The following is a 56311-nucleotide window of genomic DNA, read 5'->3' on the forward strand; positions in this document are numbered from 1 at the left end:
CGACGGCGTGTCGGCGACGCCGTTCTCCGCGATGTCGGCGATCAGCCATTCCATCTCGGCGATCTCGCGCCGCTGGGCCTCGATGATCTCGTCCGCGAGCTGGCGCACGCGCACGTCGTCGATGTCCGCGCGCTCGCTCGTGAGGATCGCGATCGAGTGGTGCGGGATCATGCCCTTCATGTAGGCGCGGTCGTCCACGAGCACCTGCGAGCGCGACAGCGCCAGCGCGCCGGTGCCCACCACGAGCGCGACGAGCACGATCGCCACGTTGACGCGCACGTCGCGGTACATGCGCCCCCACATGAACCCGAGCATGATGATCGCCATCGCGGAGCCCATGAGCACCGCCATGTAGACGCGCTCCTCGCTGAAGCGCACGTGGTCGAGCGCGAACGCGTTGGTGTACGTGAGCCCGAACATGACGACCGTCGACGTCGCGATCATCGCGGCGAACCGCCCGTACGTGCGCAGCCGCATCTTTCCGCCGTGGTCCTCGGACGCGCCGTGCTGGTCGGACCCGCCGTGCTCGTCGGACGTCCCGTCGTGCGTCGCCTGCTGGTGCTGGTGCTCGCTCATCCGTCCCACCCCTCTCGGTCGTCGGCTCGTCGACCGCGACCGTAAGCACCGGGCGCCGCCGCTCGCCGCCCGGGACGGACCGGCCTCGTGCGCGCCCGTCTGGCGAGCGGCGCCGCGGTGGCTCACGGTGGGCTGGTCCGCCGGTGACAGGCCCGGCGCGACGTCCGGGACGCGAGGGAGGGAGTGCCGCCGTGTGGTTCGACGCGTGGTCGCAGGTCATGAGGGTCGTCGTCGTGGGCGCCGCCGCGTACGTCTGGCTCGTCCTCGTGCTGCGGCTGACCGGCAAGCGCACCCTGGCGAAGCTCAACGCATTCGACCTCGTCGTGACCGTCGCGCTCGGCTCGGTGCTCGCGACGATCCTGCTCAGCGCCGACGTGTCCTGGCTGGAGGGGACGGCCGCCATCACGACGCTCGTGCTGCTCCAGGTCGCCGTCTCCTGGACGTCCACCCGCGTCGCGCACGGGCGGTCGGCCGTGACCGCGAGCCCGTCGACGCTCCTGCGCGACGGGCGGTTCCTCGACGAGGCGATGCGGCGCAACCGCGTCACGGCGTCCGAGGTGCGGCAGGCGGTGCGCAGCAGCGGGGTCGGTGGTCTCGACCAGGTCGCGGCCGTCGTCCTCGAGAGCGACGGCACGCTGTCGGTCGTCACGCACAGCCAGCTCGGTGACGGGTCGGCGCTCGGCGACGCCGACGGGCGCCGCATCCCGGACTGACCACCCACGCGACCGGTCGCGCCCCGGGCGTCGGTCGGGCTCAGTCGTTCGGCGGGGCCTCCGAGACGTCCGCGAGCGCCGAGTCGGAGTCGAGCGCGACGGCGAGGTCGCCGATCGAGACGATGCCGACGACGACGCTCCCGTCCATCACGGGGACGCGCCGTACGGCCGCGTCGCGCATGATCTGCACGGCCTGCGCGACGGGGTCGTCGGGGCCGAGGGTGGCGAGCCGCCCGCTCGTCACCTCCCGTACGTGGGCGTCGCCGTCGAGGCCTTCGGCGAGCCCGCGCACGACGATGTCGCGGTCGGTGACGATGCCGGTGATCTCGCCGTGCGCGGCGACGATGAGGGCGCCGACGTCCTGCTGCGCCATCGTCTGCGCGGCGGACCGCAGCGTCTCGTCCTGCTCGATGACGGTCGGGGCAGGGGTCATGTAGTCGGACACGGTGCGGCGTGCCATGGTCTCGTCCTCTCGTGCGGGCGGTCCGCGGCGAGCTGCTTCACCGTCCTCCCACCGTGCGCCCGGGGGCGCCCGCTCGCACGGGAGCGGACCGCGGGTCCGTCACGCCTGCCTGCCGGGGACCTCTCCGAGCGCCGGGTCGTGCTCGGCGTACCCGGCCGCGAGGCGCACCCCGTCGTCGTCGACCGCCGCGACGTCCTCCCACCGCACGAGGTACGTCCCCCGGTGGCGGCGGCGCACGAGCTGCGGCACCGGCCACGGCGCGCGCACGTCGGTGCGCTCGTAGCCGAGGAAGGACGCCGCGGTGCGCGGGCTGACGAGGAGGCCGACGACGCGGGCGCCGCCGACCGCGGACCGCCGCCGTGCCCGGTCGCTGAGCGGGGCGTCGGCACCGTCGCGGCGCTCGTGCTCGGAATCCTCGTGCCCGGTGTCCTCGCGGTCCGGCGGACCGCCAGGCACCTCGTCGGGCGGGTCCACGAGCTCGAGCGCGAGGCGGACGTCGACGACGAAGCCCAGGCGTGCGCCGTCGGGCCCGGTGACGGGGGCGTCGAGGAGGTCGCTGAGGATCACGAGCCCGCCTCCGGGTCGTGCGAGCCGCCCGGGATGCGGCGGACGACGCGGTCGCGCACCCAGCGCTCGGCCCAGCCGACGTCGAGCTCGTCCGCCGGCACGACGAGCTCGACCGCCGTGCCGACGTGCCCGACGTCCTCCCACCGGATCTGCGCCCGGCGCGACCGCGGCGGATGACCGCCCAGGACCCGCGTGACGAGCACGGGCCACGCGACGATCGCGCTCACCCGGGCCTCCTGGCCGGGAACGACGTCGCGCCCGTCCGGGCCGACGAGCTCGAGGTCGTCCAGGGTGGTGACCGGCTCGCCGTCGACGTCGAGCACCTGCCGGCTGAGCAGGTGCAGCCGCGCGTCCACCACGCGGGTGCGCTCCGTCCGGTCCGCGCGCGCCTCGCTCATGATCCGGCTCCCGTCGCGACGAGCAGGGGGACCGCCGCGAGCGCCGCGACGACCACGACCACCATGTACACCGTGCCGAGCGCGTTGACCACCCGCCCGTTGACGTGCTCGCCCATGTACTCCGGGTCGTTGGCGACGAGGAGGATCGGCACGTACGTCAGGGGCAGCGCGACCGCGGAGAACACCACGGACAGCTCCGTGACGCGGACCGGGTCGACGCTCGTCATGAGGATGCCCACCGCGAGGAGCAGCGCGACCATCATCGACACGTGGAACCGCGCGGCGCGCGCTGGCCGGCGGAACTTGCCCCAGGACCACCCGAGGTACTGGGCGAGCGTGTAGCCGCTGGACAGGGCCGTCTCGAGCGCCGCGCCGAACGTCGCCGCGACGATCCCGAGGATCACGACGGCGAGCAGGAGCTTGCCGCCCGCCACCGCGACGGGCAGCACGATCTGCGCGAGCGAGGACACCTCGATCCCGGCCGGCAGGAGGACGACGGCGGCGCACGCCGCGATCGCGACGGACAGCAGGCCGCCGAAGGGGAAGCCGACGAGCACGTTGAGGCGGTTCTGCGCGAGGTCCTTCGCCGTCCACCGCTCCTCGACCGCGCCCGAGGAGAAGAAGAACACCTCGTAGGGCGTCATCGCGGCGCCGAACAGGGCGACGGCGTAGTACCAGTACGTCGCCGCGTGCTCCGTCGCGGGCGGCGACGGCGGCACGGCCTGGCGCACGAGCTCGCCCCAGTCGGGGCCGAGGAGGAACAGCGCGACGGCGAACCCGACGAGCAGCAGGCCCATGAGGCCGGCGACGTTCTCCATGACCTCGAACTTCACGCGCCACAGCACGAGCCAGACCGCGAGCGCCGCTACGGGGATCCACAGCCGCGGCTCCACGCTGCTCGCCAGGTGCAGGGCGAGCGCGATGCCACCGATCTCCGCCGTGAGGGTCAGCAGGTTGATCGCGAAGGACGCGACGAGGTTCGCACCCGCGGCGCGCGGGCCCAGCCGCTCGCGCACGATCTCGAACGTCGCGCGCCCGCTCACGGCCGCCACGCGCCCGGACATGCTCGCGAACAGGCAGATGCCGACGACGCCGACCACGACCACCCACACGAGCGAGAGCCCGAACCGCGACCCGACGACCGCGTTGGTCACGAGGTCGCCGATGTCGACGAAGCCGCCGATCGCGGTCAGGATGCCGAGCGCGACACCGAGAAGGCGCCTCATGCGCCGCCGACCAGCGCGAGGGTCGCGTCGAGCTCGGACGTCGCGGCGTCGAGGCGCGCGACCGCCTCGTCCCCGGACACCGGGACGTCGCCCGCCTCCGAGAGGTCCCCACCGGCCTCGCGCGCGACCCACGCCCGCGCCGCGACGACCTCCGCCGTGACGTCCGCGAGCGCGTCGAGCCCGGCGGCGCGCTGCGCCGAGGACGTGTCGTCCGGGGGCACGAGGGTCGTCAGCGCCGTCGACGCCGACTCCAGCACGCGCACCTGCTCGAGGAGTGCGGCGTCGGCGACGGGCGAGGTCAGGCGGTCGGCGTCGAGCAGCTCGACCGTCAGGAGCGTGGTCTGCGCCGCCGAGGACGCCTGGGTGAGCGCGTCCCGCACGGAGGCGGTCGCCTGGCCGGGCTCCTGGTGGCTCGCGACCGTGCACCCGGCCCCACCGGTGGCGACCGCGAGGGCGAGCAGGGCGGCTGTCCCGCGGCGCCGTCGGCGCCGGACCGGTTCACGGTGTCGCACGGACCGATCGTGCTCCCGGCGGCGCATTCTCGCAGGACGGACGGCACGGAGCGCGCACCAGCGACGGCGGAGGTCCGGCGCGTCACGTGCTGCCCGTCAGGCGGACCGTGCCCGCGGACGGGAGGATGGAGCATGCTGCTCGCCGAGGTCGCCGCCACGTCCGACGCCGTCGCTGCCACCCGCTCGCGGCTCGCCAAGCGCTCCGCCATCGCGGGGCTGCTGCGCCGCGCCGCCGACGAAGCCGTGCGGTCCGGTCCGACGCACTCCGTCGGCGTCGCGCTCGACGAGATCGAGATCGCGGTCGCGTACCTCGCGGGCGAGCTGCGCCAGCGTCGCACCGGCCTGGGGTGGCGGTCGCTGGGCGGGCTCCCCGAGCCCGCCGCGGCGCCGACGCTCACCCTCGACGCGGTCGACGCCGTGTTCGCCCGCATGGCCGACCTCTCCGGACCGGGGTCGGACGGCGCACGCCTCGCCGAGGCCGCGACGCTCTTCGGCGCCGCGACCGAGCGCGAGCAGGTGTTCCTGCGCGGGCTCGTCACCGGCGAGCTGCGGCAGGGCGCGCTCGACTCCGTCGTCGTGGACGCCGTGGCCGAGGCGTCGGGCGTGCCCGCGGACGTGGTGCGCCGCGCCGTCATGCTCCGCGGCGCGACGGGCCCGGTGGCGCGCGCCGCGCTCGGCTCCCCCGACCCGCAGGCGGCGCGCGTCGCGCTCGACGCGTTCACGCTCGAGGTGGGCAGGCCGGTGCGGCCGATGCTCGCGCAGTCCGCGCCCGACGTCCCCGCCGCGCTCGACAAGATCGGCGCCGGCGACGTCGCGGTGGACGTGAAGCTCGACGGCATCCGCATCCAGGTGCACCGCGACGGGGACGCCGTGGGCGTCTACACGCGCTCGCTCGACGACATCACCGCGCGCGTGCCGGAGATCGTCGCGACGGTCCGCGCGCTCCCGTCCCGGCGGTTGGTCCTGGACGGGGAGGCGCTCGTCGTCGGGCCCGACGGCGTCCCGCGCCCGTTCCAGGAGACGGCGGCCCGGTCGGCGACGCGCGAGGCCGGCGAGCGGACGGCGGCCGAGGAGGCCGAGCTCGCCGCGTCGCTCGAGCTGTCCCCGTTCTTCTTCGACGTGCTCCACGTGGACGGGCGCGACCTGCTCGACGAGCCGCTGCGCGAGCGCCTCGCGGTGCTCGACGAGGTGGCCGCGCCCCACGTGGTGCGGCGGCTCGTCACCCACGACGCCGGCGCGGCGGGCACGTTCTTCGACGGCGCGGTCGCGGAGGGGCAGGAGGGCGTCGTCGTGAAGTCGCTCGACACCCCGTACGCCGCCGGCCGCCGGGGCGCGGGATGGGTCAAGGTCAAGCCGCGGCACACGCTCGACCTCGTCGTGCTCGCCGTCGAGTGGGGCTCCGGGCGGCGCAGCGGGTGGCTGTCGAACATCCACCTCGGCGCACGCGACCCCGACGGCGGCTTCGTCATGCTCGGCAAGACGTTCAAGGGCATGACGGACGAGATGCTCGCGTGGCAGACGAAGCGGTTCCTCGAGCTCGAGACGTCGCGCGCCGGGCACGTCGTGCACGTACGGCCCGAGCAGGTCGTCGAGATCGCGTTCGACGGCCTCCAGCGCTCGACGCGCTACCCCGGCGGCCTGGCGCTGCGCTTCGCGCGCGTGGTGCGCTACCGCGACGACAAGACCGCGGCCGAGGCGGACACGATCGAGACGGTCCGCGAGCTCGCCCGCGTCTGAATGTCGTGCCCGTCCCCCGCGACGGGCGGTCAGCCCTCCGCGAGCATCCGCACGTCGCCCGGCGGCAGCTTCTCCCACCAGTGCCCGTAGCGGGCGAACACCGCGGGCTCGCGGTCGGCGAGGAACGCGACGAGCGACCGGGCCTCGGCCTCCAGGGCCGCCCACGCGTCGTCGGACACGGGACGCCAGGCCGTCACCTCGACGCCCGCGGGGGTCGCGCGCCACACGCCGACGACGTACCCGTCGACGAGCACCGTCGGCAGCACGTCGCCGTTGGAGCGCGTGACGAGCGGGCGGAGCTCCGGCGGCAGGACGCGGGACCGGTCGGCGTACGCGAGGAGCGTCTCGTCCCACATCCCCAGCAGGCGCGGCGGCGCGGGGACGTCCTCGTCCGGCCGCGGCGCGTCGGGGACGTCGAGCAGCTCGGTCCCGTCCGGGCCGGGGAACCGGTCGAGCGCGTCGCCGGCCGCGTCGACCGCCGCGCGGACGCGGGCGCGGGTCACCAGGGCGAACTGGGCGACGTCCGCGACCGTCGCCGGGCCGAAGCCCTCGAGGTAGCGCAGGACGAGGTCGCGGAGCGCGTCGTCGAACGCCGGCTCGTCGGGACCGAGCGCGGGCGTGCCGGCCGCGACGTACGTCGTGCGCGTGCCGAAGGACCACGGTTCCTCGGTGGGAACGTGGTGCAGCGGTGCGAACGTGCGCAGCGCCCACCACGCGCCGCGGGCCGCGCCGGGGACGCGTGCCTCCACCCACGCCTCCAGCTCGTCGGCCGTCCGAGACGTCCCGGCGAAGGCGAGCAGCTCGGGAACGAGCGCGTGCGCGTCGTCGACCGAGATGCCGCTGACGGCGAACCGCCGGTCGTGCAGGCGCGACGCGCGCAGCGACGGCTGCATCGCCGTGTGGACCGTCTCGTAGTCGTCCGCGTGCACGAGGTGCAGCGCGATCCGCAGGAGGGACGCCCGCACGACGGCGCGCTGCGCGAGCGCCGTGTCGAGGTCGGCGGCCGCGAACCCCGCGACACGATTCCACAGCGCGACGTACGGCGAGGCCGGATGCTGGGCCTGGAACGCGACGACGCGGCGCACCGCCTCGGGCACCGGCACGTCGGCGCGGTCGAGCAGGAGCTGGCGGACGAGGGTCGCGCGGTTGAGCGCGCGGGACGACGGCGGCGTCACAGGGACGACTGTGGCGCACCCGCCCGCCGAGCGCACACGTGCCGACGGGCCGGCGTGGCGTGATCAGGCCGCGAGCGCCACACCGAGCGCGGCCGCGGCGAGGCTCGCGACGAGCATCCCGAGCGGGTGGAGCACCGCGGCGAGGCCCCGCCCGGCGAGCACCAGGCGCGCGGCTTCGACGCTCGCGGTGCTGAACGTGGAGAAGCCGCCGAGGAACCCTGTCCCGAGCCCCGCGACGACCGCCGTCGGCCCCGCGTGGTCCAGCCCCCAGCCCGTGAGCAGGCCGAGCAGGAAGCACGCCGTGACGTTGACGACGACGGTGCCGAGCGGCGTCGACAGGCGGTTGTGGTGCTGGACGAGCGTGTCGAGACCGAAGCGCGCGGCGGCGCCGAGCCCGCCGCCGACGGCGACGAGCACCCACGCGACGGCGCTCATGCCGCCCTCCCCCGGCTCGTCCGGCCCGTGACCAGCGATGCTGCGGCCGTCCCGCCGATCGCCGCCCCGACCCCCAGGGCGACGCTCCCGAGCGCGTAGGCCGCACCCAGCCCGAGGTCGCCGCCCGCCGCCAGGCGCTCCACCTCGACGGCGAACGTGCTGTACGTCGTGAACCCGCCCAGCACGCCCGTGCCGCAGCCGAGCCGCACCGCGCGCCGCCACCCGTCGTCGGGCCCGGCACGGCGCAGCGCCTCCAGCAGGCCCCCGAGCAGGAAGGACCCGACGACGTTGATCACGAACGTCGTCCACGGCCAGCCCCCGGCCGGCGCGGGCCACGTGTGCTCGAGGAGGGCGCGCGCCGTCGTCCCGAGCGCCCCGCCGAGCGCCACGAGGCCCGCGAGCGCGAGCAGGGACGGGCGGCGGGGCTCGCGCGGCCCCGGCCCGACGGCGTCGGCCGCGTCGGGGTCCCCGATGCCGGGGTCCGGTGCCGGACGGGGGCGGGGGTCGCGCGTCATGCGCCCATCATCGCCCCGACGATTCCCGCCGAGCGCTGCGTCCGCGCTCGAGCGCTGCGTCCGGGGACGCAGCGCTCGAGCGGGACCGCATCTGTCGCCGGCCCGACGGCGACGGTGTCAGCAGGTGCGCGCCGGCACCTCCACCTGCTGGGCGCGCGGCTCGCCGCCGGGCGTCGTCGCCGTCACGGTCACAGTGCCGCCGTCGACGCTCGCCGCGCGGGACGAGAACGCCTGGTAGGCGTTGCGTCCGGGCTCGACGCCGGAGCGCGACGTCGACCCGTACGCCGACTCGAGCTCGACGTCGACCGGCACGTCGCCGTCGTTGGTCGCCCGGACCGCGACGTACGCCGTGCCGGCGAGGCACCGGGTCTCCACCTGGACGGCCACCGCCGGTGCGGGCTGCGCGTCGATCTCGAGACGCACGGTGCGCAGCCACGAGCCCCAGCCGTCGGCGGGGAACGAGTCGCGGAAGCGCAGGTAGAGCGACCCGTCGGTGGACCCGGTCTGCTCGAGCAGCGTCGCGACGTCGAGCTCGCGCTCGGCACGGTTGCCCAGCGCCCGCTCCTCGCGCGTCTCGCGCAGCACCTCGACCCACGTCTCCTGGTCGGAGGACGCCTCGACGAGGAACTGGTTGCCGATGTCGAGCGTGACCGTCCCGGCGCGCACGCCCGCGGGCAGCGGCACCTCGTACGTGTACGACCGGTCGTCGTCGGTGTAACGGACCCACTGGCCGGCGCCGTGCGGGCCGATCTGCGAGCGGTCGTCCGCGGCCAGCCACACCGACTCCTCCGCCGTGTTCGGGTGCGCCTCGAAGACGTCCTCGATCACGGCGACGTAGCCGGTCCCGGCGGCGGTCCAGTCGTCCCAGGACGCCGACACGCTCACGGGGTGCACGCCCTCCGCGGCACCGGAGGCCGCCGTCACCGGCAGGGTGAACGCCTCGGTCGCGCCGGCGGCGACGTCGAGCGACGTCGCGGGGAGCGCCGCGGTCCAGCCCTCGGGGGCCGTCGCGGTGAGGTCGACCGTGCGGGCCTCGTCGGCCGTGTTCGTGACGGTGACCTCGAGCTCCGCGGCCCCGCCGGCCCGCACGGCGCCCGCGCCCACCTCGACGCCGACGTCGAGCACGCGGCGCTCGATCGCGACGTCGTCGAACCGCGCCGCGGAGTCGAACACCCGCAGGCCGTGCTTGCCCGACGCGAACGACCCGTCGGTGACGCTGATCGCCGGCGCGGCGGCGTCGCCGACGTACACGCGCAGGTTCGGCCCGACGGCGACGACGCGCAGCTGCGTGCTCTCGCCCAGCCCCGCGTCGGCGGGTGCCGTGCCGAGGGTGCTCCACCCGCCGTCGTCGACCTTGCCGAGCACGACCTGGCCCGACGGCCGGACGCCCGCGTAGTAGCCGCGGTAGGCGTCCTGCCCGGCGGACACCTGGCGCGCGCGGAAGATCACGCCCGCGTCCCCGCCGGTGGCCGCGACCGCCGTCGGGGTGACGGTGACGCGGTAGTCGAGGTCGGCGAAGTTCGTGTCCTGGACGCTCTTGCCCTCGCGGACCGAGCCGACGACGTACTCGCCGTCCTCGACGCTCCACGACCCGCCGTGCCGGGTCCACCCGAGGTCGTTGCCGTCCTCGAAGTTGTCCTGCACCGTCATCTCGATCGGGCGGATCGAGCCGTCCTCCTCGAAGTACAGGCGCTCGTAGGACACCTGGCGGGAGTTGCCGTCGGTCTCGCTGAGCGGCCGGCGGTGGTAGACGATGTACCAGATGTCCGTCCCGGGGACGTTGACCACGGAGTTGTGGCCCGACCCGCGCGCGACGGCGGAGTCCTGCGCGAGCACCGTGCCCTCGGTCTCGAAGGGCCCGAGCGGCGAGTCGGACCGCGCGTAGGAGACGCGGTAGTCCGGGCCGGTCCAGCCGCCCTCGGACCACATGAAGTAGTACGTCCCGTCGCGCTTGAACATGAACGAGCCCTCGACGAAGCCCTCGGGCGTGATCTCCTTGAACGTCGAGCCGTCGTCGTGCGTGCCCAGGCTGATCATGTCGTCGTTGAGCTCGACCACGTTGGAGTGGCCCCACCCGCCGTAGTACATGTACGCCTGACCGTCGTCGTCGACGAAGACGTCCTGGTCGATCGGCTGCGCGCCGTTGTGGAACGCGTCGATGAGCGGCTCCCCGAGCGCGTCGACGTACGGGCCCTCCGGCCGGTCCGCGACCGCGACGCCGATCCCGCCCAGCGCCGCGTCGCTCTGGATGTCGTTCGCGCCGAAGTACAGGTAGTACTTCCCGTCGCGCTCCACCGGCGCCGGCGCCCACAGCGCGTACTCGCCCCACGAGACGTCGTCGAGGTGCAGCACGCGCTCGTGCTTCGTCCAGTGCACCATGTCCGGCGACGAGAACGCGTCGAGCTGGACCTGCTGGGAGTAGGGCGCCGACGTCGTCGGGAAGATCCAGTACTCCCCCTCGTAGAACTCGACGTCCGGGTCGGCGTACCAGCCGTCGATGATCGGGTTGCCCGCCTCCGCCGTCGTGAGGTCGGGGACGACGGCGGCCGGAGCGGCCTGGTCGGTCGCGGACGCGTCGGGCGGGGTCGTGCCGGCGGTCGTCACGGCCACGGCCGGGGCGACCGTGCCGCCGACGAGCAGCGCGAGCACCGCGGCGGACGCCGCGACGAACGTTCTTCTCATGCGTGTTCCTTCCGGGGCCCCGACGACGTCGTCGGGGAGCGGCCGGGCCCGGACCGCGGGCACGCGCCTGCCGCTTCGCGGGCACGACCGGACGGCAGGCCTGGGGCCACGCGGTAGATGGTCGCGCCCAGTCTCGTCGTGGCGTGACATCGCTGTCAACCGATGGTGCGCGAATTCGGTGCATCCGGACGGACACCCGCGCCGGAAGTACCGGGTGTCAGCAGATCACCGCGCCCGGCCCGGCCGGGCCCGACACCTGGAGGACACACCATGCACCGCACCGCACGACGCAGCGCCGCGCTCGCGTGCGCCGCCGGACTCGTCGCCCTCGGGGCGTTCGCCCCCGCGACCGCCGCCACCGAGGGGAACGCCGCGCTCTCCGTGCTGCACGGCGTGCCGGACACCCCGGTGGACGTCTGGGTGAACGACGAGCTCACCCTCGACGACTTCCAGCCCGGGGACCTCGCCGGCCCGCTCGACCTCGCCCCCGGCACGTACAGCGTCGCGATCACCGCGCCCGACGCCACCGACACCAGCTCGCCGGTGATCGGTCCCGTCGACCTGCCGCTCGAGGCCGGCGGGAACTACACCGCCGTCGCGCACCTCGACGCCGCGGGCGAGCCCACCGCGACGCTCTTCACCAACGACACGTCGCCCACCGCCGCCGGCGAGGGCCGCCTCACCGTCCGGCACGTCGCCGCCGCACCCGCCGTCGACGTCCTCGCCGGCGGCGAAGCCGTCGTCTCCGGGCTGGAGAACCCCGACGAGTCCGTGCTGAACCTGCCCGCGAGCACCGTCTCGGCGAGCATCGCCGCCGCCGGCACCACCGACCCGGTGCTCGGCCCGGCCGACCTCACCGTCGCCGAGGGCGTCAACACCATCGCCTACGCCTGGGGCAGCCTCGACGCGGGCAACCTCGCCCTCGCCACCCAGACCGTCGAGGGTCTCCACTCGGCACCGTCTGGCGTCCCCGCCGGCGAGTCCGGCCTCGCCGCCGCGACCACGACCAGCGGCACCTTCACGGCGGTCGCGATCGCGTTCGGCGCCAGCCTCGTCGGGCTGTTCCTCGTCGCCGCGAGCGTCATGCTCGTCCGCGCCCGCCGCGAGCACCACGAGCGCGAGGCCGTGCACGCCGGCACGCACCGCTCCGCATGAGGACACGCCTCGCGGCACGACGCGGCGCGACGCTCGTCGTGGCGGCGCTCGCGGGGCTCGTCCTGGTCGTCGGCGGGTGTTCCCCTGCACCCGCCGACCGGCCCGCCGCCGGGGGTCACGACCCGGCGGCGGGCGCTCCCGTCCGGTCGCCTGCCCCGGACGCGGAGACCGGCGGGACGGACGAGGCGGCGTCGGCTGCAGCAGCGCGGCCCGACGTGCCCGTCCGTCCCGCACGGGACACCCCCGCCCCCGCACCGCCCGCGCCGGTCCGCGTCGCCGTCCCCGACCTCGGGATCGACATGCCCGTCGTGCCCGAGGGCGTCGACGACCAGGGCCGCATGGCACTGCCCGGCGACGCGCTGACCGCCGGCTGGTACCGCCACGGCCCCGCGCCCGCGAGCCCCGCCGGGGCGACCGTCGTCGCAGCCCACGTCGACGACCCCGTGCAGGTCGGCCCGTTCGCGCGGCTGCGCGAGGCCGGCGAGGGCACGTCGGTCGACGTCGTGGACGCCGCGGGCACGACGCACCGCTACACGGTCACGCGCGTGGAGACCGTCCCGAAGTCCGCGTTCCCCGCCGGCACCGTGTTCGACCGCGCCGGCACCCCGCGGATCGTCCTCGTCACCTGCGGAGGGAGGTGGGACCGGCAGCAACGCTCGTACACGGAGAACGTCGTGGTCACCGCCGAGCGGACGGACGGGGCGTGACGGTCTACGATCGGCGCACGCACCACCGGACCGCCCGCACGGCTCGCCGCCCGGGCGACCCCGAGCACGGAGGACTCGCCCTGACGACCACCGACGACGCCGACGCCGACGCCGTGCTCCTCGGCCGGCGCTTCGCCGACGGCGACGAGGAGGCGCTCGCGGAGGCGTACCGCCGGTGGTCGACGCTCGTGCACACGATCGCGCTGCGCTCGCTCGGTGACCGGGCGGACGCGGAGGACGTGACGCAGCAGGTCTTCGTCTCGGCGTGGCGCGGCCGGCACCGGTTCGACCCGGGGCGGGCGCGGCTCCCGGCGTGGCTCGTGGGCATCGCCCGGCACACGGTCGCCGACGCGCACGAGGCGCGCTCGCGGGCCCGTCGGTCGGAGCAAGCCGCGGTGGCCGTCGCTCCGAACCCCTCGACGACGGAGGAGGACGTCCGGCAGGTCGCCGACCGGGTGCTCGTCGCGGACGAGCTGCGGCGGCTCGGGGATCCCGGGCGCACGATCCTCGAGCTCGCGTTCTTCCGCGACCTCACGCACGTGCAGATCGCCGAGGAGCTCGACCTGCCGCTGGGAACGGTCAAGAGCCATGTGAGACGGAGCCTGATCCGGCTACGAGACAGGTTGGAGGTGGACGGTGCAGCACATCGATGACGAGGACCTCGCGCTCCTCGCGCTCGGCGAGGACGTGCTCGACGACACCGCGCACGCCCACCTCGCCACGTGCCCGGAGTGCTCCGCCGCCGTGCGCGAGCTCGGGCGGGTCGCCGACGTCGTGCGGTCCGGCGGCGGCGACGACCTCGTCGCGCCCGCGCCCCGCGTGTGGGACGCGGTCCGGGACGAGCTCGGCCTCGCGACGTCGTCCGGGGGCGTCGAGGAGACGGCGTCCCTGCCCGCCGACCGCGAGCCGTCGCCCGACCTCCCCCACACCGGCGCGAGCGTCGTCCCGCTCGCGGCACGCCGACCCCGGACCTGGCTGCCGGTCGCGGCCGCGGCGTGCCTGGCCCTCGTGCTGGGCGTCGCCGGGGGCGTCTGGTGGGAGCGGCGGGAGGTCGCGCCGGCCGAGACGACGGTGGCCACCGCCGACCTCGAGGCGCTGCCCGCGTGGACCGGCGCGAGCGGCCAGGCCCGCGTCGAGGAGGGACCCGACGGCCGCCGGCAGGTGGTCGTGTCGGTGGACGCGCCCGCCCCCGAGGGCACGTACCGCGAGGTCTGGCTGCTGGCCGAGGACGTCAGCGGGCTCGTGAGCCTCGGTGTGCTGGAGGGCCAGCAGGGCCGGTTCGACGTCCCGGACGGGCTCGACCTCGCGGCCTTCCCCGTGGTCGACGTCTCGGAGGAGCACTTCGACGGCGACCCGGCCCACTCCGGCGACTCCGTGGTGCGGGGACCGCTCGACGTCTGACGGCGTCGCGCGGCCCAGCGCCCGCACGCGCGAGATCGACCCGTCCGTCGTGGCGTCGACCTCCGGAAGGCCGACGTCGCGACGGACGGGTCGACGGCGTGGGTGCTACTCCGACGAGCGTGGCGCCTCCGGCGACCCGGGCGACTCGGCGATGCGCCGGATCGCGTCCAGGCGCCGTTCCCAGGCCGAGCCGATCGCGTCGAGCGCCCGCGCCGTCTCGCTGAGCCGCGCGCCGAGCGCCCGGTAGCGCACCTCGCGTCCCGCGCGGGCCGGCTCGACGAGCCCGGCGTCCGCGAGGACGGCGAGGTGCTTGGCGATCGCCTGCCGGCTGACCGGGAGCCGCTCGGCCAGGGCCGACGCCGACAGCTCGGCCTCACCCAGCGCCGTGAGGATGCTCCACCGGGTGTCGTCGGCCAGCGCCGCGAAGACGGGTGTCAGCGCCTGCGGTGCAGGAGCGCTCACGCCGGCGCCCCCGCCGGGGGGACGGGTGCCGCCTCGAGGACCGCGACGAGCTCGTCCAGCTCGCTCGTCCAGCCCTGCCGGTGGTCCTCGAGCGCCGCGCGACCGTCGGCGAGGTGCTCGAAGCCGGTCTCGACGACGGTGAGGACGGTGCCGTCGCCGTCGGGGACGAGCGTGAAGCGCGCGACGGTCGAGCTGTCCGGGCGCAGCGCCTCGCCGGCGGACTCGCTCCAGCGGAACGCGAACACCGACGGCTCGTCGTACTCCTCGATACGCACGGCGAAGCCGGGATTGTCGTCCCAGCCGAAGGTCCCCTCCCCGCCGACGCGCAGGTCGGGCAGCGACGTGCGCTGGCCGAACCACTGGCTGACGAGCTCCTCCTGCGTGAGCGCCGCCCACACGCGCTCCACGCTCGCCCGGACGTGGACCGTGCGGGTCACCATGAACGTCGCCTCGTCGACGACGGCCGGATCGTTGGTCGTGGTCATGGTCGTGCTCCTCTCGGGTGATGCCGATGGACGTGCTGCTCGCGAGTGCAACTCCATGGTTGCACTCCGGCGGAGGTGTGGCAACCCGTCGGTTGCACATCGGTCCGCGAGGGGCCCTACGCCGTCGTGCCCCATCAGCCGGTTCACCCTGTCGTGAATTCACGATGCCGTGTACCGTCGCCAGCATGGTGGAGACGGTCACCCTCACGCACACCGCCGCGCTCGCGCGGCTGGGACACGCGCTGTCCGACGAGACGCGCGCCCGCATCATGCTGGCCCTGCGGGAGGCGCCCGCCTACCCGTCCGACCTCGCCGACGCCCTCGGCGTCTCGCGCCAGGTGATGTCCAACCAGCTCGCCTGCCTGCGCGGCTGCGGGCTCGTGGAGGCGATCCCCGACGGCCGGCGCACCTGGTACCGCCTCGCCGACGCCCACCTCGCGCCCGCGCTCGACGACCTCCTGCGGCTCGTCGTCGCGGTCGACCCGACGTGCTGCGGACCGGAAGGGTGCACCTGCTCGTGACCTCCGTCTCGCTCGGCCCGCGCCCGCTGCTCCCCGCGCGCCGCGCCGTCCTCGAGCGGCGCGTCCGCCGGATCGTCGGCGCGACCATCGCCTACAACGTCGTCGAGGCGGTCGTCGCGATCACCGCCGGACGCGTCGCGTCGTCGGCGGCGCTCGTCGGCTTCGGCCTCGACTCGGTCGTCGAGGTGCTCTCGGCCGCGGCCGTCGCCTGGCAGTTCGCCGCACCCGACCCGCGCCGACGCGAGCGCACCGCCATGCGGGTCATCGCGCTCTCGTTCCTCGGCCTCGCGCTCTTCGTCACGGTCGACGCCGCGCGCACGCTGCTCGGAGCCGCCGAGCCCGAGCACTCGACCGTCGGCATCGTCCTCGCGGCGGTGAGTCTCGCGGTCATGCCGGCCCTGTCGTGGTTCGAGCGACGCACCGGGCGCGAGCTCGGTTCCGCGTCCGCCGTCGCCGACTCGAAGCAGACGCTGATCTGCAGCTACCTGTCCGCCGTCCTGCTCGTGGGCCTCGTGCTGAGCTCCACGCTCGGGTGGACGTGGGCCGACCCGCTCGCGGCGCTCGTCATCGCCGGCTTCGCGGTGCGCGAGGGCGTCGAGGCGTGGCGCGGCGACGCGTGCTGCACACCGGTCGCCGCGCTCGTCGGGCACGACGACGCCGACCGCACCGGGGACGGCTGCAGCGACGGCTGCTGCTCCCCCGCCGAGTGATGCACTTCCGCCCGAGCGATGCACCCAGGAGCGCATCACTCGCGCGGATGCGCATCACTCGCCGTTCGAGCCTGCACGCGACGATGCGTCGAGCGGGCGCACCCGGAAGCGCAGGTGCGTCACGCGCTCGCCCGGTGTGATGTCCGGCCCGTCGAGCAGCCGCGGCGCCGCGCCGATCGACGTGAAGAACGGCACCCCGTCGCCGAGCAGCACGGGCACGACGTCGAGCACCACCTCGTCGAGCAGGCCCGCGGCGAGCGCCTGGCTCGCGATCTCGCCGGCGTTCACCGCGACGTCGAGGCCACCCGCCGCCTCGCGCCCGGCCGCGACGGCGTCCTCGATACCGCCCGTGACGAACCGGAACGGCGCGCCGGGGTGCGCGTCGACCCACTCCTGCGGCACCGCGTGCGTGAGCACGACGACGGGCTTGTCGAGCGGATGGGTGCCTCCCCACCCGTCCGTCATGTCGAACAGGCGCCGCCCGACGACGAGCGCGCCGATCCGCTGCATCACGGCGGTGAGGTAGGAGTGGTCCGCCTCGCTCAACCGGAACGAGACGTCCGGGTTGGCGCTCGGGAACTCGTGGTCCCCGGCGTCGTACCAGGCGAACAGGTGCTCGAACCCGCTCCCCTGCGGTCCCGCGATGAACCCGTCCATCGACACGCTCGCGCTGGTCGTCACGATGCCCATGTCGTCCGTCCTCCCGCTCCGGGGGCCGCCGTGGTCCGGCGACGGTCTCCCCCAGGTCGACCGTCGGCGCCCGGTGGGCTCATCGGTCGGATCGCCGATCGGCTCAGGGCGCGACGGCGCCCGGCTCAGCGCAGCTCGACGGCGCGCTGCCAGGACCCGACGACGCGACCCTCGTGCGTCAGGAGCCGGAAGGGCGCGAGCGGGAGGTTCCCCGAGCGGAGCCGAGCACGCAGCACCTGGACCGCCTCGTCGTCGTCCGCCGCACCGAACTCCTCTCCACGCACCGCGCCGGCGGACGTCACGACCCGGTAGCGGGTGGTGCCCCGGTCGCTGTCGTGGACGCCGTGCGCGACGACGGCGACCTCCTGCGCGACGTCGAGGCTGGGCAGCGCACGCCACGTCCGCCCACGAGCCTCCAGCGTCCAGGTGTCCACCGCGGGGTCGTGACGGATCTCGTACACGCCACCGTCCACCTCGGCGCGCCAGACGCCGTCCGCGAGCGCGCTCCACCGCAGAGCGTCCATACGTCGTCGTCCCCCCGCTGCCCGGAAGTCAGGACCGTTTCGATCCTGCGGCGTGGTAAGTGTGCCGCCCAGCGGGCCGGATGCCAAGGGGTGCGGACGAAATCCACAGGCCCCCGGAGGCGTTCTCGGTCGTGCGGCCCGGACGACAGCGGAGTCATCGCACGGACGCCTCCAGCAGGTCTGCCGCGGCGCGGGTCCCGCCGAGGGCGCGCAGCTCGTCGCCCAGCCGCCTCGCCGTCGCCCGGAAGCCGGACCCCCGGCGAAGGGCATCGTCGTGAGCATGATCGACACCACGCGCCCAGTATGCGCCGGTCGCCTCGGGCTGCGGTCGGCCACCGGTCGGCGAGCGCGCGCGCCTCAGGACTCCGTGGGAGCGGTCAGGCGCTCCTGAGCACGACGAGGCGCTGGGTCGCACGCGTCATCGCGACGTACCGGTCGACCGCGCCCTGGACGTCCGTTCCGAACGCGCCGGGGTCGACGAGCACGACGAGGTCGAACTCGAGGCCCTTCGCCTCCGCCGGGGTCAGCGACGCGACGCGCGGGCGCGCCGCGGCCGTCGGGTCGCCGACGACGCACGCCGTCCCCTCGGCGTGCTCGGCGAGCCACGCGTCGAGGATCCGGTCACGGTCGGCCGTGCTCGCGTGCTGCACCGGCACGCCGGTGCTCCGCACGGACGTCGGCACGTTGGCGTCCGGGACGGCCGCACGGATCGCCCGCTCCGCCTCGGCCATGACCTCGGTCGGCGTGCGGTAGTTGATGCTCAACGACGCGACCTCGACGCGGTCCAGACCGGCGCGCGCGAGGCGTTCCTGCCACGTCTCGGAGAAGCCCTGCCGCGCCTGCGCGCGGTCCCCGACGACGGTCAGGCTGCGCGACGGGCAGCGGGCGACGAGCATCTGCCACTCGGCGTCGGTGAGCTCCTGGGCCTCGTCGACGACGACGTGCGCGAACGGCCCGGCGAGCAGGTCCGGGTCGACGGGTCGCACCTCGTCGTCGACGAGCGCGTCCTGGAGGTCCTGCCCGCGCAGCATGGACATGACGAGCATCTCGGAGTCGTCGGCGGCCACGAGGTCGTCGACGACGTCCGACCGCCGTGCCCGCTCGGCCGCGACGGCGGCCTCCCGCCGTCGTCGGCGGCGCGCCGCGTCGGGGTCGCCGAGGCGGCGCCGGGCGGCGTCGAGCAGCGGCAGGTCGGACACGGTCCAGGCGGTCGGGTCCTCACGCTGCAGCGCGCGCACCTCGTCCGGCCCGAGCCAGGGCGCGCACATCCGCAGGTACGCGGGCACGGTCCGCAGGTCGCCCACGAGGTCCGTGGCCTCGAGCAGGGGCCACGCGCGGCTGAACGTGCGCACCAGGTCGCGGTTGCCGACCTGCGCCCGGCGCAGCTCGTCCGAGGAGAGCTCGCCCTCGTCGTCGGCACCGTCTCCCACCTCGTCGCGCAGCGTGTCGACGAGGATGCTCAGCAGCGCCTCCCACACCTGGTCGCGCGCCTCATTGTGCGGGGTCCCCGGCTCGACGGCCTCGTAGGCCTCGGCCCAGTCGGCCGTGCTCAGCCAGACGTCGGCGTACGGCGTCTCGACCTCCATGCCCTCGGAGGGCGGCTTCTCGTAGAGCCCGACGGCGGGCTCGACCGCCCCCACCATCCGCGCGTCGGCGAGCAGCCGCGCGACCTCCGGGTCGTCCTCGACGGCCGCCGCCGCGCCCTCGGGCACGAGGTCGCGCACGGTGCAGGTCTGCACGCCCTCCTCCCCCAGGCTCGGCAGCACGTCGGCGACGTAGTCGAGGTACGGCCGGCTGGGACCGACGACGAGCACGCCGCCGCGGTGGCGTGCCACCCGCGGGTCGGAGTGGAGCAGGTAGGCCGCCCGGTGCAGCGCGACCACCGTCTTGCCGGTGCCCGGCCCCCCGTCGACGACGAGCGCGCCCGCCGACCCGGCGCGGACGATCGCGTCCTGGTCGGCCGCGATCGTGCCGAGCACGTCGCGCATGCGGGGCGACCGGCTCTCGGCGAGGCTCGCGATGAAGGCCGACTGGTCGTCGAGCGCGAGGTGCGCGGCGGGCCCGGCCGCGCCGTGGTGCCTGTCGCCGTCCGACCCGTCGAGGTCGACGACGAAGGACTCGTCCCAGAAGTCGCTGATCCGCCCGCGCGTCCAGCGGTACCGGCGGCGGCTCGACAGGCCCATCGGGTCGGCGTGGGACGCGGCGAAGAACGGCTCGGCCGCCGGCGTCCGCCAGTCGACGAGCAGACGGCGCCCGGCCCGGTCGGTCAGCCCGACGCGCCCCACGTACACCAGGTCCGAGCCGTCGGCCCCGACCATGCGGCCGAGGCACAGATCAGGGCCGAAGCGGCGCAGCACGCCCAGGCGCGCGGTGAGCCGGTGGACCTCCTGGTCCCGGTCGAGCGCGGCCTGGCCGCTCCCGGCGGGCGCATGGCGCGCGGCCTCGAGCCGGTCCGACACGTCGGCGACCGCCTGCGCGACGGCGTCGGCGACCCGGACGAGGTGCTGCTCGTCCGCCGCGATCAGCGCGGGGTCGGACTTGGCGGGGTGGCCGGAGAGGTCGAAGGCGCTCGTGGTCGACGGGTTCACGTCATCAGCTCCGTTCGGGACGCAGCGTCACGGCCGCTGCCACCGTCGTCCGGGACGCCGGACCCTGGTTCGGCCAGCGATTCTGCGCCCCCACCGGGGCCTTGCCGCAAGACCCCCTCTGCGCTATACGTTGAGAGTGGCGAGGGGACTCCCCTCGCCCTCGCTGTGCGCACCGGTGGGCGTGGCGCACCCAGGACGGTGATGCATCGACGGTTGTCGATGCGTGTGCGAGGATGGGCGCATGACGACGACGCTCCCCCTCGCCACCGCGGGCGGCGGCTGCTGCGGCCCCGCCGAGGGTGGAGCACTGGACGCGGACGCCTCCCGGGACGCCGCTGCCACGTTCAAAGCCCTCGCCGACCCTGCACGGGTGCGCCTGCTGTCCCTCATCGCCGCGCAGGACGCCGGCGAGGCCTGCCTCTGCGACCTCACCGAACCGGTCGGGCTGTCCCAGCCGACGGTGTCGCACCACATGACCACGCTCGTCCGGGCGGGCCTCGTGACCCGCGAGCAGCGCGGGAAGTGGGCGTACTTCTCGGTGGCTCCCGGTGCTCGCGACCTCGTCGACAGCGCCCTGCGCGCCGTCCTGGGTCCGCTCGAGGTCGCGTCCGCGAGCCGCTGAGCGTCACAGCCAGTCGTGCTCGCGCGCGTACCGCGCGGCCTCGTGGCGCGTGCGCGTCTGGGTCTTCTGCATCGCGTTCGACAGGTAGTTGCGCACCGTGCCCTGCGCGAGGTGCAGGCGCACGGCGATGTCCGCGACCGAGTAGCCCTCGGACGTCGCGCGCAGGACGTCGGTCTCCCGCTCGGTGAGCGGGCAGTCGTCGACGAGCGCCAGCGCGGACACGTCAGGGTCCACCCAGCGTCGCCCCGCGTGCAGGGTCGCGACGACCGACGCGATCTGCGCCGGCTCCGCCGCCTTGCTGACGAAGCCCTGCACGCCGAGCCGCAGCGCCTTGCGGAGCACCCCGGGCCGGGCGTGGCGCGTGAGCATGAGGATCACCTGCTGGGGGCGTTCCGCCCGGATCCGCTCGACCGCGGCGAGCCCGTCGACACCCGGCATCTCGAGATCGATCACCAGGACGTCCGGCCTGTGCTCGGCGACCGCGCGCACCGCGGCCTCGCCGTCCTCCGCCTCCGCGAGCACCGTGATGTCGCCCTCGAGAGGCAGCAGCGCCCCCAGCGCCTTGCGCAGCAGCACCTCGTCGTCGGCGAGCACGACCGTCGTCATCGCGACCTCTCCCGTGCCGGCGGACGCCGGTCCGCGGCCTCGTCGAGCGTCGCGACCTCGGAGGTCGCGGCCACGCCCGGTGTCGCGGCCGTTCCGGGGACCGCGGCCGTCTCGGGCAGCACGGCCGCCGTCGTGAACCGGCCGCCGTCCTGGGCGACCGTCAGCTCACCGCCGACGTCGGCCAGTCGCTCCTGGAGAGCGGCCAGGCCGCCGAGCTCGGGCAACGGGCCCGGCGGTGCGCCGTCGTTGACGACGACGATCCCGTCGGTCGTGAGCGCGACCCGCACCTCGGTGGCCTGGGCGTGCCGGAGGATGTTCGTCGTCGTCTCGCGCAGCACCTGGCCGAGCAGCTCGCCCGTGCGGGCGTCCGGGACGCCGTCGCGCTCGACCAGCACGCGGATCCCCGCGGCCTCGAAGAGGTTCTTCGCGTTCTCGAGCTCCGCGGTGAGGTTGAGCCGTCGCTGCGCGTACACGAGCTCCCTCGTGCGGTCGATCGTGTCGCCGACGAGGGCGTGGATCTCCCGCAGCTCGTCGTCGGCCCGGTCGGGGTCGACGTGCACGAGCCGGCGTGCCAGGGCGAGCTTGAGCTTCACCACGTGCAGCGTGTGCCCCTGGATGTCGTGCAGGTCGCTCGCGAACCGGATGCGCTCGCGCGCCACCGCGAGCTCCGCCTCTCGCTCGCGCGACTCCTCGAGCTCCTGGACGACGTCGTAGAACCGCTTGTTCGGGAACATCAGGCCCGTGACGACGGCGGTGATGCCCGTGGGCAGCAGGACGTAGGCGATGACGTCGCCCGTGCTGACGGGTGGTTCGGTGAGGAGCCGTGCGACGCCGATCGCCGCGACGTAGGCGACGAGCGCGACGGCGCCGGCGGCGCGATACCGCGGGAGCCGCGGCGCGACGAGCGCGCCCACCATCGCGACGCCGAAGAACGCCGTCGCGCTGTCGACCACCAGCGCGCCGTACGCCCACACGGCCGCCGCGACGACGAGGCACGGGAACGCCAGCGGGAAGAGCCGTCCGCCCGCCCACTGCACGAACGCGACCAGGGCGGCGACGACCCCGAGGGCGAGGACGGCCGCCTGACCCCAGGACCGCGCGTCGACCGCGACCGCGACGGCCCCGCCGAGGGCGAGCACGGGCAGCATCGTCGTGAGGTTGAGGCCGCGGAAGCGCCGCTGCGCCGTCACGGCGCGCGCCGGCGTCGTGGACGAGGCGCGCGGCGGCGTCTGCATGGGGCGGCTCTCCGGGGTCGGGCGGCAGTCGGGCAGCAGTCGGGCCGCGGTCGGGCAGCACGGTCGGTCAGCGGTCAGCCAGCACGGTCGGTCAGCACCCAGGATCGCCCGGGGGCGGTCGTCGCACCAGTGACACCACGTCACACCCCGCCCGGTGGGGTGTCACGCCGAGCTCCTGACGTGGTGGCACTGCCGCGCGCCCGCGGGAACGGGTGTGATCGGGGCATGCCATCGACACACGTCATCGACGTCGACGGCCTGAACGTCGACTACGGCGACTTCCAGGCCGTCACGGACCTGTCCTTCCAGGTGCGGCGCGGGGAGATCTACGCCCTGCTCGGCACGAACGGCGCCGGCAAGACCTCGACGCTCGAGGTCGTCGAGGGTCACCGGACGCCGACCTCCGGGCGTGCGCGCGTCTTCGGACGCCACCCCGGCGACCGGCGCGAGGTGCGTCCCCGCACCGGGATCATGCTCCAGGAGAGCGGCTTCGCCTCCGACCTCACCGTCCACGAGTCGGTCGCGCTGATCGGCGGGCTCAGCGGCCGCCCGGACAGCGTGGACCGCGTGCTCGACGTCGTCGACCTCCGGCGCAAGGCCACGACGCTCGTGGGGCAGCTGTCCGGCGGCGAGAAGCGGCGCCTCGACTTCGCCACCGCCGTGTACGGGTCGCCGGAGCTCGTCTTCCTCGACGAGCCGACGACCGGTCTGGACATCCAGTCCCGCGACGCGCTCTGGACCGCCGTGGAGAAGCTGCGGGGCGACGGCTCGACGATCGTCCTCACCACGCACTACCTGGAGGAGGCGCAGCAGCACGCCGACCGGATCGGCCTCATGCACCGCGGCACGCTCCGCCAGGAGGGCACGGTCTCCGAGCTGACCCGGACGCTGCCCGCCGTCATCAGCTTCACCACCCCGCCGTCGGCTCCCGCGCCGCCGGTCCAGGTCGCGAGCTCGGGCGACCGGACGGTCGTCGAGACCTTCGAGCTCCAGCGCGACCTCCACGCGCTGCTCGCCTGGGCGGACGACCACCGCCTCGAGCTCGCGGACCTCGAGGCCGGCCCCACCCGGCTCGACGACGTCTTCCGCGCGCTCGACAGCGACTGACACCGCCGGCGATCCCCGGCCGGTCCACCCCGTACCTCCACCACCTCCCCGAGAGGAACCTCATGCTCCCCATCGCCCGGAGCGAGCTCGTCCAGATCTTCCGCAACCGCTCGGTGCTCGTCACGAGCTTCGTGATCCCCGTCGCCGTCGGCGCGTTCTTCATCTACCAGCACGACACCTTCGCGGCCATCGGCAGCCTCGGCTACATCGCCGCGATCGTCATGCTGACCGTCAGCGTGTTCGGCCTCTACTCCACGACCGTCACGACGCTCGTCGACCGGCGGCAGAACCTGTTCCTCAAGCGGCTGCGCTCCACCGCGGCGAGCGACGCCGGCATCCTCACCGGTCTCGTCCTGCCCGCCACCGCGATCGCGCTCGTGCAGGTCGCCCTGATCCTCACGGTCCTCGGCGTGGTCACCGGCGCGCCGGCGGACGTCGGTCTGCTCGCGGTCGCCGTCGTCGCGACCGTCACCCTCATGATCGGACTCGGCCTCGCCACGGCGGGGATCACCCGGACGCCCGAGCACGCGCAGATCACCGCCCTTCCCGTGAGCCTCGGCGTCATCGCCGTCGCGAGCTGGGTCGGCATCACCGGGACCGAGAGCCTCGCACTGGTGAAGCGGCTGCTTCCCGGTGGTGCTGCCACCGAGCTCGTGGTCCAGGCCTGGGAGGGTGGCGCCCCGCTCGGCGACTCGCTCCTCCTGCTCGCGCCCACCGCCGCGTGGATCGTCGTCGCCGTCGCGCTCGCCGCGCGCCTGTTCCGCTGGGACCCGCGGCGCTGACGCCGCCGGCGCCGCCCGCCGGCTCGTACCGACACCCGCACGAATCGTGATCGGAGACCACCATGGATCACCAGCCCGTCGAGGGAGGCCACCACGACCCGCGGACTGCTCCTCGTCGAGGACCTCATGCTGCTCCTGCTCGACGACGAGACCGGCGTCGCCAGGGGCGAAGGCACCCTGCACTGGACGCTCGGCGGTGCCGTGCTCATGGACCTCGCGCTGCGCGGCCGCGTCGAGACCGACCGCAAGCAGACCGTGTACGCGGTGCCCGGTCCCCCGCTCGGCGACCCGCTGCTCGACGAGGCGTTCGCCCAGATCGAGAAGCGGCCGCGCTACGTCGGGTCCGTCCTGGCCGAGGTCGGCCCGCCCCTGCGCGCTCAGGTGCTCGACCGGCTCCTCGAGCGCGGCATGGTCCGCCGCGAGCGGTCGAAGCTGCTCGGGTTCATCCCGACCACGCGGATGCCCGCGCAGGACGTCGCGTACGAGGCCGCGCTGCTCGAGCGCGTCCGTGCGGTGCTCGAGGACGGCAGGACGCCCGACGCCCGGACCGCGGCACTCGTCGCCATCCTGTCCGCGAGCGGGACGCTGCCCCAGCTCCATCCCGCGATCCGGTGGTCGAACGCCGTCGCGAGCCGGGCGCTCACGTACCAGAACGGTGACTGGGGCGCCGCTGCCGTCGGTACCGCGGTCATCGCGCAGGCCGCCGCGGTCAACGTCTCGATCGGGATCGCCGTCGCCACCGGGGTGATCGGTGGCAGCCAGGCGCAGTGAGCCGCCGAGAAGTGAGGATCCGCCCCAGATCTCGCGATATCCGGGGCGGATTCTCACTTCTCGGCGCGCGGAACCACTACGTGCCCGTGGGCACGCAGGACCTCGAGGTCCCGCACGGCGCGGTCGTTGCCCGACGGGACCGAGACGATGCCCTCGGGCACGCCGTCCACCGCGACCTTGCGCGCCATCAACCGCCAGAAGCACGTCCGGCCAAGACCGAGGCCCGTCCAGTCGACCTCGTCGAGCAGCGCCCGACGGACGACCACGTGCCTGCCCGGGTCGAGCACGATCCCGTCCGTGCGCACGCCGGTGATGCTGACCTCACCGGCGTAGCGCGTGATGTCCAGCACGGGCTCGAGGACGACGTCGCCCGTGTCGGTCGGATAGGGCCTGATCCACAGCATCGACGGCCGGGCTCCCGCCACCGTGACGTCCTCCAGCGGCGTCCGCGCACTGACGTGCAGCGCGTCCCCGCAGTCGAGGTCGACGAACGCGACCTCCCGCAGCACGCTCACGCTGGTGAAGAAGAACCCGCTCCGCGTGCGGCACCTGTCGAACGTCACGTCGTCGAGCACGAACCGCGCACCCGGTGCCGTCCGGACGACGAGCGACTCGAACGTCTCCTCGCGGTAGCACCGCCCGCTCACCACCGCGTCCCCCCGCTCGTCGACGACGGCGTCCGCGGCGAGGTCACGAACTCGTGCACCGTCGGGCAGCGAGGCGTTCTGACCGGTCATGGCCGCAACGTAGCGCCGCGGGGCCGGGGGACGACAGCCGGTGCCCTTGACGCTCCCATACCCGGCGGTTACGTTCTTTTGCACACGCCGCAGTCAAAAGTTGCATGCCTGCCGCACTCAATCGACAACGCTGTCCATTGGAGCTCCATGCGTATTCCGCAGCATCCTTCCCGCGCGCGCCGGCTCGGTGCGGGTCTGACGGGCGGCGCGCTCCTCGCGGGCGCGCTCGCCGCGTCCCCGGCCGCCGCCGCCCCGTCGCCCCTCGCCGCTCCCGCACCGACGGCCGCCGCGGCCGACACGTGCGGGGCCGACGACGGCCTCCCCGACTCCAAGATCTCCATCCAGCTGTACACGCACGTGGGAGAGCTGGGGTCCGGGACGCCGTCGCCCGAGACGATCGACCGCGTGCTCGGCGAGGTCTCCGCCGCCGGGTTCACCCACGTCGAGCCGTACGACCAGCCCTACTCGATGCCGGTCGAGGACTACCGGGCGATTTTCGAGAAGCACGACCTCGAGGTGTCGTCCAGCCACGGCAGCACGGACTGGGCCACGTGGCCCGAGACCGTCGAGTACGCCGTCGCGCTCGGCCAGGACTACATCGGCACCGGCGGCATGGCGGGCAGCTACGGCACGTACGAGGAAGCGGTCGCGACCGCGGAGCACGTGAACCGCCTCGGTCAGTACTCGACCGAGAACGGCGCGGGCAAGATCGCGCTGCACAACCACCAGAGCGAGTTCACCACGCAGTTCCCCCACCCCGACACCGGGGAGATGGTCCGGGCCTGGGAGGTCATCGAGCAGAACACCGACCCGCGCTACGTGACGTTCGAGCTCGACGTCGGCTGGGCCGCGGACGCCGGCATCGACGTCCCGGCGTGGATCGAGGAGCACGGGGACCGCATCGAGCTCCTCCACATCAAGGACGCCGTGAACGTCGACGCCGAGGGCGACATGCGGCAGGTCGGCCTCGGCGACGGCGAGCTCGACCTCCCGGCGATCATCGCCGCGGCGGAGCCGTACGTGGAGTACTACACCTACGAGTGGGACTGGGCGCCGTCGTTCCAGACCACCGCCGACTCCTACGAGTACCTGCGCTGCTACCTGTCCCCCGACTACGACGACGGCGGTGGCGACGAGGACGGCGAGTCGCTGGCGCTCGGCCGGCCGGTGACGACCTCCAGCATCGACGACCCCGCCCGCACCGGCGACAAGGCCGTGGACGGCAACCCGGGCACCCGGTGGGGCAGCGGGTGGAGCGAGCCCGAGTGGATCGCGGTCGACCTCGGCGCGAGCTACGACCTCAGCCGCGTCGTCGTCGACTGGGAGACCGCGTACGCGTCGGCGTACGAGATCCAGACGTCACCGGACGGCGAGACGTGGACGACGGTGCACACCGTCACCGACGGCGACGGCTTCTTCGACCGGCTGGACGTCACGGGCACCGCCCGGCACGTGCGCCTCTACGCCACGGAGCGCGCCACGCAGTGGGGCTTCTCCATCTACGAGCTCGAGGTCTACGGCACGCCGGCCGGCGGTCAGCCGGAGCTCGACCTCGACGTGGTGGTCGAGCCGCGGTGCCTCGCCGGCACGGCGTACCTCGCCGTCCGCGCGACGAACGGCGAGGACTCCCCCGTCGACGTGACGCTCACGACGGCGTTCGGCGCGCACGAGGTGGCCGACGTCGCTCCCGGCGCGAACGCGTACCAGGCGTTCCCGGTGCGCGCCGCCGACGTCGCGAGCGGCTCGGTGAGCGTCACCGGTACCGCGACGATCGACGGTGAGGACGTCACCTCGACCGTCGACGTCGAGCACGACGCGCTCACCTGCGACTGACGCCCCACCGGCGACCGACGCGACGCCCGCCGGCCTCGTCCTGAGGCCGGCGGGTGCGGGCCGTGCCTGCGCGGAGGTCCCGTGGTGTCGCAGCACGACGGAGCCCCGCGCCGAGACCACTTGACCGAACGGTCAACGAGGCTTACCGTCGACGCATGCCACGGGACACCCGGGATCGGCTGGTCTCCATCACGCGCGACCTGGTGCACGGATCGACGTATGCCGACGTCAGCGTCGAGGACGTGTGCAGGGCGGCAGGGGTCAACAAGGGAAGCCTCTACCACTTCTTCCCCTCGAAGCACGCCCTCGGGCTCGCCGTCCTCGAGCACAACTGGGCGATGATGCGCAGCCTCCTCGACGAGGCCTTCGACGCGGACGCGCCCCCGCTCGAGCGTCTGGACCACTTCCTGTCGGCGTACGTGGCGATGATGCGCTCCATGCGCGAGCGGCTCGGTGTCGTGCCGGGATGCCCGATCGGGAACCTCGCAGCGGAGCTGTCCGCCCACGACCCGGCGATGAGGGCCCGGGTCGCCGAGGTGCTGGCAGCCTGGACCGACCGCGTCGCGTCCGTCGTCCGGGACGCACAGGCCCGTGGAGAGGTCGACGTCGGGCTGGATCCGACGACCGCAGCACGCGGCGTCGTCGCCTGCGTCCAGGGCTTCGGCGTCCTCGCCAAGGCCGAGGACGACCTGACCGCGCTCGACCCGCTCCGCCCTCTGGTGCGGCAGCTGCTCCCCGCACCCCGCTGACCCCCCCTTCCCCCGGGGCACGCTTCGTGCCCCGGCCACCTTCCGCGCCCCACCACTTGACCCATCGGTCAAGTGGCAACGAGAGGAACGACCATGGGACCCACGACCCGCACCGCACGGCAGGCGTCCGAGTACCGGTTCGACGACCTCCGGACGAGAGAAGTCCTCGCCGACCTGCGCTACCGCTCGACCGACCCCGGACCCGGGGACCGCATCCCCCCGTTCGACCTCCCCACGCTCGACGGCGGCCGGCTCGCGAGCGACGCGCTCGGCGACAAGCCCGTGCTCCTCGTCTTCGGATCGCAGACATGCCCGGTCACGCGCAGCGCACTGCCCCCGCTCAACGCCCTGCACGAGCGCTACGGAGACCGGGTGCGCTTCGTCCTGGTCCAGACCCGCGAGGCACACCCCGGCGAGCTCATCACGCAGCCGGCCACGGCCGCCGAGAAGGCGACCCACGCGGCGTCGATGCGCGACGACCTCCACGTGCGCTACGAGGTCGCCGTCGACGACATCGACGGCACGCTGCACCGTGCCGTCGGCCCGAAGCCCAACTCGGCCTACGTCCTGCGACCCGACGGGACGATCACCGCACGTGTCCACTGGGCCAACGACACCGCCGCGGTGCGCACGAGCCTGGACGACGTGCTCGGCGCGCCCCCTCGTCGTCGCCGGCGAGGGAGGACGCTCGTCCCGCTGCTGGCCGCCGTCGGGCACCTGCCGGCGGTCGTCCGGCGCGCGGGCGCCAAGGCGGGGCGGGACGTCTGGAGGGCCGCACCGCCCCTCGCCCTGCTGGGTCGAGCGTCGGCCCTCTTCGACCGCCTCCCCACCGACCGCCGCGGACCCGTGGCGGCGGTGGCCCTCACCGCCCTCGCGGCCGCGGTGCTCGCGACGACGGTGGTGCTCGGTCGGTTCCTCTGAGGCACGCTCTCCGGTCGGCACCTCCGGCCGGCGTCCGGTGCCTCGCCCTCCGACGTCGTACGCAGCGGTGCGCGACGGCCTCCCTCCAGATATCGACGAACGACGGGAGAGCGCCATGGACGACGACCAGCAGGACTCGAGACGTCGCACGCTGGACGACGAGATGTCGCGCGCCCGCGATCTCGGCCTGCACCTGCACGTCGGCACGGTCCTCGACACGACCCGTGACGCGCTCGACGTCACGGACGACATGGACGACCTGCCCCCTGGCGCGGTCCTGCCCACCGCGAGCGGGACCGTGGACCCCGGACCCGAGCTCTTCTCGGACCCCGCCGTGGTGCGCGAGATCGTGGGACTGCTCCGGGACGACCGCGAACGCTCCGCCGACGACGTGCACGAGCAGATCGCGACGCTCGTCGCGCTCGAGCCCCTTCTCGACCCCGACGAGGTGAGCGAGATCCGCACCCACCTGCTCGAGCGGCACGCCGGAGCGGACCCCTCCGCTCCCGAGAAGAGCAGTGGGGACGAGCCCCGGTGCGGAAGGACGCGATCATGACCGTCATCTCGGTTCTCTGGCAGCACCGCGACTTCCAGGGGTTCACCCGCACGGTGAGCACAGGCTCGGGCCGGTACCGGTGGATGCGCTACGGCTCCCAGGCGAACGACGAGCTCTCCTCGGAGCGCGCATGGGGCATCGGCCACCGCGGGCACACCTTCGCGTTCGAGCACCGCGACTTCGCCGGTCGCTTCGCCGCGCTCAACGTGGACGACGGCGGGTCCTCCTGGTGGTCGTACTACGGAGGGGCGTTCAACGACGTCGCCTCGAGCTCGATCGTGGTCGCGAGAGAGCAGGCCGCCCGGGAGATCGAGCTGGGTCTGCGCGACCTCATCGCTCCTCGGTTCACGAGCCTGTTCGACGCCGAGACGGCCGGGACGCGGCTGTCGCGCCGCGGTGATCCGCGCGTCTACGGAACGTTCTTCCCGACCTGGGACCTCGACCGGGTGTTCGTCACGATCGACCAGGACCTGCGCGTCGACGTGCCGGACTGGTTCGACTACGACGCCAACGTGCGGTACTTCATCGCGTTCTTCGTCGCCGCGGACGGGGTTCTCGGTGCTCGCGCGGTGAGGTCGTCGGTCTGGGTCGAGGGCGGGGTGCTGTCCTCCACGGTCATGGACCGGATCAAGGGACGGCTGCACGGCGCGAAGCCGTTGATCACCCGCGCGCTCGAGGCGCAGCTGAGCCTCTTCGAGCGGCTCCGGTTCGCGGACGTGTATCTCCTGCCGGGTTCACGGCCCGACCTCGGGCTCGCGGGATACTCCGGGAGGAACGAGGACGACGTCACGCTCGTCGCGGTTCGTCGGTAGCGCGCCGCACAGTTGAGGGGCTCGTGGACCGCACCCCGCCACGTCCCCGACGGGCGACTACATCTGCATGTCGGCGAAGCGCTGGTAATGCCCCTGGAATGCCACGGTGATGGTGTCCGTCGGGCCGTTTCGGTGCTTGGCGACGATGAGGTCCGCCTCGCCCGCGCGAGGCGATTCCTTCTCGTAGGCGTCCTCGCGGTGCAGGAGGATGACGACGTCGGCGTCCTGCTCGATCGAGCCCGACTCGCGCAGGTCGCTCATCTGCGGCTTCTTGTCGCCGCGCTGCTCCGGGCCACGGTTCAGCTGCGAGATCGCGATGACCGGAACTTCGAGCTCCTTCGCGAGCAGCTTGAGCGCACGGGAGAACTCGGAGACCTCCTGCTGGCGCGACTCGACGCGCTTCCCGGACGACATGAGCTGGAGGTAGTCGATGACGACGAGCTTGAGGTCGTGCCGCTGCTTCAATCGCCGGCACTTGGCCCGGATCTCCATGAGCGACATGTTCGGGGAGTCGTCGATGAACAGCGGCGCCTCGGCCACCTTGCCCATCGTGCCGGCGAGCTTCTGCCAGTCGCCGTCGTCCATCTTTCCCGATCGCATGCGGGTCAGCGGCACCTTCGCCTCGGCGGCGAGCATACGCATGGTGATCTCGTTGCGGCTCATCTCCAGGGAGAAGATGACGGACGCCATCTGGTGGTGCACCGCCGCGTGCGTCGCAACATTAATTCCTAGAACGCTTTTGCCAATTGCCGGCCTGGCGGCGACAACAATCATCTGTCCCGGGTGCAGACCGTTGGTCAGACGGTCGAAGTCGGAGTACCCCGTCGGCACACCGGTCATGCCCTCGCCGCGGCCCTGGGCGGCCTCGATCTCGTCGAACGTGGGGCCGAGGATCTCCGACAGCGGCAGGTAGTCCTCGGTGGTGCGGCGCTCGGTGACGGCGTAGACCTCGGCCTGGGCGTTGTTCACGATGTCGTCGACGTCGCCGCCGTCGGTCGCGTAGCCGAGCTGGACGATGCGCGTGCCGGCCTCGACGAGGCGGCGTAGCACGGCCCGCTCGCGCACGATGCGCGCGTAGTAGCCGGCGTTGGCCGCGGTGGGGACGCCCGCCATGAGGTCGTGGAGGTACGGGGCGCCGCCGATGCGCTGAAGCTCGCCGCGCCGCGTCAGCTCCGCCACCACGGTGATGGCGTCGGCCGGCTCGCCGCGACCGTAGAGGTCGATGATCGACTCGTAGATGACCTCGTGCGCCGGGCGGTAGAAGTCCGAGCCACGGATCTGCTCGATGACGTCGGCGATCGCGTCCTTCGACAGCAGCATGCCGCCCAGGACGCTCATCTCCGCCGCGACGTCCTGCGGCGGGGTGCGGTCGAACGCCGACGACGGGCCGGACCCTCCGTAGCTGTCCTCGAGCTCCTCGATCGACATGCGCCCCTCGCTCCCCCGGCTCGGCACGACCCCGGCGGGCCGTGCCGGCGGGCCTCACCCGCGTCGTACACGTGTTCTACAGCGGGCCTCCCACAGGACTGTCCCGGTGGTCGCGGCTCCCGGTCCGGCAGACACGACCCCGCGACAGTAGATGCCGGTCGGACGCACGGCAAACAGCCCTGTGCACAGCGTCGTGGACAGTCATCCATGATCCTGTGGACACGCTGCCGCGCGCTGTGCACACCCGGTGGACAACCGTGTGGACAACTGGGGATTTCGGCTGTGTACATCGCCGCCGCACGCCAGTGACCTGCACATTCACTACCCTCGATCATGTGGACGAAAGAAAGTCGGGCGACACGCCGACGACACGCCGGACACCCGCAGGCCGGTCGCCCGTCACCCGCTCTTCACCCGCGGCGGCCCCTGGCACCGCATCGTCCACAGGGCGTCGCCCACGCTCGGCCCTCGACCGCCAGATCCTCGCCCTCGCGGTACCGGCCCTCGGCGCGCTCGTCGCCGAACCGCTGTTCGTGCTCGTCGACTCGGCCGTCGTCGGCCACCTCGGCACGGCCCAGCTCGCGGGGCTGTCCCTCGCCTCGACGCTGCTGGTCACGCTCGTCGGCCTGTGCGTGTTCCTCGCCTACGCGACTACCGCCGCCGTCGCGCGCCGGCTCGGCGCCGGGCACGAGCGCGAGGCGCTCCAGTCGGGCGTGGACGGGCTGTGGCTCGCCCTGGGCCTCGGGGTCGCCCTCGCAGCTGGCCTGTGGATCGGTGCGCCATGGGCCGTGAGCGCGATGGGCGGCACCGGCGACGTCGCCGAGCACGCCGTGGTCTACCTGCGCTGGTCCTCCCTCGGCCTGCCCGGCATGCTCCTCGTGCTGGCCTCCACGGGTGTGCTCCGCGGCCTCCAGGACACCCGGACGCCGCTCTGGGTGGCGGCGGGCGGCGCGTCCGCCAACGCCGTCCTCAACGTCGTGCTCGTCTACGGCGCCGGTCTCGGCATCGCCGGCTCGGGCATCGGTACAGCGATCGCGCAGCTCGCCATGGGCGCCGTCCTCGTCGCGGTCGTCGTCCGCGGCGCCCGACGGCGCGGGGCCGCCCTGCGCCCCGCCGCCGGCGGCATCTGGGCCAACGCCCGGGCGGGCGCCCCGCTCTTCGTGCGTACGCTGTCGCTCCGGCTCGCGATCCTGCTCACCGTCTTCGTCGCCACGGGCCTCGGCGAGGTGACCCTTGCCGGCTACCAGGTCGTGACCTCCGTGTGGGGGCTCGCCGCGTTCGCGCTCGACGCGCTCGCCATCGCCGCCCAGGCCCTCGTCGGCCACGGGCTCGGCGCCGACGACGTCCCGCGGGTGCGAGCCGTCCTCCGTCGCACGCTGCAGTGGGGCGTCGCCGCGGGCGCGGTCATCGGCGTCGTCATGGCGGCCGGCGGCTGGTGGTTCGCCCTGCTGTTCACGACCGACCCTGCCGTGCGCTCCGCCGTCGCGCTCGGCATGGCGGTGTGCGGCGTGCTCATGCCCATGGCGGGGTGGGTGTTCGTCCTCGACGGCGTCCTCATCGGTGCCGGCGACGGGCGCTTCCTCGCCTGGGCCGGCATGGTGACGCTCGTCGTCTACGCGCCGTTCGCGCTCGCCGTCCGGCACTGGGCGCCTGACGGCGCGGCCGGGCTCGCGTGGCTGTGGCTCGCCTTCGCCGGCGTCTTCATGGCCGCGCGCGCCGTGACCACGGGGCTGCGCGCCCGCGGCACCCGATGGATGGTCACGGGCTCGGCCTGAGCCGCGACCTGTCAGCACCCCATGCGCCCCGAGAGACGCAGGGCGCTGACATCTCCGTGGGTGGGCTCGCGTGTCAGCCGCACAGACCGCCTCGGTCGAGCACGACGCTGACAGCTTCGCACCGGGCAGCACGAAGGCCCGGCCCCTCGGGAGGGACCGGGCCTTCGGCGTGCTGGATCAGCAGATCAGGCAGCGACGACCTTCACCGCGACGGTCGCGGAGACCTCGGGGTGCAGGCGGACGGAGACCGTGTAGTCGCCCGTCGACTTGATCGGCTGACCGATCTCGATCTTGCGCTTGTCGACCGAGGGGCCCTCGGACGCGGCGACCGCGGACGCGATGTCCGCCGTCGTCACGGCGCCGAAGAGACGACCGGCGGCGCCGGCCTTCGCCTCGACGACGACAGGCTTCGACTGCAGCGAGTCGCGGATCGCCTTCGCGTCGTCGAGCGACGCGATCTCGCGAGCCTTGCGCGCCTTGCGGATCGCGGAGACCTGCGACTCGGCGCCCTTCGACCACGGCGTGGCGAGCTTGCGCGGGACGAGGTAGTTACGGGCGTACCCGTCCTTCACCTCGACGACGTCGCCGGGCGCACCGAGACCGGTGACCTCGTGGGTCAGGATCAGCTTGGCCATGAGTTCTTCCCCTCCCCGCTCAGCGAGCCGTCGACGTGTACGGCAGCAGGGCCATCTCGCGCGCGTTCTTCACCGCACGGGCGATCTGGCGCTGCTCCTGGACGGAGACGCCGGTCACGCGACGCGCGCGGATCTTGCCGCGGTCGGAGATGAACTTGCGAAGGAGAACGGTGTCCTTGTAGTCGACCGTCTCGATCTTCGCCGTCTTCAGCGGGTTGGACTTCTTCTTGGGCTTGCGCACCACAGGCTTGGCCATGGTGGGTGCTCCTTCTCAGGTGCGGTCCCCGCCCGGGCCGCGGACGCGGCGTCGGTCAGGGACGAGGGATGTTCTGGGTGTGGCGACCGGTCAGAACGGGGGCTCGTCCGAGAACGAACCACCGGACGACGCCGGGCCGGCAGAGGCCCACGGGTCGTCGTTCTGCTGACCGCCGCCGGAAGCGCCGAATCCACCACCGGAGGCGTTGCCGCCCCCTCCGAAGCCGCCACCGCCGCCGCCGAAGCCGCCGCCACCGCCACCCGAGCGCTGGGCCCGGGTGACCTTCGCGGAGGCGTAGCGCAGGGAGGGACCGATCTCGTCCACCTGCAGCTCGACGACGGTGCGCTTCTCCCCCTCGCGGGTCTCGTACGAACGCTGGACGAGGCGGCCCTGCACGATGACGCGCATGCCCTTCGTCAGCGACTCCGCCACGTTCTCCGCGGCCTCGCGCCAGATCGAGCAGCGCATGAACAGGGTCTCCCCGTCCTTCCACTCGTTCGCCTGGCGGTCGAAGGTGCGCGGCGTCGACGCCACCGTGAAGTTGGCCACCGCCGCACCCGCAGGGGTGAAGCGCAGCTCCGGGTCGCCCGTGAGGTTCCCGATCACCGTGATGACGGTGTCACCTGCCATGGCCAGCTCCTTCGTGTGTCGTCGTCGTCCGTGTCGGCGGCGTCGCTCGTCGTCTCGTACGGTGCCCCGCCGCTCGCGCGCCGGCCCATCCCATCACGTGGCGCCCACACGCGCGACGGCGTGGGACGACCCGTGGAGGACGAGCCGCGAGGGGGTGCGGGGGTAGGTCAGCGAGCGTCCGTGCGCAGGATCTTGGTGCGCAGCACGGCCTCGTTCAGGCCGAGCTGACGGTCCAGCTCCTTGGCGGTGTCGGACGTCGACGTGAAGTCGACGACCGCGTAGATGCCCTCGGACTTCTTCTCGATGTCGTACGCCAGGCGGCGACGACCCCAGATGTCCACCTTGTCGACGGAGCCGCCGTCGGTCTTGATGACCGACAGGTACTTGTCGAGCGACGGGCCGACGGTGCGCTCCTCGACCTCAGGGTCGAGGATGATCATCAGTTCGTACTGACGCATGCGGATAACCCACCTCCTCTGGTCTTCACGGTCACGGTCCATCCGTGACAGGAGGGTTCATGCAGTCCTGCTGTCGCGCGGCGATGCCGCGGACAGCAGCTCCCCAGGGTACCCGCAGCGGGTGCGGCCCCGGAAATCGATGGTGCGGACGAGCTCCCTGAACCCGTCCTCGGCCGGTCGAGGACGATCAGCCGCGACCGCCGCCGATGATGCCGCCGACGACGCCGCCCTGCGTGCCGCCGCCGGTACCACCACCACCGGTGCCGCCGCCTCCGCCACCGCCTCCACCGCCGCCCTGGCCGGGCGGGGTCGTGGGCTCGGTCGGTTCAGTCGGCGGGTTCTCCGGGTCCTCGGGCTCCTCGGGCTCCTCGGGCTGGTTCGCCGGGTCGGGTCCCTTGGAGACGACGAGCGCGATCGTCGATCCGGGCGGCACCTGGGCTCCGGCGGACCCGGAGCTGATGACGACGCCGCGCGGAACGGTGTCGGAGAACTCCTCGGTGACGTTGGCCTTGAGACCGAGCGCCTGGAGGGCCGCCCGCGCGTCCTGCTGCGACATGCCGGCCAGGTTGGCCGGCACGGTGACGTTCTCCGGCTCCTCGACCTCGGGCTCCTCGGTCTGCTCCTCCGTGGGCTCCTCGGTCGGCTCCTCGGTCGGCTCCTCCGTCGGCTGCGGCTTGCGTGGCGGCGTGTACTCCGGGAACTCCTCGACGGGCATGTTCGCCATCGCCGCCTGCATGTACGTGGTCCAGCCCTGGACGGGCCAGGTGCCGCCCGTGATCGCGTCCCACTCGCCGAACGGCGTGATCTGCTCCTGCGAGTTGTCCTCACCGACCTGGTACAGACCGACGACGGTGGCGAGCTGCGGGGTGAACCCGGCGAACCACGCGGACCGGTTGTCGTTCGACGTCCCGGTCTTGCCGGCGACGGGGCGGTCCAGCGCCTGGGCCGGCGCACCCGACCCACCCGGCGCCTCGACGACCTGGGTCATGGCGTAGGTGGCACCGGCGATGACGTCCGGCTCGAACTCCTGCGTCCGCTGGTCCGCGCCCGGCGCCTGCCAGACGAGGTTCCCCCGCGCGTCCTTGACCTCCGCGACGATGTGCGGGTCGGCGCGCATCCCCTGCGCGGCGAGCGTCGCGTAGGCGTTGGTGAGCTCGAGCGGGGTGACCGTGTCGGTCCCGAGGACGTTCGCCGGGTTCGTGCGGACCTTGTTCGGGTCGATGCCTGCTCGCGCGGCGACGTCCGCGGTCGTCTCCGGGCCGATCTCCACGTTGAGCTCTGCGTAGACCGTGTTGACCGACTTGGCGGTCGCCTCGACGAGGTCGGTGCTCCCATAGCTGTAGTCGCCGAAGTTCACGACCGGCTTGTCGAAGCCGGGGACCTCGATCCCGCTGTCTCCGTTGAAGCGCTCGTCGAGCGTGTGCCCGGCCTCGAGCGCGCCGATGAGCGTGAACGGCTTGAACGTCGAGCCGCCCTGGGCGGCGCCGCGGGTGGCGTTGTTGTACTGGTTGGCGAGGTAGTCCGCGCCGCCGTACAGCGCGCGGACGGAGCCGTTCGCCGGATCGAGCGACACGAGCGCCTGACGGAGGTTCGGGGCGGCGTCCTCGGGGATCGTCTGCATCGCGGCGACCGCGGCGTCCTGCATCGCCTTGTCGACCGTCGTCGTCACCGTGAGACCCCTGGTCTGCAGCTCGTCCGGGGTGATGCCTGCGTCGCCCTCGAGCTCCTCCTCGACCATGGCGAGCAGATAGCCCGTCGGCCCGGCGTACTTGTTCGACTTCACGTACTCGACCGGCTGCGGCATGCCCGCGGCGATCGCGGCGTCGTGGTCGGCCTGAGCGATGTGGCCGTCCTCGAGCATGAGGTTCAGCGTGCGCTCCCACCGGTGCTGCGCCTGCTCCGGGTTGTTCGCGGGGTCCCAGTTCGTCGGGTTGGGGATGATGCCCGCGATGACGGCGGACTCCGACAGCGTGAGCTCGGCGGCCGGCTTGGCGTAGTACTTCTGCGCCGCCGCCTCGATGCCGTAGGCGCCGCGGCCGAAGTAGATGGTGTTGAGGTAGTTGCCGAGGATCTGCGACTTCTCCTGCTGCTGCGTGATCTTCAGCGCGAGGATGACCTCGCGGGCCTTGCCCGCGTAGTCGGTGACGGTGTCCGTGTAGTAGCGCTCGACGTACTGCTGCGTCAGCGTGGACGCGCCCTGCCGGTCGCCACCGCGGACGTTGTTGTAGAAGGCGCGCGCGATGCCCTTCGGGTCGACGCCCGCGTTGGTCCAGAACGTGCGGTCCTCGGACGCGACGACGGCGTCGCCCACGTACTCGGGCAGGGTCGCGTAGTCGACGATCTCGCGGTTCTCGACGGCGTACGTGCCCATCTGCGTGGCCCCGTCGCCCCAGTAGACGGTCGACGTCTGCGCGTCGACGCTCGGGAGCTCGTCCGGCACCTCCGTGGTGAACCACGCGGCGGCGCCGACACCCGCGACGAGCGCGATGCCGGTGAGCATCGTGCCCACGACGACGCGCCACGACGGGAGCCACCGGCGGAAGCCCGTGACACGCGAGCGCGGGTAGTCGAAGAAACGACGGCGACCGCGCGGTCGCGCGGTCGTCCGACCCTTCGTGCTCGTGGATCGCGCCACGGTCTGCCTTCCTCTGGGGGACGTTCGGGAGCGACGCCGGGGCGCCTCTCGGGACCTATGCAGGCGGTGCCTGTCAGCCGCACACCGGTGCCACGGCCACGAACCTCCTGGGCGAGGGACGTCGTCGGGCACGGGGCGGCACGCACGCGCAGCACGGGCCACCCTGAACAATAGGACGTCGCCTTCGCCGAGCGGTGGCTCGGAGCCCTGCGGACGTCATCGTGCGCCATTGATTCGCCCTGGCGCCCCGGGCCCTCCCCGGCCTCTTCACAAGTCGGGGCCCGGCCGTGACGGTGGTCACGGGCCTCGTGAAGCGTTGCGCGACACATCGGGACGACCTAACCTATCGATGTATCGACTCGATACATCGACTTTCCCCCCGGCCGTCGGGCGGGCGAGGACGACGGCGCGACGGGCGGAGGTGAGGGTCGTGCGCAGCAAGACACCGGTGCTCCAGACCGCGATCCTCGGTCTGCTCAACGAGTCGCCGCTGCACGGCTACGAGCTGCGCAAGCGCCTCAACCTCATGCTCGGCTCGTTCCGCGCGCTCTCGTACGGGTCGCTGTACCCGGCACTCAAGTCGCTCGTCGCGCGCGGCCTCATCACGGGCACCGAGCAGTCGTCCTCGCCGACGGCGCTGGCACCGGCCCTGTCGGGCAAGCGAGCGCGCATCGTGTACGAGCTGACGGCCGACGGCAAGGAACACCTCCAGAGCGTCCTGGCCTCGTCGGGGCCGGCCGCCTGGGAGGACGAGAGCTTCGACGTCCGGTTCGCGTTCTTCGCGCAGACCGACGCCGAGACCCGCATCCGCATCCTCGAGGGCCGGCGCACCCGGCTCACGGAGAGGCTGGAGGCGGTCAGGGAGTCCGCGGCCCGCACCCGCGAGCGGCTCGACGAGTACACGCTCGAGCTGCAGCGCCACGGACTCGAGCAGGTCGAGCGCGAGGTGCGCTGGCTCGACGGTCTCATCACCACCGAGCGCGACCGCTCCTTCGGGTCACCCCGAGGCAGCGGGCGCGTACGACCCAGCAGCACCCCGCACCCTGCGGAACCACCCCGTCAGGAGCCCGACGGCGCTCGTCGTCCCGAGGATCCTGGAACTTCGATCACCAAGGAGCGAGGATGACCTCCATCCGCGTCGCCATCGTCGGCGTAGGGAACTGCGCATCGTCCCTCGTCCAGGGCGTGCACTACTACCGTGACGCCGACCCGGCGGGCACCGTCCCCGGCCTCATGCACGTGCAGTTCGGCGACTACCACGTGTCGAGCCTGGAGTTCGTGGCGGCGTTCGACGTCGACGCGAAGAAGGTCGGCTTCGACCTCTCCGAGGCGATCAACGCCTCCGAGAACAACACGATCAAGATCGCGGACGTGCCGCCGACCGGCGTGACCGTCCAGCGCGGCCCGACGCTCGACGGCATCGGCAAGTACTACGCGCAGACGATCGAGGAGTCGGACGCGGAGCCGGTCGACGTCGTCGCGGCGCTGCGCGAGGCGCAGGTCGACGTGCTCGTGTGCTACCTGCCGGTGGGTTCCGAGGCGGCGGCGAAGTTCTACGCGCAGGCCGCGATCGACGCGGGCGTCGCGTTCGTCAACGCGCTCCCGGTGTTCATCGCGTCCGACCCGGAGTGGGCCGCGAAGTTCGAGCAGGCCGGCGTGCCGATCGTCGGCGACGACATCAAGTCGCAGGTCGGCGCCACGATCACGCACCGCGTGCTCGCGAAGCTGTTCGAGGACCGCGGCGTCATCCTGGACCGCACGTACCAGCTGAACGTCGGCGGCAACATGGACTTCAAGAACATGCTCGAGCGCGAGCGCCTGGAGTCGAAGAAGATCTCGAAGACGCAGGCCGTCACGTCGAACCTCGAGGGCCCGCTCGCCGGCAAGACCGAGGACCGCAACGTCCACATCGGCCCGTCGGACTACGTCGCGTGGCTCGACGACCGCAAGTGGGCGTACGTGCGCCTCGAGGGCCGCGCGTTCGGCGAGGTCCCGCTGAACCTGGAGTACAAGCTCGAGGTGTGGGACTCCCCCAACTCCGCGGGCATCATCATCGACGCCGTCCGCGCCGCGAAGATCGCGAAGGACCGCGGCGTCGGCGGACCGATCCTCTCGGCGTCGACGTACTTCATGAAGTCCCCGCCGGTCCAGATGGAGGACACGAAGGGCCGCGCGCAGCTCGAGGCCTTCATCCGCGGTGAGGTCGAGCGCTGATCCGAAGCGCAGCGGAGGGTGAGGGCCGAGGAACGAGGCACTCCCCCGCAGCGGAGCGCAGGATCGGCGCGACCACGATCGTCGAGCGCTGATCCGAAGCGCAGCGGAGGGTGAGGGCCGAGGAACGAGGTTCTCGCCCGCAGCGGAGCGCAGGATCGGCGCGACCATGAGCGTCGAGCGCTGATCCGAAGCGCTGACCACCCCGCGAGATAGAGGGAGATCGTCGAGATAGAGGGAAAGCGCCCTCGATCTCGGCGATCTCCCTCTATCTGGGCTGGGACGACACGAACGTAGGGTGAACGCGTGGGTGTGATCTCCGAGCTCCGGGCGCTGCTGCGCCTCGAGGGCTTCCGCCGTCTGTTCGCCGTGCGGCTCGTGTCGCAGGCGGGCGACGGGATGTTCCAGGTGGGTCTGGCGTCTCTGCTGTTCTTCTCCCCCGAGTCGCAGGGGACGGCGGGGGCGATCGCGGGGGCGTTCGCGGTCATGCTGGCGCCGTTCACCGTCGTGGGACCGTTCGCGGGGGTTTTCCTCGACCGGTGGCAGCGCCGGCAGGTGCTCGTGTGGGGCAACGCCGTGCGGGTCGTGATCACCGGCGCGATGGCGGCGCTCATGCTCTCGGGCGGGGTCGACGTCGGGATCTACGTGCTGGGACTGGCGGCCCTGTCGGTGAACCGCTTCCTGCTGGCGGGGCTGTCCGCGGGGCTGCCGCGCGTCGTCGACGGGCCGCTGCTGCTCACGGCGAACTCGCTCACGCCGACGCTCGGCGCGGGTGCGGCGTTCGTCGGGGGCGGTGTCGGGGTGGTGCTGGGGCTCGCGATCGACGAGGGCCCGGTGAAGGACTCGTCGGCGCTGGTGTGCGCGGCGGTCGTGTTCGCGGTCGCGTCGCTCCTGGCGCTGCGGCTGGGCCGCACGCAGCTCGGGCCGGAGCGTCCCGCGGAGTCGGCGATCACGAGCGAGATCGCGCGCGTGGCCCGCGGGCTGGCGGACGGCGCGCGCTACCTGGTCGCCCGGCGGACGCCGGGGCAGGCGCTGCTCGCGATGGCGACGCACCGGTTCCTGTACGGCGTGGTGTTCATCGCGTCGATCCTCATCTCGCGCAACGTGCTCGACCCGGGGAGCCAGGCCGGGGGCTTCGCGACGTTCGCGACGGTGGTCGGGCTCACCGGCGTGGGCGGTGCGGGTGCCGTCCTCCTCACGCCGACGCTGTCGCGGTACACCGGACCGCAGGTGTGGATCGCGATCATGCTGCTCCTCGCCGCGGCCAGCCAGATGCTGCTGCTCACGACGCCGTCCCGCGCCGTCGTCTACACGGGCGCCGCGCTGCTGGGTCTGGCGGCGCAGGGCACGAAGATCGCGGTGGACACGATCGTCCAGCGCGACACGGAGGACGGGTACCGCGGCCGCGCCTTCGCGTTCTACGACGTGCTGTACAACGCGGCGTTCGTCGGTGCGGCCGCGCTCGCGGCGTTCACGCTCCCGGACACCGGCTGGTCGCGACCTGTGTTCGCCGCGCTCGCCGTGGCGTACGTGGCCGCGGCCGCACTGCTGTGGTCGCGCGGTGCGCGGACGCCGGCCGAGGCCGTCACCCTGCGCACCGACGTCGAGCCTGACCCGTCCGAGGCCGACGACGCGGAACCCGCGGCGAGCGAGCGCGGTCCCCGACCCTGACGACCCGCGCACCGGTTCGGACGGGCGTGCCGCGCGCGGCGGCGGGAGCGGGAGCGTGCGGCGGTCCGCTCAGCGCGCGCAGCGGAAGCCGATGTGCGTCGTCGCGGAGTCCGGCGTCTGCGGCGAGCGGGCTGCCGGGCGGTACCGCAGGCAGTACTCGGGGGCGCACAGGTGCGAGCCGCCCTTGAGCACCAGACGCTCGGGCGGCGCCTCGGTACCGGCGCGCTCCCGCGCGTCGGACGGGCCGCACCCGCACGAGCACGCGTGCGCGGGCTCGTCCGCGACGGCGAGGGGCCGGCGGTGCCGGTCGGTCCAGGGCTCGGTCGTCCACTCCCAGACGTTGCCCGCCATGTCGAGCAGGCCGAAGCCGTTGGGCGGGAACGACCCGACGGGCGCGGTGCCGACCCAGCGGCCGGAGCCCGCGCCGGTGTTGAGGTACGGGAACCGGCCCTGCCACGTGTTGGCGCGCGTGCCGTCCTGCGCCTCGCCGCCCCACGTGTAGGTCGCGCCGTCCATACCGCCGCGCGCGGCGATCTCCCACTCGGCCTCCGTCGGCAGCCGCAGCCCTGCCCACGCCGCGTAGGCGGCGGCGTCCTCGAACGAGACCTGCACGACCGGGTGGTCGTCGAGGCCGTCGAGCGACGACTCGGGACCGGCGGGGTGCCGCCACGACGCTCCGGGCTGCCATCGCCACCACTGCCGCCAGTCGCGCAGATCGACGGGTCCCTCGGTCGGCGTGAAGACGAGGGACCCGGGGACGAGCAGCGCCGGGTCGGCTCCGGGGAACTCGTCCGGGTCCGGCGTCCGCTCCGCCGTCGTGACGTAGCCCGTGGCGTCGACGAACCGGGCGAACTCGCGGTTGGTGACCTGGGTGCGGCCGATCTCGAAGGGCGCGACGGTCACCTCCACCACCGGGCCCTCCTCGAGGTAGAAGTGCTCCGACCCCATGCGGAACGTGCCGCCGTCGACGCGGACGAGGTCGGCCGTCAGCGAGCCGGTGCCCGTGTCGCTCATCGCCTCGTCCTCCCTCACCGTCGTCGCCTGAGGCCCCGCCCGTGACCGCAGCTCCCGCGACCGCACCTCCCGCGAAGAACACCGCGGCGGCCAGCCCGACCACCGCACCGGGCACGGTCAGCGCGGCGAGGGCCGCGCCGTCGACGGGGAGCTCGCGCGTCGCGGTCAACCGGTCGTGGGACGCACGATAGCGCCGCGCCACCACGACGGACGCCGCGAGCGCCGTCCGCAGCCACGCAGGTTCGTCAGCCACGCAGGTTCGTCAACCACGCGGGTTCGTCGAAGACGTCGTGCAGGTCCACGACGTCGCGCTCGAGGTCGTACGGCTCCCGCTCCCCTCGGGAACGTGGCCGGGCAGGTGTCGGCGAGGCCCGTCTGCACCGCGTGGTGCCCGACGCCGGCTGAGCCGTTGTCGTTCGGCGTCAGGACGAGCTGCTTCTGCTCGACAGGCTGACGAGGTCCACGCCCGCGTCGCCGTCGCACCGGCTCGCCGGCTGGTCGGCCAGGTCCGGGGTCAGGGCCGGAGCCGGGGGCGGAAATCTGCCGTCAAGAACCCGGCAGGAGGCGCTGTCAGCAGGGTTCCGACCGCGCGTCCTCGACCGATGAGCCAGCCGCCGAAAAGGAGTCGTCACACCACACGGGAATAACGCAGGATGGTGGATCGTCGTACGGGGTACGGATCGTCGTGGCGACGTCCGACGGTCGCCTCCTTCCGTCCACTCCCACGACGTCGTCGTCGCGTGCGCCTGCACGCGACCTCTCGCGCTGCCCGGCAGTGCGACCCGTCCTTCGCCGGCCCTGCCCGAGACCGGCGCGCCCACCCCTGCGAGCGGAGACCCCCGTGACAGCTTCCGAGACCAGACCCGGTTCCACGCCCTCCTCCGCCGCGACGACCCCCGCGAGCGCGTCGACCGTCGCGGCGGTGGCCGACAAGCTGCCGCGCCAGGACTTCCTCGTCATCGCGCTGCTGCTCGTGTCGGCGTTCGTCGTCATCCTCAACGAGACGACGATGAGCGTGGCGCTCGCGCCGCTCATGGCGGACCTCGGGATCACGGCGAGCACCGGTCAGTGGCTCACGACGGCGTTCATGCTGACGATGGCCGTCGTCATCCCGGCGAGCGGGTTCCTGCTCCAGCGGCTCGGCACGCGCGGCGCCTACCTGCTCGCGATGTCGCTGTTCAGCACGGGCACGCTGCTCGCCGCGCTGTCCCCGGGCTTCGCGTGGCTCCTGGTGGGGCGCGTCGTGCAGGCGTCGGGCACCGCGATCATGATGCCGCTGCTCATGACGACGATCATGACGCTCGTCCCGCCGTCGATCCGCGGCAAGATCATGGGCAACGTCTCGATCGTCATGGCGGCGGCGCCGGCGCTCGGCCCGTCCCTGTCCGGCCTCATCCTCGACGTGCTGAGCTGGCGCTGGGTGTTCGGCACGGTGCTGCCGATCGGCCTGGTCGCGCTCACGCTCGGCTTCCTGTACGTCCGGGACGTCGCCGACCGTACGCACTCGCGCCTGGACCCGTTCTCGCTCCTGCTCGCCGCGCTCGCGTTCGGCGGCCTGGTCTTCGGCCTGTCCAGCATGGGCGAGGCGGCCCGGCACGCGCCCGTCGTGCCCGTCTGGGTGCCGATCGCGTTCGGGGTGGCGGCGTTGGGCGCCTTCGTGTGGCGCCAGATCGCGCTGCAGCGCGAGGACCGCGCGCTGCTCGACCTCCGCGTCTTCACGGCGGGCACGTTCAGCGTGGCCCTCGGGATCATGGCGGTCGGCATGGTCGCGATGTTCGGGTCCCTGATCCTGCTGCCGCTGTTCCTCCAGGACGCGATGGACCTCGAGCCGCTCGCGACGGGTCTGATCGTGCTGCCGGGCGGCCTCCTCATGGGTCTCCTCGGCCCGACGGTCGGCCGGCTCTTCGACCGTGTCGGGCCGCGCCCGCTCGTCATCCCGGGCACGAGCGTCGTGGCCCTCGCCCTGGCCGCCTTCACGACGGTCCACGCGGACTCGTCCCCGTGGTTCGTCCTCGGGCTGCACGTGACGCTGAGCCTCGGGCTCGCGTTCATGTTCACGCCGCTGTTCACCACGGCGCTGTCGTCCCTCACGCCGCGGCTGTACTCCCACGGGTCCGCGGCCATCGGCACCGTGCAGCAGCTCGCCGGCGCGGCGGGGACCGCGATGTTCGTCGCCGTCATGACGACCCGCTCCCTCGCCTACGCCGAGGAGGGCGCGTCCGCTCCGGTCGCGCTCGCCGAGGGCGTCGGCGACGCGTTCGTCTGGGGCACCGCGGTCATGCTCGTGGCCGTCGGCCTGTCGTTCCTGCTGCGCCGCCCGGCGGCGACGCCGCACGGCGCCCCGCCGGTCAGGGCCGCGGACGAGCCCGTCGAGGACGCACCGGCGCCGCTCGCCCACTGAGACGGGCGGGAGGTCCGGCCCCGAACCCCGGGTCGCGCGGCACAGACAGCTCCGTCTGCCGCGCAACCCGGGGTTCGGCGTCCGCTCGAGGCGACGGGGGCGACGGGGGCGACGCTGCCGCACGGGGCCGGAGGGGCGGCCGTGCCGGGTCGTGGCGGGTCTGGCGGGAGCGACCGAGGAACGAGGTCGCGGATGGTAGACCCGGCGCGGCCGCCCCGGAGGCCCCGTCAGACCGAGCTCAGGACGACGCGGCCGACTCCGGCTGCTCGGCCCACCACCGCAGCAGGTCGGCGCGGGCCGTCTCCTCGTCGACCGGGCCGCGGTCGAGCCGCAGCTCGAGCAGGTGCTTGTACGCCCGCCCGACGACCGGCCCGGGCGCGATGCCGAGGACGGCCATGATCTGCTGGCCGTCGAGGTCGGGCCGCACGGCGTCGAGCTCCTCCTGGGCCTGCAGGTCGGCGATCCGTCGCTCGAGGTGGTCGTACGCGTCGCGCAGGCGCTGCGCCTTGCGCTTGTTGCGCGTCGTGGAGTCGGCGCGCGTGAGCCGGTGCAGCCGCTCGAGCAGCGGGCCGGCGTCGGTGACGTAGCGCCGGACGGCCGAGTCGGTCCAGGCGCCGTCGCCGTACCCGTGGAAGCGCAGGTGCAGCTCGACGAGGCGGGCGACGTCCTTGACGACCTGCTTGTCGTAGCGCAGCGCCTTGAGCCGCTTGGTGACCATCTTGGCGCCGACCACCTCGTGGTGGTGGAAGCTCACGCCCCCGCCGGGCTCGAACCGGCGGGTGGGCGGCTTGCCGACGTCGTGCAGGAGCGCGGCGAGGCGCAGCACGAGGTCGGGCGCGGGCACCGGCCCGTCGGGACCGGTCTCCTGCGCGATCGCCTGGTCGAGCACCGTGAGGGAGTGCTCGTAGACGTCCTTGTGGCGGTGGTGCTCGTCGATCTCGAGCTTGAGCGCGGGCAGCTCGGGCAGCACGTGGTCGGCCAGCCCCGTGTCGACGAGCACCTCGAGGCCGCGCCGCGGCTCGGCGGCGCACAGCAGCTTCGACAGCTCGTCGCGCACACGCTCCGCGGACACGATGTCGACGCGCTCCGTCATGAGCACCAGGGCGGCGAGCGTGCCGCCGTCGACGTCGAACCCCAGCTGTGCCGCGAACCGCGCCGCGCGCATCATGCGCAGCGGGTCGTCGTCGAACGAGCGCTCCGGGGCGATCGGGGTCCGCAGGACGCGGCGCGCCAGGTCGCCCAGGCCGTCGAACGGGTCGACGAACGTCATCTCCGGCACCCGGACCGCCATCGCGTTCACGGTGAAGTCGCGGCGCGACAGGTCCCCCTCGAGGGTGTCGCCGAACGCGACGACGGGCTTGCGCGAGGCGGGGTCGTACTCGTCGGTGCGGTACGTCGTCACCTCGACGACGAGCTCGTCCCCGCTGCCCGACCGCCCGAACCGCTTGGCGCCGATCGTGCCGAACTCCTTGCCGATGTCCCAGTGCGCGTCGCCCCAGCGCGCGAGGATGGCCTGCGTCTCGTCGGGGGACGCGGACGTCGCGAAGTCGAGGTCGTCGCTCGCCCGCCCGAGGAAGGCGTCGCGCACGGGCCCGCCGACGAGCGCGAGCTCGTGGCCCGCCGCGCGGAAGGCCTCGCCGAGCTCGATCGCGGCGGGGGCCATCTCGGCGAGCACGGCGAGGGCTCGGCGCTGCAGCTCGAGCGCCGCCGGTGTCGGCTGGGGGGTCGGGGGTGTGGGCACGACACCCAAGCCTGCCAGATGGCGCGTCAGGGTCGGACGAGTCCTGCTCGGTAGAGTTGGGGGATGTCCAGCCCCGCGCACGCCGACGAGCCCCGGAGCGACCCCGGGCCCTGTCGGACGAGCGGCCGGGACGCCGCGGAGGTGGCTCGTGCGCGCGGGCGGCGCGTCCCCGTGCCCGCGCCGCCCGGGGGCCACGCGCTGCACATCGACCCGCGCAGCCGTCCCGGGGGCGCGGCCCCGCTCCCCGTGGTCGAGGAGGTCTCGGCGGGAGGACTCGTCGTCGACACGGGTGCGGACGGCCCGCACGCCGCGATCATCGCGCGGCGCAACCGGGGCGGGCGGCTCGAGTGGTGCCTGCCGAAGGGGCACCTCGAGGGCTCCGAGACGCCCGAGGAGGCCGCGATCCGGGAGATCGCCGAGGAGACCGGCATCCACGGCGTCGTGCAGGAGCCGCTCGGCGTCATCGACTACTGGTTCACCGGTGACGACCGGCGGGTGCACAAGGTGGTCCACCACTTCCTGCTCCGCGCGACGGGCGGCCACCTCACCGTCGAGGGCGACCCCGACGGTGAGGCGGAGGACGTCGCGTGGATCCGTGTGGCCGACCTCGCCGAGCGATTGGCGTACCCGAACGAGCGGCGCATCGCGCTCGTCGCGAGCAGCGTCCTGGAGGGTCGCCGGGCACGGTTCCGGAGCACGATCACGAGTAGGGTGACTCGCACGATCGTCCGCTCGCCCGGCCGGCCGCACGACGGTGGCGGGCAGGCACCGCCCGCCCCACGGAGCCCGACCGACCGCTCATGACGTCCACCGCCTCCCGCGGCGTGCGCGCACGCCGCGTCGCCCCGGGCCTGCTCCTCGTCCTCGCCGTGCTGGCGACCGTGCTGACGACCGCGCTGACGACCGCGCTGACGACCGTGCTCGCCCCCGCCGCGACCACCGCCGTGGCCGCGGGCGTCGCGCCCGCCGCCACGGACGAGGTCACGCCCGGCGAGGTCACGGTCGAGCTCGACGCGGTCACCCCCGGCGTGCTCGCCCCGGGAGGGACGCTCACCGTCACGGCCACCGTGGCCAACGGCACGGACGAGACCCTGGCGTCGCCCGACGTGGAGCTGGGGTTCGACCGCTCGGCCACGGCGACGCGGTCCGCGCTCGAGAGCTGGGCCACCGCGGAGACCCTGCGCGGGATCGGCACGCGCGTCGGCCTGGAGCGACCCGGCCCGCTCCCGCCAGGTGCCACGACGCAGGTCACCTTCACCGTCCCCGCGGCGGACCTCGGGCTGACCGCGCGCAGCGACTGGGGACCGCGCGGCATCGCGGTCCGGGTGTCCGACGGCGGTGATCGCCTCGCCGCCGTGCGCTCGTTCGTCGTGTGGGCCCCGCCGGGCGACGTCCCGCCGGTGCGGCTGAGCACGGTCGCGGCCGTGACCGGCCCGCCGGTCGACCCGGACCCCGTCGCCTACGACGAGGCGCTCGCCGTCGCCACCGGTCCCGACGGCCGTCTGGGCGAGCTGCTCGACGCGACCGCCGGGGCGAGCGACGTCGGCTGGGTCGTGGACCCGGCGCTCGTCGCGGCGGCGCAGGCGTCGTCGGACCCCGCGGTCACGGCGTGGGCGGAGCGCCTGCTCGAGGCGTCGCAGGGGCGCACGACGTTCGCGCTGCGCGCCTACGACCCGGACGTCGCGGCCTACGCGCACGCGGGCCTGCCGCTGCCCGACGGCACACCGCTGCCCGGGACGGACCCGCAGCCGGCGGCGCCCACGGCGCCCACGGCGCCCACCGCGCCCGGCGCGCCCGGCGCGCCCGGCGCCGCGTCGTGGCGCACCGACCTCGCCTGGCCGGCCGACCCCGTCCCGGACCTCACGACGACGGCCCTCGCCGCGTCGTCGGGCGCCACGACCGTCGTGGTGGGGAGTGACGCGCTCGCGCCCGACAGGTCGCTGACCTACACGCCCACCGGCACCGCGCGCGTGTCCACGCCCGCGGGCGACGTGACGGCGCTCGTGCCGGACCCGGTGCTGACCCGGGTCGTCGCGGCGGGTGGCGCGGCCGACCCGGTCGCGACGCAGCGGCTGCTCGCCGAGACGGCGGTCGTCGCGCGCGAGCGGCCGGCCGAGGCACGGCACGTCCTCGTCGCCCTCCCCCGGGGCTGGGACCCCGACGCGGAGGCGTTCCAGGCGCGCCTGGCCGCGCTCGAGGCCGCGCCGTGGGTCGACGTCGCGCCGGTCGGCGAGCTGCTCGCCGCGCCGGTGCCCGGGGACGCGCGCACCCCGCTGCCCGACGACGCACCCGCCGAGGGCGAGATCCCGCCGAGCCAGCTGCACGCGCTCGACCGCACCCGCGCCGAGGTCGCCGCGTACGCGACGCTCGTCCCCGACCCCGCGGCGCTCACGCGTCCGCTCGAGCCGGACTTCGTCACGCCGGCGGCGGTCGCCTACCGCGCGGCGCCCGAGGCGCGCGACGCCGCCGTCCAGCACGCCGCGCAGGCGGCGCAGAACGTCATGGACGGCGTCTCGATCCAGCGAGGATCGCCCATCCTGCTGCTCGCGGAGGAGCAGAGCCTGCCCGTGCGCGTGGCGAACGAGCTGCCGCAGGACGTCGAGGTGCAGGTCGTGCTCCGGCCCGACGACCCGCGGCTCAAGGCGCCGCAGCGCCCGACGACCACGGTCCCGGCCGGCTCGGAGGTGACCGTCCCGGTGGCCGTGGAGGCGTTCGGCAGCGGCAACGTCACGGTCGACGTCGAGGTGGTCAGCGCCGCCGACCCGTCGGTGCGCGTCGCCGAGCCCGCGGAGTTCGTCGTGCGGGTGCGCGCCGAGTGGGAGTCCGTCGGCACGACCGTGGTCGGGGCGCTCCTCGCGATCGCGATGGTCGCGGGCATCTGGCGCACGGTGCGCCGCGGCCGCTCCCCCCGCCGGCTGCCCGGGGCGGCCGTGGACCAGCCGGCCGCACCGCCGGCCGGCCGGCCCGCCGACGCACCGCCGGAGGGCAGGACCGCCGCGCCGACCGACGTCGAGGAACGGGCGCCCGCGGACGCCGAGGAGCGCCGCACGTGACGCGCGAGGCCCCGCGCCACGTGCGGCCACGGGGCGACCGGCGCGGTGAGCGGCCCGGCTCCAGCCGCGTCGCGGACGCCCCGGTGCCGTCGGCGCTCCCCGGGGACCCCGCGGCGGCGGGCACGGCCGACGCGGCGGCGGAGTCCGGTGCGGCCGAGGCGCCCGCCGGAGGGCGGTCCGGCGGACTAGGACGGTCGTCGGCGCTGATGGCGTCCGGCACGCTCGTCTCGCGCGCGCTCGGGCTCGTGCGCAACGTCCTGCTCGTCGCCGCGATCGGCACGACCGGCCTGGTCGCCGACGCGTTCGACGTCGCCAACAAGATCCCGAACGTGCTCTTCGCCATCCTCGCGGGCGGCGTGCTCAACGCGGTCCTCGTCCCGCAGATCGTGCGCGCGTACCGGGCGCACGACACGCAGAACCGTCTCGACAAGCTCCTCACGCTGTCGGGGACGGTGCTCCTCGCCGTCTCGGCGCTGCTCACGGCCGGCTCGAGCATCCTCGTGGGTCTCTACACGGGCGACGGGTGGACCTCGCCGCAGATGGCCCTCGCCGTGTCGTTCGCCCTCTGGTGCACGCCCCAGCTGTTCTTCTACGGCCTGTACACGCTGCTCGGGCAGGTGCTCAACGCCCGCGGGCAGTTCGGGCCGTTCATGTGGGCGCCCGTGCTCAACAACGTCGTGTCGATCGTCGGCTTCGGCGTGTTCATCGCCGTCTACGGGCCCGCGGCCACCGGCTCCGTGGACGACCTCACGCAGTGGGACGGCCCGAAGATCGCGGTCCTCGCCGGCACCGCGACCCTCGGCGTCGCGGCGCAGGCGCTCGTCCTGGTCGTGCCCCTGTGGCGTGCCGGGTTCCGGTGGCACGTGCGGTTCGGGCTGCGCGGGATCGGGCTGCGCTCCGCCGGCCAGGTGGCGCTGTGGACGTTCGCCGCCGTCGTGCTCGAGCAGGTGGGGGTGCTGTTCACGACGCGGTTCGCCAGCGAGGCGCCGCGCGCCGCCCTCGCGGAGCGCTTCGGCGACTACGCGGGTGACCCGGGCGCGCAGGGCGTCGTCGCGGGCCTCACCGCGGGCGTGCCGGACGTGTTCGCCGACCAGCTCACCGTCGCGGGCAACGCCGCGTACACGCAGGCGCTCATGATCTACCTGCTCCCGCACTCGCTCGTCACCGTCTCCATCGCGACCGCGCTGTTCACGGGCATGAGCGCGGCCGCGCACGCCGGTGACGTCGAGCGGGTGCGCCGCGACCTGTCGCGCGGCGTGCGCACCGTGGGCGTGTTCACGGTCTTCGCGACCGCGGTGTTCGCCGTCCTGGCGCTGCCGATCACCAAGCTGCTCGTGCCGTCGGTCGGGGCGGCGTCGGGCGCGGCCGTGTCGCAGGTGCTCGTGGCGATGGCGTTCGGGCTCGTGCCGCTCGGCGGCATGGTGCTCATGAAGTGGGTCTACTACGCGTTCGAGGACGGCCGCACCGTGTTCTGGATCCAGGTCCCCGGCACGATCGTGCTCGTCGGCGTGTCGTGGCTCGCCACGCGCACGCTCGACCCGCAGTGGTGGGTCGTGGGCGTCGGCGCCGCGATGAGCGTGTCCAACGTCGTGGCGGTCGCCCTGCGCACCGTCGGGCTGCGCCGCACCCTCAGAGGGCTCGACGGGCACCGCATCCTGCGGATGCACGTGAAGACGACGCTCGCCGCCCTCGCCAGCGCGGGCGCGGGCTGGGGCGTCCTGCAGCTCTACGTCCGCCTCGCGGGCCAGATCTACGGGCTGTCGTGGTGGGAGGCCGCTCTCGTCGTGACCGTGGTCGGTGCCGTCATGACCGGCGTGTACGCCGGCGGCCTGCGCGTCCTGCGGGTCCGTGAGCTCGACGAGCTCGTCGGCCCGCTGTTCGCCCGGGTACGGCGTCTGGCGCGCCGGTAGGAACCGGGCAATCCGGGCCCGCGTACCATGTGGTGATGCCGACCACGAGTCCCCCGAAGGAGGTCCGGTGAACGGCGTGGCCCCAGGAACACTGCTCGTCGCCCGCTACCGCTTGGACGACCGGCTCACGTCCGACCTCGCCGACGTCACGGCGTGGTCGGCCCACGACCAGATCCTCGACCGTCCGGTCCGGGTGTCGCTCGTCGCAGGTCCGCACGTCGCCGAGGCGCTCGACTCAGCACGGCGCGCCGCTCTCGTCGCGGACCCGCGCCTGACCCGCGTCCTCGACGTCGGGTCGGAGGACGGCGTCGCGTACGTCGTCACGGAGCCGTTCGTCGGCACCACGCTGACGGACCTCGTCGCGGGCGGCGTCGTCGACCCGCGGCAGGCCCGCGCGATCGTCGGCGAGGCCGCGGCCGCGCTCGAGGTCGCACGCGGCCGGGGCGTGCACCACCTCGCCCTCCGGCCCGACGCCGTCCGGGTGGACGGCAGCCGCGTCGTCGTCACCGGCCTCGGGCTCGACGCCGGCGTCGCGGGCCAGGACCAGCACGAGCCCGAGCGCACTTCGCGCCTGGACGCCGTCGGCCTCGTCTCGCTGTTCTACTACGCGACGACGGCGCGCTGGCCCGGTCCGTCGCTCGACGTCCCCTGGGTCTCGGACGCGTCGATCCACCCCCTGCCGGCCCTGCGCTCGGGCGACGGCGTCACCCCGCCGTCCGCCGTCCGGGCCGACGTCCCGCCCGAGCTCGACGCGCTGTGCGTCCGGACGTTCGCCTCGGACGTCGGTTCGACGGCCGCGTGGACGGACACCCTGCCCGGCGACGGGCCGCGTTCCCCCGCCGACGTCGTCGAGGAGCTCCAGCCCTGGGGCGAGGTGTCCGTCGCGTCCCTGCGCGGGACCGCGCAGCAGGGCGCGGGAGCCGGCGTGAACCGCCAGTCCGTGCGCAGCGCGTTCGACCGGGGGGCGGCCGCGGCGCCACCAGGGACGCCCCCGCCCGCTCCGCCCGTCCGACGTCCCAGCACGGGCCGCATCCACCGCGTCGGCGAGGTCCCCGGCTCCGCCGGGGCAGCCGTCCCCCAGACGGCCGCGTTCGGCGCCGGCGCCTACGCCGCGACGGACCCGACGGCGGCCGGGAGCACGGCCGTCGGCACCCAGCCCGTGCCCCCTCCCCCGGTCGCGCACGACGCCGGGACCGTGCCGACGGGCGCCTACGCGGCCGGGACCGCCGGAGGATCACCAGGCGTCCCCGGACAGGACTCCCCCGGGTCTGCGTCCGGTGGTGAGCCCCCGCGTCGCGGGTCCCGGCGGTTCAACGCCACGCCCGTGGTGCTCGTCCTCGTGCTGCTCCTGGTGGGCGCCGGCGTGGTGTGGGCGGTGAACACGGCGTTCTCCGGGTTCGACCCCGCCGTGTCCACGGAAGGACGACCGTCCGCCGACGCCGACGAGCCCACCGGTGAGGAGACGCCCGCCGGCGAGGAAGAACCGCCCCCGGCGCCGGAGCCTGCGCCCGACGTGCGGCCCGCGATCGCCTCCGGCACCGCTCTGGACCCGCAGGGCGACGAGAACCCGGAGAACGAGGGCGAGCACCCCGAGCTCGCAGCGCTCGCCTACGACGGTCAACCGGAGACGGCCTGGTACTCGCGGCGGTACAACACCCCGCAGTTCGCCGGACTCAAGGACGGTTTCGGGTACGCGATCACGCTCGAGCAGGCGGCCCCCGTCCAGACCGTCGTGGTGGACACGTCGGTGACCGGCGGCAACGTCGAGATCCGCGCGACGTCGCCCGACACACCGACGGAGGGCGAGGTTCTCGCCTCCGGACCGCTCTCCCCCGGTGCCGAGTTCACCTTCCCCGAGCCGGTCGAGGCCGAGTCCATCGTGCTGTGGTTCACCGAGCTCCCGCAGAACGGCCGGGGCGAGAACCGGGTCGAGATCAACGAGCTGCTCGTCTCCTGACGACACCTCAGGGTGGTCCGGCGCGGCGGCGCGCCGGACCACCACCGGGGAGGCTCGCTCCCCGCCGCAGGGGGACCGTAGCGGGGAACATCAGACGGTCCTCCCGTGTTCACCACATCGCGTGGCCGACCGCCACGTACCGAGATCGAGGAGCTTTCACCGTGACCGAGCAGCCGACCGTCGAGAACCTCATCGTCGTAGGGTCGGGTCCCGCCGGCTACACCGCCGCGATCTACGCCGCACGTGCCGGTCTGGCGCCGGTGGTGCTGGCCGGGTCGGTGACCGCCGGCGGTGCCCTGATGAACACCACGGAGGTCGAGAACTTCCCCGGGTTCCCGGACGGGATCATGGGTCCGGACCTCATGGAGAACATGCGCAAGCAGGCCGAGCGGTTCGGCGCGCGCGTGGAGTGGGACGACGCGGAGAAGCTCGAGCTCGACGGACCCGTCAAGACCGTCGTCACCGCGAACGGCGAGACGTACCGCGCTCGCGCGGTGATCCTGGCGACCGGGTCCGCCTACCGCGAGCTGGGCCTGGACGACGAGAAGCGCCTGTCCGGGCGCGGGGTGTCCTGGTGCGCCACGTGCGACGGGTTCTTCTTCCGTGACCAGCACATCGCCGTCGTCGGCGGCGGGGACTCCGCGATGGAGGAGGCGACGTTCCTGACCCGCTTCGCGGAGAAGGTCACGATCGTGCACCGTCGCGACGAGCTGCGGGCGTCGAAGATCATGGCAGACCGCGCCCTGAACGACCCCAAGATCGACTTCGCGTGGAACTCCGAGGTCGCCGCCATCAGCGGCGAGAACAAGGTCGAGGGCGTCACCCTGCGTGACACGGTCACCGGCGAGGAGCGCCCGTTCCTCGTCACCGGGCTGTTCGTCGCGATCGGCCACGAGCCGCGCAGCGAGCTCCTGGCCGGCCAGGTCGACCTCGACGCCGAGGGCTACGTGCAGGTCGTCGGGCGCTCCACCGCGACCAACCTGCCCGGCGTCTTCGCCTGCGGCGACCTCGTCGACCACTCGTACCGCCAGGCCATCACCGCGGCCGGCTCCGGGTGCGCAGCGGCCCTCGACGCCCAGCGCTACCTCACCGAGCTCGTCGACGCCGCCGGCGAGGCCGACCTCGCCGGCACCCCCGAGGCACCGAACCCCGAGGACCTGCCCGAGGCCCTCGCCGAGCTCGGTTCCTGACCCTCCCCCGTCCTCACGTCCGTCCCGGACGACCGAACCACCCAGGAGGTCACGTGGCCACCGTCCCCGTCACCGACGACACCTTCCGCTCCGAGGTCCTGGAGTCCGACGTGCCCGTGCTCGTCGACTTCTGGGCGACGTGGTGCGGACCGTGCCGCCAGGTCGCCCCCATCCTCGAGGAGCTCTCCGAGGAGTATGCGGGCAAGATCAAGATCGCCAAGCTCGACACGGACGCCAACCCCGAGACGACCGGCGCCTACGGCATCGTGTCGATCCCGACGCTGAACGTCTACGTCGGCGGAGAGCTGCAGAAGTCGATCATCGGGGCGCGCCCCAAGCGTGCGCTCACCGAGGAGATCGACGCGGTGCTGTC

53 protein-coding genes and 1 pseudogene (2 of these 54 only partly in view) are annotated in these 56311 nt (G+C 73.8%); 28 read left to right on the forward strand and 26 right to left on the reverse strand.

Features of this window, described 5'->3' with window-relative positions:
- On the reverse strand, window positions 1-576 hold the 5' portion of the coding sequence (locus tag ACFTZA_RS10795; protein WP_378194062.1) for a DUF305 domain-containing protein. It extends 51 nt beyond the left edge of the window; the window shows 576 of its 627 coding nt (coding positions 1-576); the start codon lies at window positions 574-576; its stop codon lies beyond the left edge, outside the window.
- A 191-nt stretch (window positions 577-767) separates the two neighbouring features.
- Between ACFTZA_RS10795 and ACFTZA_RS10800 the strand changes: the two genes are divergently transcribed.
- Window positions 768-1289, forward strand: coding sequence for a DUF421 domain-containing protein (locus ACFTZA_RS10800; RefSeq protein WP_378194065.1), 522 nt, complete (start codon window positions 768-770; stop codon window positions 1287-1289).
- A 40-nt stretch (window positions 1290-1329) separates the two neighbouring features.
- Here ACFTZA_RS10800 and ACFTZA_RS10805 read toward each other — a convergent pair whose 3' ends face one another.
- The 5 genes from ACFTZA_RS10805 to ACFTZA_RS10825 all read right to left on the reverse strand — a co-directional run bounded on the left by ACFTZA_RS10805 (window position 1330) and on the right by ACFTZA_RS10825 (window position 4455).
- The gene (locus ACFTZA_RS10805; protein ID WP_378194068.1) at window positions 1330-1749 is read right to left on the reverse strand and encodes a CBS domain-containing protein; all 420 of its coding nucleotides are present in this window, start codon (window positions 1747-1749) and stop codon (window positions 1330-1332) included.
- Between the two features lie 102 nt (window positions 1750-1851).
- A complete protein-coding gene (locus tag ACFTZA_RS10810; RefSeq protein ID WP_378194071.1) occupies window positions 1852-2319 on the reverse strand; it encodes a PRC-barrel domain containing protein in 468 nt (155 codons plus the stop codon).
- Window positions 2316-2717, reverse strand: a complete 402-nt coding sequence (locus ACFTZA_RS10815) for a hypothetical protein (RefSeq protein WP_378194074.1) — start codon at window positions 2715-2717, stop codon at window positions 2316-2318. The genes ACFTZA_RS10810 and ACFTZA_RS10815 overlap by 4 nt, the downstream gene beginning before the upstream one ends.
- On the reverse strand, window positions 2714-3943 hold the full coding sequence (locus tag ACFTZA_RS10820; protein ID WP_378194076.1) for an Nramp family divalent metal transporter: 1230 nt from the start codon (window positions 3941-3943) through the stop codon (window positions 2714-2716). Before ACFTZA_RS10820 ends, ACFTZA_RS10815 begins: the two co-directional genes overlap by 4 nt.
- Window positions 3940-4455, reverse strand: a complete 516-nt coding sequence (locus ACFTZA_RS10825; RefSeq protein ID WP_378194079.1) for a hypothetical protein — start codon at window positions 4453-4455, stop codon at window positions 3940-3942. Before ACFTZA_RS10825 ends, ACFTZA_RS10820 begins: the two co-directional genes overlap by 4 nt.
- A 132-nt stretch (window positions 4456-4587) precedes the next feature.
- On the opposite strand from ACFTZA_RS10825, the gene ACFTZA_RS10830 reads away from it, so the two are divergent.
- Window positions 4588-6192 carry an ATP-dependent DNA ligase gene (locus ACFTZA_RS10830; RefSeq protein ID WP_378194082.1) on the forward strand — a complete coding sequence of 535 codons (1605 nt, stop codon included), beginning with the start codon at window positions 4588-4590 and terminating at the stop codon, window positions 6190-6192.
- 29 nt (window positions 6193-6221) lie between these two features.
- Here ACFTZA_RS10830 and ACFTZA_RS10835 read toward each other — a convergent pair whose 3' ends face one another.
- The 4 genes from ACFTZA_RS10835 to ACFTZA_RS10850 all read right to left on the reverse strand — a co-directional run bounded on the left by ACFTZA_RS10835 (window position 6222) and on the right by ACFTZA_RS10850 (window position 10999).
- A complete protein-coding gene (locus ACFTZA_RS10835; RefSeq protein ID WP_378194084.1) occupies window positions 6222-7367 on the reverse strand; it encodes a winged helix DNA-binding domain-containing protein in 1146 nt (381 codons plus the stop codon).
- Window positions 7368-7430: 63 nt separating this feature from the next.
- The gene (locus ACFTZA_RS10840) at window positions 7431-7802 is read right to left on the reverse strand and encodes a CrcB family protein (RefSeq protein WP_378194087.1); all 372 of its coding nucleotides are present in this window, start codon (window positions 7800-7802) and stop codon (window positions 7431-7433) included.
- Complete coding sequence (locus tag ACFTZA_RS10845) at window positions 7799-8317, reverse strand: CrcB family protein (RefSeq protein WP_378194090.1); 519 nt, start codon at window positions 8315-8317, stop codon at window positions 7799-7801. The genes ACFTZA_RS10840 and ACFTZA_RS10845 overlap by 4 nt, the downstream gene beginning before the upstream one ends.
- Before the next feature lie 117 nt (window positions 8318-8434).
- Window positions 8435-10999: a family 43 glycosylhydrolase gene (locus ACFTZA_RS10850; RefSeq protein ID WP_378194093.1), complete on the reverse strand. Its 2565-nt coding sequence runs from the start codon at window positions 10997-10999 to the stop codon at window positions 8435-8437.
- Window positions 11000-11269: 270 nt separating this feature from the next.
- Here ACFTZA_RS10850 and ACFTZA_RS10855 point away from each other — a divergent pair, with 270 nt between their 5' ends.
- The 4 genes from ACFTZA_RS10855 to ACFTZA_RS10870 all read left to right on the forward strand — a co-directional run bounded on the left by ACFTZA_RS10855 (window position 11270) and on the right by ACFTZA_RS10870 (window position 14262).
- Entirely contained in the window at window positions 11270-12154 is an 885-nt protein-coding gene (locus ACFTZA_RS10855) for a DUF4397 domain-containing protein (RefSeq protein WP_378194096.1), read from the forward strand.
- Complete coding sequence (locus ACFTZA_RS10860) at window positions 12151-12861, forward strand: class F sortase (RefSeq protein ID WP_378194099.1); 711 nt, start codon at window positions 12151-12153, stop codon at window positions 12859-12861. The genes ACFTZA_RS10855 and ACFTZA_RS10860 overlap by 4 nt, the downstream gene beginning before the upstream one ends.
- An 80-nt stretch (window positions 12862-12941) precedes the next feature.
- The gene (locus ACFTZA_RS10865) at window positions 12942-13514 is read left to right on the forward strand and encodes an RNA polymerase sigma factor (protein ID WP_378194254.1); all 573 of its coding nucleotides are present in this window, start codon (window positions 12942-12944) and stop codon (window positions 13512-13514) included.
- Complete coding sequence (locus tag ACFTZA_RS10870; protein WP_378194101.1) at window positions 13498-14262, forward strand: anti-sigma factor; 765 nt, start codon at window positions 13498-13500, stop codon at window positions 14260-14262. The genes ACFTZA_RS10865 and ACFTZA_RS10870 overlap by 17 nt, the downstream gene beginning before the upstream one ends.
- A gap of 105 nt (window positions 14263-14367) precedes the next feature.
- Here the strand turns inward: ACFTZA_RS10870 and ACFTZA_RS10875 are convergent, their stop codons facing one another.
- Window positions 14368-14724 (reverse strand): ArsR/SmtB family transcription factor, encoded by a 357-nt coding sequence (locus tag ACFTZA_RS10875; RefSeq protein ID WP_378194104.1) that lies wholly within the window; start codon window positions 14722-14724, stop codon window positions 14368-14370.
- A complete protein-coding gene (locus ACFTZA_RS10880; RefSeq protein ID WP_378194107.1) occupies window positions 14721-15209 on the reverse strand; it encodes an SRPBCC domain-containing protein in 489 nt (162 codons plus the stop codon). Before ACFTZA_RS10880 ends, ACFTZA_RS10875 begins: the two co-directional genes overlap by 4 nt.
- 185 nt (window positions 15210-15394) lie before the next feature.
- Here ACFTZA_RS10880 and ACFTZA_RS10885 point away from each other — a divergent pair, with 185 nt between their 5' ends.
- A complete protein-coding gene (locus ACFTZA_RS10885; protein ID WP_378194111.1) occupies window positions 15395-15730 on the forward strand; it encodes an ArsR/SmtB family transcription factor in 336 nt (111 codons plus the stop codon).
- A complete protein-coding gene (locus ACFTZA_RS10890) occupies window positions 15727-16440 on the forward strand; it encodes a cation diffusion facilitator family transporter (protein ID WP_378194113.1) in 714 nt (237 codons plus the stop codon). Before ACFTZA_RS10885 ends, ACFTZA_RS10890 begins: the two co-directional genes overlap by 4 nt.
- 54 nt (window positions 16441-16494) lie before the next feature.
- Here the strand turns inward: ACFTZA_RS10890 and ACFTZA_RS10895 are convergent, their stop codons facing one another.
- The 3 genes from ACFTZA_RS10895 to helR form a co-directional block, all read right to left on the reverse strand.
- A complete protein-coding gene (locus tag ACFTZA_RS10895) occupies window positions 16495-17130 on the reverse strand; it encodes a dihydrofolate reductase family protein (protein WP_378194116.1) in 636 nt (211 codons plus the stop codon).
- A 125-nt stretch (window positions 17131-17255) separates the two neighbouring features.
- Entirely contained in the window at window positions 17256-17654 is a 399-nt protein-coding gene (locus tag ACFTZA_RS10900; protein ID WP_378194119.1) for a hypothetical protein, read from the reverse strand.
- A 377-nt stretch (window positions 17655-18031) separates the two neighbouring features.
- On the reverse strand, window positions 18032-20242 hold the full coding sequence (gene helR / locus ACFTZA_RS10905; protein WP_378194122.1) for an RNA polymerase recycling motor ATPase HelR: 2211 nt from the start codon (window positions 20240-20242) through the stop codon (window positions 18032-18034).
- A gap of 241 nt (window positions 20243-20483) precedes the next feature.
- Between helR and ACFTZA_RS10910 the strand changes: the two genes are divergently transcribed.
- Window positions 20484-20864, forward strand: a complete 381-nt coding sequence (locus ACFTZA_RS10910; RefSeq protein ID WP_378194125.1) for an ArsR/SmtB family transcription factor — start codon at window positions 20484-20486, stop codon at window positions 20862-20864.
- 3 nt (window positions 20865-20867) lie between these two features.
- Here the strand turns inward: ACFTZA_RS10910 and ACFTZA_RS10915 are convergent, their stop codons facing one another.
- Window positions 20868-21470, reverse strand: a complete 603-nt coding sequence (locus tag ACFTZA_RS10915) for a DNA-binding response regulator (RefSeq protein ID WP_378194128.1) — start codon at window positions 21468-21470, stop codon at window positions 20868-20870.
- Window positions 21467-22705, reverse strand: a complete 1239-nt coding sequence (locus ACFTZA_RS10920) for a sensor histidine kinase (protein WP_378194131.1) — start codon at window positions 22703-22705, stop codon at window positions 21467-21469. Before ACFTZA_RS10920 ends, ACFTZA_RS10915 begins: the two co-directional genes overlap by 4 nt.
- 225 nt (window positions 22706-22930) lie before the next feature.
- On the opposite strand from ACFTZA_RS10920, the gene ACFTZA_RS10925 reads away from it, so the two are divergent.
- The 3 genes from ACFTZA_RS10925 to ACFTZA_RS10935 all read left to right on the forward strand — a co-directional run bounded on the left by ACFTZA_RS10925 (window position 22931) and on the right by ACFTZA_RS10935 (window position 25365).
- Window positions 22931-23812, forward strand: a complete 882-nt coding sequence (locus tag ACFTZA_RS10925; RefSeq protein ID WP_378194134.1) for an ABC transporter ATP-binding protein — start codon at window positions 22931-22933, stop codon at window positions 23810-23812.
- A gap of 62 nt (window positions 23813-23874) precedes the next feature.
- The gene (locus ACFTZA_RS10930) at window positions 23875-24594 is read left to right on the forward strand and encodes an ABC transporter permease (protein WP_378194137.1); all 720 of its coding nucleotides are present in this window, start codon (window positions 23875-23877) and stop codon (window positions 24592-24594) included.
- A 105-nt stretch (window positions 24595-24699) separates the two neighbouring features.
- Entirely contained in the window at window positions 24700-25365 is a 666-nt protein-coding gene (locus ACFTZA_RS10935; protein WP_378194257.1) for a GPP34 family phosphoprotein, read from the forward strand.
- A 53-nt stretch (window positions 25366-25418) separates the two neighbouring features.
- Here the strand turns inward: ACFTZA_RS10935 and ACFTZA_RS10940 are convergent, their stop codons facing one another.
- Window positions 25419-26102 (reverse strand): hypothetical protein, encoded by a 684-nt coding sequence (locus tag ACFTZA_RS10940; protein ID WP_378194140.1) that lies wholly within the window; start codon window positions 26100-26102, stop codon window positions 25419-25421.
- A gap of 147 nt (window positions 26103-26249) precedes the next feature.
- On the opposite strand from ACFTZA_RS10940, the gene ACFTZA_RS10945 reads away from it, so the two are divergent.
- The 5 genes from ACFTZA_RS10945 to ACFTZA_RS10965 all read left to right on the forward strand — a co-directional run bounded on the left by ACFTZA_RS10945 (window position 26250) and on the right by ACFTZA_RS10965 (window position 30973).
- Complete coding sequence (locus tag ACFTZA_RS10945; protein ID WP_378194142.1) at window positions 26250-27935, forward strand: discoidin domain-containing protein; 1686 nt, start codon at window positions 26250-26252, stop codon at window positions 27933-27935.
- Window positions 27936-28090: 155 nt separating this feature from the next.
- Window positions 28091-28684, forward strand: coding sequence for a TetR/AcrR family transcriptional regulator (locus ACFTZA_RS10950; protein WP_378194145.1), 594 nt, complete (start codon window positions 28091-28093; stop codon window positions 28682-28684).
- 93 nt (window positions 28685-28777) lie between these two features.
- Complete coding sequence (locus tag ACFTZA_RS10955; RefSeq protein ID WP_378194148.1) at window positions 28778-29605, forward strand: TlpA family protein disulfide reductase; 828 nt, start codon at window positions 28778-28780, stop codon at window positions 29603-29605.
- Between the two features lie 115 nt (window positions 29606-29720).
- Window positions 29721-30161, forward strand: a complete 441-nt coding sequence (locus tag ACFTZA_RS10960; RefSeq protein ID WP_378194151.1) for a hypothetical protein — start codon at window positions 29721-29723, stop codon at window positions 30159-30161.
- Entirely contained in the window at window positions 30158-30973 is an 816-nt protein-coding gene (locus ACFTZA_RS10965) for a hypothetical protein (RefSeq protein WP_378194154.1), read from the forward strand. Before ACFTZA_RS10960 ends, ACFTZA_RS10965 begins: the two co-directional genes overlap by 4 nt.
- Before the next feature lie 57 nt (window positions 30974-31030).
- Here the strand turns inward: ACFTZA_RS10965 and dnaB are convergent, their stop codons facing one another.
- Window positions 31031-32401 carry a replicative DNA helicase gene (gene dnaB, locus ACFTZA_RS10970; protein WP_378194157.1) on the reverse strand — a complete coding sequence of 457 codons (1371 nt, stop codon included), beginning with the start codon at window positions 32399-32401 and terminating at the stop codon, window positions 31031-31033.
- A gap of 479 nt (window positions 32402-32880) precedes the next feature.
- Here dnaB and ACFTZA_RS10975 point away from each other — a divergent pair, with 479 nt between their 5' ends.
- Window positions 32881-34176 carry an MATE family efflux transporter gene (locus ACFTZA_RS10975; RefSeq protein ID WP_378194260.1) on the forward strand — a complete coding sequence of 432 codons (1296 nt, stop codon included), beginning with the start codon at window positions 32881-32883 and terminating at the stop codon, window positions 34174-34176.
- A 185-nt stretch (window positions 34177-34361) separates the two neighbouring features.
- Here ACFTZA_RS10975 and rplI read toward each other — a convergent pair whose 3' ends face one another.
- The 5 genes from rplI to ACFTZA_RS11000 all read right to left on the reverse strand — a co-directional run bounded on the left by rplI (window position 34362) and on the right by ACFTZA_RS11000 (window position 38790).
- Complete coding sequence (gene rplI, locus ACFTZA_RS10980; protein WP_378194160.1) at window positions 34362-34811, reverse strand: 50S ribosomal protein L9; 450 nt, start codon at window positions 34809-34811, stop codon at window positions 34362-34364.
- A 19-nt stretch (window positions 34812-34830) separates the two neighbouring features.
- Complete coding sequence (gene rpsR, locus ACFTZA_RS10985; RefSeq protein ID WP_069386010.1) at window positions 34831-35067, reverse strand: 30S ribosomal protein S18; 237 nt, start codon at window positions 35065-35067, stop codon at window positions 34831-34833.
- Window positions 35068-35157: 90 nt separating this feature from the next.
- Entirely contained in the window at window positions 35158-35697 is a 540-nt protein-coding gene (locus ACFTZA_RS10990) for a single-stranded DNA-binding protein (protein ID WP_378194164.1), read from the reverse strand.
- A gap of 167 nt (window positions 35698-35864) precedes the next feature.
- The gene (gene rpsF, locus ACFTZA_RS10995; RefSeq protein ID WP_378194167.1) at window positions 35865-36155 is read right to left on the reverse strand and encodes a 30S ribosomal protein S6; all 291 of its coding nucleotides are present in this window, start codon (window positions 36153-36155) and stop codon (window positions 35865-35867) included.
- A gap of 187 nt (window positions 36156-36342) precedes the next feature.
- Window positions 36343-38790: a transglycosylase domain-containing protein gene (locus ACFTZA_RS11000; protein WP_378194170.1), complete on the reverse strand. Its 2448-nt coding sequence runs from the start codon at window positions 38788-38790 to the stop codon at window positions 36343-36345.
- A 430-nt stretch (window positions 38791-39220) separates the two neighbouring features.
- Here ACFTZA_RS11000 and ACFTZA_RS11005 point away from each other — a divergent pair, with 430 nt between their 5' ends.
- The 3 genes from ACFTZA_RS11005 to ACFTZA_RS11015 all read left to right on the forward strand — a co-directional run bounded on the left by ACFTZA_RS11005 (window position 39221) and on the right by ACFTZA_RS11015 (window position 42672).
- Entirely contained in the window at window positions 39221-39916 is a 696-nt protein-coding gene (locus ACFTZA_RS11005) for a helix-turn-helix transcriptional regulator (protein ID WP_378194173.1), read from the forward strand.
- A complete protein-coding gene (locus ACFTZA_RS11010) occupies window positions 39913-41004 on the forward strand; it encodes an inositol-3-phosphate synthase (protein WP_378194176.1) in 1092 nt (363 codons plus the stop codon). Before ACFTZA_RS11005 ends, ACFTZA_RS11010 begins: the two co-directional genes overlap by 4 nt.
- A 303-nt stretch (window positions 41005-41307) precedes the next feature.
- Window positions 41308-42672, forward strand: a complete 1365-nt coding sequence (locus ACFTZA_RS11015) for an MFS transporter (RefSeq protein WP_378194179.1) — start codon at window positions 41308-41310, stop codon at window positions 42670-42672.
- A 69-nt stretch (window positions 42673-42741) separates the two neighbouring features.
- On the opposite strand, the gene ACFTZA_RS11020 is transcribed toward ACFTZA_RS11015, so the two are convergent.
- Window positions 42742-43686, reverse strand: coding sequence for a formylglycine-generating enzyme family protein (locus ACFTZA_RS11020; protein WP_378194183.1), 945 nt, complete (start codon window positions 43684-43686; stop codon window positions 42742-42744).
- A 922-nt stretch (window positions 43687-44608) separates the two neighbouring features.
- Here ACFTZA_RS11020 and ACFTZA_RS11025 point away from each other — a divergent pair.
- Window positions 44609-46087: an MDR family MFS transporter gene (locus ACFTZA_RS11025; RefSeq protein ID WP_378194186.1), complete on the forward strand. Its 1479-nt coding sequence runs from the start codon at window positions 44609-44611 to the stop codon at window positions 46085-46087.
- 238 nt (window positions 46088-46325) lie between these two features.
- On the opposite strand, the gene ACFTZA_RS11030 is transcribed toward ACFTZA_RS11025, so the two are convergent.
- On the reverse strand, window positions 46326-47828 hold the full coding sequence (locus ACFTZA_RS11030) for a CCA tRNA nucleotidyltransferase (protein WP_378194189.1): 1503 nt from the start codon (window positions 47826-47828) through the stop codon (window positions 46326-46328).
- Window positions 47829-48032: 204 nt separating this feature from the next.
- On the opposite strand from ACFTZA_RS11030, the pseudogene ACFTZA_RS11035 reads away from it, so the two are divergent.
- The 6 genes and pseudogenes from ACFTZA_RS11035 to trxA all read left to right on the forward strand — a co-directional run.
- Window positions 48033-48503 (forward strand): annotated as a pseudogene (locus ACFTZA_RS11035) (NUDIX hydrolase); the annotation flags it as partial.
- A gap of 125 nt (window positions 48504-48628) precedes the next feature.
- Window positions 48629-50881 carry a DUF6049 family protein gene (locus ACFTZA_RS11040; protein WP_378194192.1) on the forward strand — a complete coding sequence of 751 codons (2253 nt, stop codon included), beginning with the start codon at window positions 48629-48631 and terminating at the stop codon, window positions 50879-50881.
- Complete coding sequence (murJ, locus tag ACFTZA_RS11045) at window positions 50878-52791, forward strand: murein biosynthesis integral membrane protein MurJ (RefSeq protein ID WP_378194195.1); 1914 nt, start codon at window positions 50878-50880, stop codon at window positions 52789-52791. The genes ACFTZA_RS11040 and murJ overlap by 4 nt, the downstream gene beginning before the upstream one ends.
- Window positions 52792-52858: 67 nt before the next feature.
- Window positions 52859-54748, forward strand: coding sequence for a protein kinase family protein (locus ACFTZA_RS11050; protein ID WP_378194198.1), 1890 nt, complete (start codon window positions 52859-52861; stop codon window positions 54746-54748).
- A 161-nt stretch (window positions 54749-54909) separates the two neighbouring features.
- Window positions 54910-55938: a thioredoxin-disulfide reductase gene (gene trxB / locus ACFTZA_RS11055; protein ID WP_378194201.1), complete on the forward strand. Its 1029-nt coding sequence runs from the start codon at window positions 54910-54912 to the stop codon at window positions 55936-55938.
- Between the two features lie 53 nt (window positions 55939-55991).
- Window positions 55992-56311 carry the 5' portion of a thioredoxin gene (trxA, locus tag ACFTZA_RS11060; protein ID WP_378194204.1) on the forward strand. The gene runs 13 nt beyond the window's last position, so 320 of the gene's 333 nt are visible here — the first part of the coding sequence; the start codon lies at window positions 55992-55994; the stop codon falls past the right edge of the window.

The organism is Cellulosimicrobium sp. NPDC057127 (assembly GCF_042670945.1).
Lineage (GTDB): Bacteria > Actinomycetota > Actinomycetes > Actinomycetales > Cellulomonadaceae > Cellulosimicrobium.

Excerpts from the sequence above, each read along its gene's own strand:
- dnaB (WP_378194157.1), bottom strand. The coding sequence starts at position 32,401 with ATGTCGATCGAGGAGCTCGAGGACAGCTACGGAGGGTCCGGCCCGTCG.
- ACFTZA_RS10900 (WP_378194119.1), bottom strand. The coding sequence starts at position 17,654 with ATGGACGCTCTGCGGTGGAGCGCGCTCGCGGACGGCGTCTGGCGCGCC.
- ACFTZA_RS10950 (WP_378194145.1), top strand. The coding sequence starts at position 28,091 with ATGCCACGGGACACCCGGGATCGGCTGGTCTCCATCACGCGCGACCTG.
- ACFTZA_RS11010 (WP_378194176.1), top strand. The coding sequence starts at position 39,913 with ATGACCTCCATCCGCGTCGCCATCGTCGGCGTAGGGAACTGCGCATCG.
- ACFTZA_RS10915 (WP_378194128.1), bottom strand. The coding sequence starts at position 21,470 with ATGACGACGGTCGTGCTCGCCGACGACGAGGTGCTGCTGCGCAAGGCG.
- ACFTZA_RS10945 (WP_378194142.1), top strand. The coding sequence starts at position 26,250 with ATGCGTATTCCGCAGCATCCTTCCCGCGCGCGCCGGCTCGGTGCGGGT.
- ACFTZA_RS10990 (WP_378194164.1), bottom strand. The coding sequence starts at position 35,697 with ATGGCAGGTGACACCGTCATCACGGTGATCGGGAACCTCACGGGCGAC.
- ACFTZA_RS10910 (WP_378194125.1), top strand. The coding sequence starts at position 20,484 with ATGACGACGACGCTCCCCCTCGCCACCGCGGGCGGCGGCTGCTGCGGC.
- ACFTZA_RS10880 (WP_378194107.1), bottom strand. The coding sequence starts at position 15,209 with ATGACCACGACCAACGATCCGGCCGTCGTCGACGAGGCGACGTTCATG.
- ACFTZA_RS10920 (WP_378194131.1), bottom strand. The coding sequence starts at position 22,705 with ATGCAGACGCCGCCGCGCGCCTCGTCCACGACGCCGGCGCGCGCCGTG.
- ACFTZA_RS10845 (WP_378194090.1), bottom strand. The coding sequence starts at position 8,317 with ATGACGCGCGACCCCCGCCCCCGTCCGGCACCGGACCCCGGCATCGGG.
- ACFTZA_RS10895 (WP_378194116.1), bottom strand. The coding sequence starts at position 17,130 with ATGGGCATCGTGACGACCAGCGCGAGCGTGTCGATGGACGGGTTCATC.
- ACFTZA_RS10930 (WP_378194137.1), top strand. The coding sequence starts at position 23,875 with ATGCTCCCCATCGCCCGGAGCGAGCTCGTCCAGATCTTCCGCAACCGC.
- ACFTZA_RS10925 (WP_378194134.1), top strand. The coding sequence starts at position 22,931 with ATGCCATCGACACACGTCATCGACGTCGACGGCCTGAACGTCGACTAC.
- ACFTZA_RS10820 (WP_378194076.1), bottom strand. The coding sequence starts at position 3,943 with ATGAGGCGCCTTCTCGGTGTCGCGCTCGGCATCCTGACCGCGATCGGC.
- ACFTZA_RS10955 (WP_378194148.1), top strand. The coding sequence starts at position 28,778 with ATGGGACCCACGACCCGCACCGCACGGCAGGCGTCCGAGTACCGGTTC.
- ACFTZA_RS10815 (WP_378194074.1), bottom strand. The coding sequence starts at position 2,717 with ATGAGCGAGGCGCGCGCGGACCGGACGGAGCGCACCCGCGTGGTGGAC.
- ACFTZA_RS11040 (WP_378194192.1), top strand. The coding sequence starts at position 48,629 with ATGACGTCCACCGCCTCCCGCGGCGTGCGCGCACGCCGCGTCGCCCCG.
- ACFTZA_RS10940 (WP_378194140.1), bottom strand. The coding sequence starts at position 26,102 with ATGACCGGTCAGAACGCCTCGCTGCCCGACGGTGCACGAGTTCGTGAC.
- ACFTZA_RS10960 (WP_378194151.1), top strand. The coding sequence starts at position 29,721 with ATGGACGACGACCAGCAGGACTCGAGACGTCGCACGCTGGACGACGAG.
- ACFTZA_RS10830 (WP_378194082.1), top strand. The coding sequence starts at position 4,588 with ATGCTGCTCGCCGAGGTCGCCGCCACGTCCGACGCCGTCGCTGCCACC.
- ACFTZA_RS10805 (WP_378194068.1), bottom strand. The coding sequence starts at position 1,749 with ATGGCACGCCGCACCGTGTCCGACTACATGACCCCTGCCCCGACCGTC.
- ACFTZA_RS10860 (WP_378194099.1), top strand. The coding sequence starts at position 12,151 with ATGAGGACACGCCTCGCGGCACGACGCGGCGCGACGCTCGTCGTGGCG.
- ACFTZA_RS10840 (WP_378194087.1), bottom strand. The coding sequence starts at position 7,802 with ATGAGCGCCGTCGCGTGGGTGCTCGTCGCCGTCGGCGGCGGGCTCGGC.
- ACFTZA_RS11020 (WP_378194183.1), bottom strand. The coding sequence starts at position 43,686 with ATGAGCGACACGGGCACCGGCTCGCTGACGGCCGACCTCGTCCGCGTC.
- ACFTZA_RS10850 (WP_378194093.1), bottom strand. The coding sequence starts at position 10,999 with ATGAGAAGAACGTTCGTCGCGGCGTCCGCCGCGGTGCTCGCGCTGCTC.
- ACFTZA_RS10885 (WP_378194111.1), top strand. The coding sequence starts at position 15,395 with ATGGTGGAGACGGTCACCCTCACGCACACCGCCGCGCTCGCGCGGCTG.
- rplI (WP_378194160.1), bottom strand. The coding sequence starts at position 34,811 with ATGGCCAAGCTGATCCTGACCCACGAGGTCACCGGTCTCGGTGCGCCC.
- ACFTZA_RS10965 (WP_378194154.1), top strand. The coding sequence starts at position 30,158 with ATGACCGTCATCTCGGTTCTCTGGCAGCACCGCGACTTCCAGGGGTTC.
- rpsF (WP_378194167.1), bottom strand. The coding sequence starts at position 36,155 with ATGCGTCAGTACGAACTGATGATCATCCTCGACCCTGAGGTCGAGGAG.
- ACFTZA_RS10855 (WP_378194096.1), top strand. The coding sequence starts at position 11,270 with ATGCACCGCACCGCACGACGCAGCGCCGCGCTCGCGTGCGCCGCCGGA.
- rpsR (WP_069386010.1), bottom strand. The coding sequence starts at position 35,067 with ATGGCCAAGCCTGTGGTGCGCAAGCCCAAGAAGAAGTCCAACCCGCTG.